Below are 55,702 nucleotides of genomic sequence, written 5' to 3' on the forward strand. Positions count from 1 at the left end.
GACAGGACCCCACCGCATGAGCGCCACCGCGCAGGGCACGAAGCGTGCCCGACCCGGATCCGACGGACCGCTGCTCCTGACGCAGCGCCGCATCTGGATCATCTTCTCCGCCCTGATCGCCGGGATGCTCCTGTCGAGCCTCGACCAGACCATCGTCTCGACGGCGATGCCCACGATCGTCGGTGAGCTCGGCGGCGTCGCGCACCAGGCCTGGTTGACGACCGGGTACCTGCTCGCATCGACCATCGTGATGCCGATCTACGGCAAGTTCGGCGACGTCCTCGGGCGCCGCAACCTGTTCCTCGTCGCGATCGCCCTGTTCACGATCGCCTCGGCCGGGTGCGCGTTCGCCGGGGACTTCACGCAGCTCGTCGTCTTCCGGGCGATGCAGGGCCTGGGCGGCGGTGGTCTGATGATCCTGTCGCAGGCGATCATCGCCGACATCGTCCCCGCCTCGGAGCGCGGCAAGTACCTCGGTCCGCTCGGCGCGATCTTCGGCCTGTCGGCGATCGGCGGCCCGCTGCTCGGCGGGTTCTTCGTCGACCACCTCACCTGGAACTGGGCGTTCTACATCAACATCCCGGTCGGCATCGCGGCGTTCTTCGTCGCCTGGTTCGCGCTGACCCTGCCGACGAAGAAGGCCGAGAAGCGGATCGACGTGCTCGGCGTCGTGCTCATGTCCGCCGCGACCACCTGCCTCGTGTTCTTCTCCGAGTTCGGCGGCAGTCGCGACCACGGCTGGGACGCCCCCGAGACGTGGGCGTGGTTCGCCGGCCTCGTGGTCTCGGCCGCGCTGCTCGTGCTCGTCGAGTCGCGCGTCGAGGACCCGGTGCTGCCGATGTCGTTCTTCCGCAACCGCACGTTCCTGCTCGCGACGGGCATCGGCCTCGTGCTCGGCATCGGCATGTTCGCCGCGATCGGCTTCGTGCCGACGTTCCTGCAGATGGCCTCCGGCACCTCGGCCGCCGTGTCCGGCCTGCTGATGCTGCCGATGATGGTCGGACTGATCGGCACGTCGATCGCGTCCGGCAACCTCATCACCAAGACCGGCCGCTACCGAGCCTTCCCGATCATCGGTACCGTGCTCGTCGCCGCCGCGATGCTCGCCATGACGCAGCTCGCCGCGGACACCCCGATCTGGCTCATCTGCGCCTACCTGTTCGTCTTCGGCGCGGGGCTCGGCCTGATCATGCAGGTGGTCGTGCTGGTCGCGCAGAACGCCGTTCCCGCGGAGCAGGTCGGGACCGCCACGTCGACGAACAACTACTTCCGCGAGGTCGGTGCGTCCCTCGGCACCGCCGTCTTCGGTGCGCTGTTCACCGCGCGGCTGACGAGTTCCCTCACCGACGTGTTCACCTCGGCGGGCGGCTCCGCGACGGATGCCGCGTCGTCGGCGGGGAGCATCGACCCGGCGACCGTCGCGAAGCTGCCCGAGGCGGTGCAGGACGGCATCGTGAACGCGTACGCCGACTCGCTCGCGCCGGTGTTCTGGTACCTGCTGCCGTTCATCGCGATCGCGTTCCTGCTCGCGCTGTTCCTGCCGCAGATCCGCCTCTCCGACACGGCCGGCATGGTCGCCCGGGGCGAGGCGGTCGGCGGGGCCGAGGCGGACGAGCTCGAGCGTGTGCAGCGGGCCGGCGTGAGTGGGTCGTCGACGCAGGAGCCCGCCGAGACGCCGGCGTCGGCTCGGGACACCTCTGCCTGACGAGGGCGCCCAGCGCGCCGAGACGCCGGCTTCGACACGAGACGCCCCGATGTCTCCGAGACGCCTCCGAAAACGGGGGCGTCTCGCCGTTCCCGCGGCGTCTCGGGCAGACGCCGGCGTCTCGGGCCTCCCGTCCGGCAGGCGCTCGCGGACGCCCGAGGTGCCCGTCAGGCGCCGGTGCTCGCGCGCGGGACCAGACGAGCCGGCAGGTCGACGGGCTCCACCGCGGTGCCGTCGACCGTCGCGAGCAGGCGCAGGGCGGCGGTGCGGCCGAGCTCGGCTCCCGGCAGTGCGACGCTGGTCAGGGCCGGCGCGGTGACGGACGACGAGGGCAGGTCGTCGAAGCCCGCGACCGCCAGGTCCTCGGGCACCCGGAGCCCCATCGCGCTCGCGACCCGGAGCACGCCGTACGCCAGGGTGTCCGCGGCCGCCACGACCGCCGTGACGCCGTCCTCGTGCCAGGCCTCGACGACGTGCTCGGTCGCCAGGGTGGCGGCGTCCACGGTCAGGTCCGCTCGGGCGCTGACCTCCGACACGGTGATCCCGGCGGCCGCGCACGCCTCGTCGAACATCCGGTGGCGGATGCCGAACGTGGCCACGCGTGCGGTGCCGTCGAGGTAGGCGACGTGCTCGTGCCCGCGGTCGCGCAGGTGTGCCACGAGGGCGTCGATCCCCGGGGCGAGGTCGTAGTCGACGGCGGTCGTGCCCTCGGCGGCGTCGGGTGCGTCGAGCAGCACGACCGGGACGCTCGCCGTCATCGGCTCGCCGGCTGCCGGTGCGTCGACCAGGATCCCCGCCGGGCGCAGCCGCTCGAAGCGCCGGAGGTCGGCCGCCGTGGGCTGTGCGCCGCGCTCGGTGACCGAGAGCACCAGCTGGTACCGGTCGCCCAGGGTGTCCCGCACGCCGCGGATCACCTCGGCGAAGAACGGGTTCGACAGGTCCGGTGCGATGAGCACGACCAGGTCGCCGGTGCCGCGGGCGAGGGAGCTCGCGGCGTGGTCGACGACGTACCCGAGGGCGTCGACGGCGTCGCGCACCCGGTCGGCGATCGGCTGGGACACCCGGCCGCGGTCCTTGCCGTTGACCACGAGGGAGACCGTCGCGATGCTCGTCCCCGCGCGTTCGGCCACCATCGCCGCGGTCACGCGTCGACCGTGGGGGGCGGGGGAGGGCACCCGACGAGCCTACCGACCGGGCCGAGTGCACGGACGGGCGAGGATCGCTCGGAGTTGACGTCAAGCGTTTGACGTGTTCGAATGTCAAACGCTTGACGCGCCGAGCTGGAGTTGGTTCCTCCACAGCGCGGACCCCACCGCGTCGAGCACACACGTCCGTCCGGCGCTCCCGGACACGGCGGGCCTGGACGGTCCGCCGACGCAGATCCCCGACGAAGTGGAGCCCACGGTGCCCGATGCAACGACGCAGAAGATCATCCTCGACTGCGACCCCGGCCACGACGACGCCGTCGCCCTCCTGCTGGCGCACGGCAACCCGACGATCGAGCTCCTCGCCGTCACCACGGTCGTCGGCAACCAGACCCTGCCGAAGGTCACCCGCAACGCCCTCGCCGTCGCACGGATCGCCGGCATCACGGGCGTGCCCTTCGCCGCCGGCGCCGACCGCCCGCTGCTGCGCGAGATCGAGGTCGCCCCGGAGATCCACGGCGAGAGCGGCCTGGACGGGCCGATGCTCCCCGAGCCGTCGTCCGAGCTGGACGAGCGGCACGCCGTCGACCTCATCATCGACACGGTGATGGCGCACGAGCCCGGCACCGTGACGATCGTGCCGACCGCCGGCCTGACGAACATCGCCCTCGCCGTCCGCAAGGAGCCGCGCATCGTCGAGCGGGTGAAGCAGGTCGTGCTGATGGGCGGCGGCGTGCACGTCGGCAACTGGAGCCCGGTCGCCGAGTTCAACATCGTCATCGACCCCGAGGCTGCCGACATCGTCTTCCGTGCCGGGTGGGACGTCGTCATGGTCGGGCTCGACCTGACCCACCAGGCGCTCGCCACCCCCGAGGTCGCCGCGCGCATCGCCGCGGTCGGGACCGGCCCCGCCGCGTTCGTCGGCGAGCTGCTCGAGTTCTTCGGGAAGGCGTACGAGGACGCCCAGGGCTTCGACGCCCCGCCCGTGCACGACCCCTGCGCCGTCGCGTACGTCATCGACCCGACGATCGTCCGTGCGGTGAAGATGCCGATCGCGATCGAGACGACGGGCACCCACACGCTCGGCATGACCGTCGCCGACCTCCGCGGCCCCGCGCCGGAGGACTGCCGGACGAGCGCCGCGATGGAACTCGACCACGAGCGGTTCTGGGACCTGGTCGTCGACGCCCTCGAGCGCATCGGTGAGACGCCCGACACCGGGTGGACGCCGCGCGCCGCCGCCGAGACGATCGCGGACATCGACAGCGACACCGTCGGCACGCCCGTCACCCCGGAGGCCTGAGCGCCGTGACCACCACCTCGACGACGAAGTCGACCGCCGCCCTCACCGCGGCCCTGCTCGCCGCCTGCGTCGCGTTCCAGCTGAACGCGAGCATGCTCAGCCCGGCGCTCGCGACGATGGCGGACGAGCTCCGCACCGACGACGCGACCATCGGGCTCTCACAGACGCTGTTCTTCACGATCGCGGCCCTGTTCTCGCTCTTCCTGCCCCGGCTCTCCGACATCGTGGGCCGCAAGCGCGTCCTGCTCGCCATGCTCCTCGTGATGCTCGTCGGCAGCGTCGTCGCCGCCCTCGCGGTGAACGTGCCGATGCTGTTCGTCGGCCGCATGATCCAGGGCGTCACCGGCCCGGTCGTGCCCATCGGCCTGCTCATCCTGCGCAACGAGATCGCCGACCCGAAGCGCTACGGCGCCGCACTCGGCCTGCTCACTGCGGTGAACGGCGGCATCGCCGGGGTCGACGCCCTGGCCGGCGGCTGGATCGCGACGCACTTCGGGTTCCGCGGCATCTTCTGGGTGATCGTCGTCGTCACCGCCGTCGCCGCGCTCATGGTCGCCCGCTGGGGCGTCGAGTCCCGACCCTCCGCCGGCACGCGCATGGACTGGTGGGGCGTGCTCCCGCTGGTCGTCAGCGTCGGCGCGCTGCTCACCGCGTGCAACGAGGCCGGCAAGCTCGCCGCGGCCGACTGGGCACTCGTCGTCGGCGCGATCGTCCTCGCGGTCGTCGCGTTCGGGGTGTTCTGGGCGATCGAGTCGCGGGTCCGCGAGCCGCTCGTGGAGACCCGGTACCTCGAGCGCCGCGGGACCTGGGCGCTGCTCGTCACGACCCTGCTCACCATGACGGGTGTCTTCGCCGTCGTGAACGGCCTGGTCACGAGCCTGGCCCAGAACGACGAGGTCGGCTTCGGGATGGAGCCGGACGTCGCCTCGCTCGCGTTCCTCGTGCCCTACGCGCTCGTCGGGTGGATCGTCGGGCCGTTCTCCGGACGCCTCGCGCCGACGCTCGGCTACCGGGCGGTCCTGCGGGTCGGGCTGGTCGGCAGCATCGTCGCCACGCTCGTCATGGCGTTCGTCGGCGTCCACTCGCTGCCCGTGCTCGTCGCCGCCACCGTGCTCATCGGCATCACCTACGCGGGCATCGCGAACATCGTCCTGAACGGGCTCGGCATCGTGCTCTCGCCGGAGTCCAACCCCGGGTTCCTACCCGGCCTCAACGCCGGCGCGTTCAACCTCGGTGCGGGCATCAGCTTCGCGGTGCTGCCGGCGCTGCAGACCGCCCTCGGCACCGGCGGGTCCGCGGGCACCACCGGCTACTCCGGTGGGATGCTGCTCGGTGCCGTGATCACCGTCGCGGCCCTCGCCACGTCCTTCCTCATCCCGCGCCCGGCCTCGGCCGAGACAGGAGCCACCGCATGAGCGGCATCGTCGTCGTGGGCAGCCTCAACGCGGACCTGGTGGTCCGCACGGAGCGCTTCCCGAAGCCCGGGGAGACCCTGCAGGGGTCGGACCTCGCGATCCTGCCGGGCGGCAAGTCCGCCAACCAGGCGGTGGCGGCCGGGAGGCTCGGGGGCACCGTCCGCATGATCGGTGCGGTCGGCGACGACGGGAACGGCACGCTCCTGCGCGAGTCCGTCGCATCGGCCCACGTCGACACGACGCACGTCGCCGTCCGACAGGGCGTCGCCACCGGGACCGCCGTCATCACGGTCGACGCCGCGGGCGAGAACACCATCGTGATCTCCGGCGGCGCGAACGCCACGCTCACGCCGGAGGACCTGCCCGCCTCGGCGTTCGACGGTGCCGGCGTGCTCGGGCTCTGCCTCGAGGTCTCGATCGACGTCGTGCTCGCCGCCGCGCGGGCCGGCCGTGCCGCGGGGGCCACGGTGCTCACCAACCTGTCGCCGTTCGGGGCGGTGCCGCAGGAGCTCCTCGACCTGACCGACGTGCTGCTCGTGAACGAGCACGAGGCCGCCGAGCTCGGCGACCACGGCGTCGCGCGGTCGATCGTGACCCGTGGCGGTGCCGGCTGCACCGTGCACGACGGGGACGCCGACCCGGTCGACGTCGACGCCGTGCGGGTCGAGCCCGTCGACACCACGGGCTGCGGTGACGCGTTCATGGGTGCGGTGGCGCTCCGGCTCGACGCCGGCGACTCCCTGCTCGAGGCCGCGCGCTTCGCCGTCGGGGTCGGTGCGTACGCCGCGACGAAGCCGGGCGCGCAGGCGTCCTACCCGACCACGTCGGAACTGGAGTCCTTCCTGCGGGCGTAGCCCCGAGCCTCCCGGCGCTAGCGTTGGGGCATGCGCGTCGGAGTCCTCGACATCGGGTCCAACACCGGCCACCTGCTCGTGGTCGACGCCCACGGTGGGGCCGCGCCGCTGCCGGCGTCCTCCTTCAAGCAGCCGCTGCGGCTCGCCGAGCACCTCGACGAGTCCGGCGCGGTCACGCCTGAGGGTGTCGACGCCCTCGCCGCCTTCGTGGCGGACGCCGTCCGCGTCGCCGAGGAGCGCGGGTGCGAGGACATGCTCGGCTTCGCCACCTCGGCCGTCCGCGACGCGGTGAACTCCGACGCGGTGCTCGCCCACGTCGAGGAGCGCACGGGCGTCGAGCTCGCGGTGCTGTCCGGCGAGGACGAGGCACGGCTGACGTTCCTGGCCGTGCGGCGGTGGTTCGGGTGGTCCGCGGGACGGCTCGCGGTGTTCGACATCGGTGGTGGCTCGCTCGAGATCGCCGGCGGGGCGGACGAGGCGCCCGACGTCGCGTGGTCGATGCCGATCGGCGCTGCCCGGCTCGCACGCCGGTACTTCGCCGAGGGAACGCCGAGCGAGGACGACGTCCGACGCATCCGGCACGAGATCCGCGTCGCCATCGCGCGCGATGCCGGACTGCTCCTGCGGTCCGGTCGGCCCGACCGCGCCGTGGCGACCTCGAAGACGTTCCGGTCGATCGCCCGCATCTGCGGAGCGGCGCCGTCGGCCGCCGGACCGCTCGTGCCGCGCGCGCTCGACGGCGCCGAACTGCGTCGGCTGCTGCCGTCGCTGCTGACGAAGTCCGTCGACGAGCTTGCGGCGCTGCCCGGTGTCTCGCCGAGCCGTGCGCACCAGGTCGTGCCGGGAGCCCTCGTCGCCGAGGCCTGCCTGGACATCTTCGACCTGCCGGCGCTCGAGATCTGCCCGTGGGCCCTGCGTGAGGGCGTGATCCTCGAGCGGCTCGACCAGCTGTCGGTGCTCGGCTGAGACCCGGCGCTGCCGACGCTCAGCGCTGCCCGGGTGCTCGCCGAGGTCGTCGCTGCCCCGGGGTCAGGCCTCGGCTGACCGTCCCTCGGCTCGCGGGGGAGCGAGGAGCCACGGGCGGATGAGCTGCGTGACGAACGGCAGCACCCAGAAGGTCATGATCGGCGTCAGCACGAGCGTCGTGACGAGCACGCGCGGCAGCACCGCCACGTGCCCGAACGCCGGGACGAGCCAGCCGACCAGGTAGGTGAACGCCAGGTTCACCGGGAAGAACCCGAGCCAGATGCTCACGGCCTGCTTCCACCGCGGCGGGGCGCTCGACGCAGGGGCGTCCTGCGGGGCGTCGAACCAGCCCTCGATGCCGGTGCGCTTCTCGACACGGGACTCCACCACGAGGTCACGCCCCTGGTCGAGCCAGCGGAGCCGGTCGTCGGAGTTCTCCCACGTGGCCAGCTGCTCGTGGTCGGCGAACCGGTAGAGCATGTGCCACTCGCGACTGGTGGCGTGGGAGCGGACCCACCCGGAGCCGAGGAAGCCCGGGTAGCGGTTCGCCAGGTTGACACCGGACTGCACCCAGGCAGTGGCGTCGGGGATGCGGTCGGGTTCGACCAGACGGGTGATGGACACGGTGACGGGCGGGCCTGCGGTCACGGATGACGACTGCAGACTCCCTGGCTCTTGTGGAGTCATGCGGACAGTCTCGCGGAGTCGTGTTTCGGGCTCGTGACGGCGCAGTAGGTTCGGCACATGAGCGACGTCAGCGGTGCAGCACAGGACACCGAACGCGGTCGGCACGAGACACCGACCGAGCGGTGGGACCGGAACTGGTCGGACATCCAGCAGGAGCTTCGCATCGTGCAGACCGGGACGCAGATCCTGGCCGGGTTCCTGCTGACGCTGCCGTTCCAGCAGCGCTTCACGATGCTCAGCACCAGCGAGGAGGTCGTCTACCTCGTGCTCGTCGCGCTCGCCGTGGTGATCACGGTCGTCGCGCTCTCCGCCGTGTCCGCGCACCGACTGGTCTTCCGGCAGCGCCAGAAACACGACCTGGTCCGGGCCGGCAACGCGCTGCTCATCGCGGCGCTCGCGGCGAGTGCGCTGCTGTTCTCGGGTACGGTGCTGTTCGTGTTCGACGTCGTGATCGGGGACGTCGGCGGGATCGTCGGCGGGGTCGTCGTGTTCCTCGGGACGGCGGCGCTCTGGGTCTCGATCCCGCTCGCGCTCCGCCGGACCCGGCGAGACGGTTAGCTGGCCCGCTTCTTCGCGGGGGCCTTCTTCGCGGGAGCCTTCTCCGCCGCCGGCTTCTTCGCCGGTGTCTTCTTCGCCGGACTCTTCTTCGCGGCGGTCTTCCGCGCCGGTGCCTGCTTCGTCTCCGTCGTCGCATCCCCGTCGTCGTCCGCACCAGCGGAACCGGACGACGAGCGTGAGCCGGACGACGAACGCGACCCCGAGCCTCCAGACCGGGACGAGGACCGGGACGACGACCGCGACGATCCCGACGAGCCGGACCGCTTCTTGTCCACCGAGGCCCGGAGGGCCGCCATCAGGTCGATGACGTCCCCTCCCTCGTCGGCGTCCTCGTCCTCGGAGCGCTCGCCGAACGTCTCCGCGGTGTCGACGTCGTCGCCGGCCTCGAGCTTCGCGTCGATGAGCTGCTGCAGTTCCTCCTGGTAGGAGTCCGTGTAGCGGTCGGGGTCGAAGTCCGCGGACATGCTCTCGACGAGCGACGACGACATCTTCAGCTCGTTCGCGCTCACCTTCACCGACTTGTCGAGGGACGAGAAGTCGGCCGCCCGGACCTCGTCGCCCCACAGCAGCCCCTGCAGCAGGATGACGTCGTCGTTCACCCGGAGCACCCCGAGCCGGGTCTTCTGCCGGAGCGTGAACTGCACGATCGCCAGGCGGTCGGTCTTCGCGAGCGTCTCGCGGAGCAGCACGTACGCCTTGGGGGAGCGGGAGTCGGGCTCGAGGTAGTACGACTTCTCGAACATCATCGGGTCGACCTGGTCGACGGGCACGAACTCGAGGACCTCGATCTCGTGCGACTGCTCCTCGGGCAGCTGCCTGAAGTCGTCCGCGGTCAGCACGACCGTCTTCTCACCGTCGTCGTAGGCGCGCTGGATGTCGGCGTACTCGACCTCGTGCCCGAACTCGCACACGCGCTTGTACCGGATGCGACCCTTGTCCTCGTCGTGGACCTGGTGCAGGGAGACGTCGTGGGTCTCGGTCGCCGCGTACACCTTGATCGGCACGTTGACGAGTCCGAACGCGATGGAGCCCTTCCAGATCGACCTCATGGGCACATGATGCCCGCGGATCCGGCGACGGGCCCTCAGTTCCGGGCGGATGGACAGCCGCGCACGACGCCGGAGGGCGTATCGTGCCGCCCATGACGGGGGAACACGGCACCGGTGCCACGAACACGTCCGCTCCGGCGGACGACGACCGGATCGACGCCGCGGGGTGGTGGCAGCTCGTCGCCCTGGCGGTCGGCGGGGCGGTGGTGCCGACAGTGTACATCGTGCTGCGACCCGGCCCGGTGCCGTGGGTCGCGGTCGTCGTGCTCGGTCTCGCGCTCGTGGTGGTGCTCCCCGCTGCCCAGGTCTGGTCCTGGTCGCGACGGGGCGGTCGGGCCGCGGTGGTGGCCACGCGGCGGTGGGTCGATGAGGGCCGTGTGCCCCCGGAGGTGCCGGAGGCGGTCTGGCGCCTCCGCGTGCAGCAGTGGACGGCGGACGCGCGCCGGCGACGGACGAGCGGGTGGATGTTCGTCGGGCTCGCCGCGCTGTGGGCGGTCATCGCGGCGACGGGGAACGCCGCCGATCGGGGCGTCGCGGTCGTCTGGGTCGTGCTCGGGATCGCGACCCTGGTGCAGGGGCGCGGTGACCGGGTCGGGGCGGAGCAGCTGCTCGCCGCGCCGGTGCGCCCGACGACCTGACGTTCCTGCACGACCCGGGCGTGCGCACGTGCCGTCCACGGACCTGCCCCGCCTGAACCGGCGCGGCGGCCCGACGAGCACCATGGGCCCATGAGCCAGCTCGACAAGCAGGACCCGCGTTCGCAGTACGCCCGGCCGCCGTTCCCGCCGCAGACCCAGCAGGGGTCCGGGCTGGCCAGCGCGATGGACCCCGCGCCCGACCACGGCGAGACGACGTACCTCGGCACGGGGCGGATGCCCGGGTACCGGGTGCTCGTGACCGGTGCCGACTCGGGCATCGGCCGCGCGGCCGCGATCGCGATGGCGAAGGAGGGTGCGGACGTCGCCCTCAACGCCCTGCCCGAGGAGCGCGAGGACCTCGAACAGGTGCGCGACGTCGTCGGCGACCTCGGGCGCAGGGCCGTGCTGCTGCCGGGCGACCTGACCGACGAGACGTTCTGTGACACCCTCGTGCGCGACGCCGTCAGCGAGCTCGGCGGCCTCGACGCGCTCGTGCTCGTCGCCGGACACCAGCAGGTGCACGAGGACGTCACCGAGCAGTCCACCGAGGACTTCGACCGCACGATGAAGGTCAACCTCTACTCGATGTTCTGGCTGGTCCGGGCGGCCGTACCGCACATGGCGCCCGGCAGCGCGATCGTCACCACCAGTTCGGTGTCCGCGTACCGACCGCAGGACCGGATGATCGACTACGCCGCCACGAAGTCCGCCATCATCACCTACACGAACGGCCTCGCCCGCCAGCTCGCGGCGAGGGGCATCCGGGCGAACTGCGTCGTCCCGGGGCCGGTGTGGACGCCGCTGCAGCCGATCAGCTACCCCGGCGGCGAGATCGCCGCCTACGGCCAGGACACCCCCTTCGGACGCCCGGCGCAGCCCGTCGAGCTCGGCAGCGCCTACGTCCACCTCGCCGGCCCGGAGTCGTCGTACACGTCCGGCAGCACCCTGACCGTGGCGGGAGCGACCGGGGTCGCGCTGTGAGTCCCGCTGCGCGGCGGACCACCGTCCTGGTCGGGGACCGCAGGATCGCGCTCACCAACACGGACAAGGTGCTCTACCCGGCGAGCGGCACGACCAAGGGCCGGGTGATCGAGTACTACGAGCGCGTGGCGCCGTGGATGATCCCGCACGTGAAGGACCGCCCGGTGACCCGGAAGCGGTGGGCGGACGGCGTCGACGGCACGGTCTTCTTCGAGAAGAACCTGCCCGGGTCGGCGCCCGACTGGGTCCGGCACCACACCATCGCGCACAAGGAGCACGACACCGAGTACCCGATCGTCGACGACCTGCCGACGCTCGTCTGGATGGCGCAGCAGGCGGCGCTCGAGCTGCACGTCCCGCAGTGGCGCTTCGGTCCACGCGGAGCGCAGCAGCACCCCGACCGGCTCGTGCTCGACCTCGACCCGGGCGAGGGCGTGGGGCTGCCGGAGTGCGTCGAGGTGGCGCTCGCCGCACGCGAGATCCTGCACGGGATGGGGCTCGACCCGTACCCGGTCACATCCGGCTCGAAGGGCATCCACCTGTACGCGGCACTCGACGGGCGTGCCACGACGGCGCAGGTGTCCGACGTCGCGCACGAGCTCGCCCGGGCGCTGGAACAGGACCTGCCCGACCTGGTGCTGTCGTCGATGAGCCGTGCCGAGCGTCGCGGCAGGGTCTTCGTCGACTGGTCGCAGAACAACGGCAACAAGACGACGATCGCGCCCTACTCGCTGCGCGGCCGTGACCGGCCGACCGTCGCGGCACCGCGGACCTGGCGGGAACTCGAGGAGCGCGGACTCGCCCAGCTGGAGTTCGAGGAGGTCCTCGACCGTCTGGAGGCACACGGCGACCTCCTGCACCCGGTCGCCTCCGCCTCGCTGGCGGTGGGCAGGACCGACCACGGTCACTGGGACAGCGACCGGACCCAGCGTGCGAACGAGGCCGAGCAGCCGGCCCGCGACCGCCTCGCGGTCTACCGCGCCAAGCGCGACGCGACGAGGACGCCGGAGCCGGTGCCCGAGGGCGCCCCGACGGTCCGGCGGGACGGGACCCCGACCTTCGTGATCCAGGAGCACCACGCCACCCGTGACCACTACGACTTCCGGCTGGAACACGAGGGCGTGCTCGTCAGCTGGGCGCTCCCCAAGGGCGAGCCGACCGACCCCGGGAAGAACCACCTGGCGGTGCAGACCGAGGACCACCCGCTCGAGTACGGCTCGTTCGAGGGGACGATCCCGCAGGCCGAGTACGGCGGCGGGACCGTCACGATCTGGGACGACGGCACCTACGAGCTCGAGAAGTGGCGCGAGGGGGAGGAGGTCATCGTCACGCTGCACGGGCGGACCAACGGCGCCCGACGACTGGCGCTCCTGCACACCCGCGGACGTGGTCGCGGCCGCGGGAGCGCCGGCGACGAGAAGAACTGGCTCATCCACCGCACGAAGGACCAACCCGACCGCCTCGCCGACGGTGGTGGCGGAGCGGACGTCGGACGGACCTCCCGACCAGCGACCACGACGGGTGGTCGGCGGATCGAGCGCGCCGCGCCCGCGGCGACGCCGCCCGGCGATCGGCGGGCCATGCTCGCGAGCCCGGTGCGCGGTCAGCCGCGATTCGACCCGTCGGAGTGGGCGTTCGAGATGAAGTGGGACGGGGTCCGTGCACTCGCCACCGTGCGCGACGGTCGGGTCACCCTCCGGAGCCGGAACGACAACGACCTGACCGTGCAGTACCCCGAGCTGCAGGAGCTCGGCGAGCGGGCCGGGGTCGACGGGGTCTTCGACGGCGAGGTCGTGGCGGTGGACGACGGCGGGCGTCCGTCGTTCAGCCGGCTGCAGGACCGCATGGGGCTGACCAGGGCCCGCGACGTCGAGGCCGCGCGACGCCGGACACCCGTCCGCCTGCTGCTCTTCGACGTGCTCGAGGCCGACGGGCACGACCTGACCCGGCTCGGCTACGACGCACGGCGCGAAGCCCTCGTGACGGTCGTCGACCCGGGCGGGGCGATCGACGTGCCGCCGGTGGTCGAGGGTGACCTGGACCACGCCGTGGCACAGTCGCGGGACCGGGGGCTCGAGGGTGTCGTGGCGAAGAAGCGGTCGTCGCGGTACGCCGAGGGCCGCCGCTCCGAGGCGTGGGTGAAGATCAAGCACCACGCCACGCAGGAGGTGGTCGTCGGCGGCTGGCGGCCCGGCAGGGGGCGGCGGGCCGGCGGTGTCGGGTCCTTGCTCCTGGGGATCCCGGGGCCGGACGGGCTCGAGTACGTCGGCAGGGTCGGGACGGGCTTCAGCGACCGCGACCTCGACGACGTCGGCTCACTGCTCGGGAAGGCCGAGCGGAAGACCTCGCCCTTCGTCGACGTACCGCGGCCGGACGCCCGCGACGCGCACTGGGTGACGCCGCGGCGCGTGGGCGAGGTGGCGTTCGCCGAGTGGACCGCCGACGGGCGACTCCGGCAGCCGTCGTGGCGTGGGTGGCGGCAGGACAAGGACCCCGAGGACGTCGTCCGCGAGTCCTGAACGTCCCGATCGTCCCCCACTGGTGAGGAGACGGTCCGTGCGCCGGATCAGGGGACGCACGGACCGCCGCCGGTGCACCGTGGCCGGCGATCAGGGGGTGACCGACCACGGCGCGTCCAGGGCCCGGGACACCCACGGCCCGGGCAACCGGAACCCCCACGGTTCCGGGACCCACTGGTGTGACGAGTCGAGTCCGGCAATCGTCACGCCGTTTCCCGCAATTCGTCTGCGGAGGTGCCGCGGAGGTGCTGCGGACACGACGAGACCGTCCGGGAGCTCGGCTCCCGGACGGTCTCCGGTGTCGGACGGTCGGACTCCTCAGGCCGCCGGTGCGGGGCCGTCCGCCGGCTTCGCCGTGTCGGCGGCGGGCAGGTCCTCGTCGATCAGGTCCTCCTGCTCGGGAAGGTCGACCTCGGCGGCTGCCGCCTTGGCATCGTCGATGGACTCCTGCGAGCGCCGGAGGAGGTCGTCGTCTGCTGCGTGATCCGTCATGCGCCAGACGCTACGCGGGCGCACCTGTACCCGCATCGGAGCGGGGGACGGGGCGTACGACGACCGGCGCAGTGCCGTCGAAGTCGACCGCAGAGGTCGGCGCCGGTGTGGTCGGCATCGCCGGGGCCGCGGGCTCGTCGACGGCGTCCGCGGCATCCAGCACGGCCCGGGTGGCGGCCGCCGCGGTCCGGAGCGCGTCGGCCAGGGGCATCGCGCGGTGCGCGGCCGTCCGGACCTCGACGCCCCACGGTTCCTCGTGCCCGAGGCTCCGGAGCACGCGGACCAGGCCGGGGAGGTCCCAGGCGCCCGATCCCGGCAGGTGCCGCGCGGTGCGGGACTCCTCGGCGAGGGTCAGCCCGGAGGCGTGTGCAGCAGCCCGTCGCTGAGCTCCACGGCCGCGAGGACCCCGGGCCCCACTCCCTGCGCGATCGACGCCAGGGTCGAACCGCCGCGGAGCGTGTGCATGGCGTCGAGCAGGAGACCGGCGTTCGCGTGCCCGGCAGCGGCGACGAAGCGGGACGCCCGCTCGATCGTGGGCAGGTTCGACCAGGGCTCCGGTTCGAGGACGAGTCGGGCTCCGACCTCCTCGGCCTGCGCGGCGAGGTCGGTGAAGTCCGCCGTCATCGCCGCGGGCGTGACCGGGTGGACGCCGGTGTCGGCGCGGACGACGACCTGCCAGGCGCCGAGGGTGGCCGCGGCCTCGAGCACGACCCCACGGTCGGCCTCGGCGTCGGTCGCGCGGCCGTCGTGGTCCCACCACCGGTCGAGCGGGCCGAGCTGCACCCAGACGATCCCGGCACGGTCGAGGACCCGGCGCAGTGCCGAGAACCCCGTCGTCGCCCGGACCTCGTGGAGGTCGTCGAGCGACAGTGACAGGCCGGAGAACCCGGCATCCCCGACGGCTCGGACCCGGTCGGCGATCGGCTCGTCGCCCGCCCAGGTCCAGGACGTCGCGAGCAGGTCGTGTTCCTGCACGGCGCACCTCCTCGGTCGGGACACGCACCCGTCCCCGGCGCGCTCGGCGTCGAGCACGCTCGCGGTGTCCCGTGGTCTGACGTCGATGGTCCCCCGACGTCACGGACATGTCTACGCCGGACGGCTGCGGGCGCTCCCAGCGGCGCGTGCCGGCACCGGCCCAGTGCCGCGATGGGCGTGGCGCCGCTACGGGCGTCGGGCCGCCCCCAGGAGCGGGGCCGCACCGGGACGGCCGTGCCCGGGCGTCAGACGATCCGGGTCGTCACCGTCCCGACCCCGTGGACGGAGCCCGCCACGACGGCACCGCGCTGCAGCGGTCCGACGCCTTCGGGTGTGCCGGTGAACAGCAGGTCGCCCGGAGCCAGGGTCACCCACCGGGAGAGTTCCGCGACGGTCTCGGCGACCGACCAGATCTGGTCCGCCAGGTCGCCCGACTGTCGGAGCACGTCGTCCACCCGGAGCTCGATCGCGCCCGCGGTCGGGTCGACGCCCGCCGCCGGGACGAGAGCGCCCACCGGAGCCGAGGCGTCGAAGCCCTTCGCGAGGTCCCACGGACGGCCGAGCCGCTTCGCCTCGGCCTGCAGGTCGCGCCGGGTCAGGTCGATCCCCACGCCGTAGCCCCACACCAGGTCGAGGGCGTCCGACACGGGCACGTCGGACCCGCCGCGGCCGAGCGCGACGACGAGCTCGACCTCGTGCTCGAGCCGGTCGGTCCCGGGCGGGTAGGGGGTGTCCGCGCCGTCCGTGACGAGTGCACTCGCGGGCTTCGAGAAGAAGAAGGGTGGCTCGCGGTCCGGGTCGTGCCCCATCTCGCGCGCGTGCGCCGCGTAGTTGCGACCGACGCAGTACACGCGACGGACGGGGAACCGCCCGCCGGACGTGGTCGGCAGTGAGGGCTCGTCCGGAGCGGGGATGACGAGGTCCTGCACGTGCTCAGCCTGGCACGTCAGTCTTCGGTGCTCGCAGTCGCGTGCTCCAGCGCTCGACGACGGGCGCGCTCCTGGCGCTCCCGCCACTCCTGCCTGAGGTCCTCGAGCAACTCCAGCCGCCCCTCCGGCTCGACGAGCGGGCCGTAGTGCGGGTCCGCCAGCAGGTTCCTGACAGCTCGCTCGACCCTGGCGAGTCGACGCTCGAACAGGTCGTCGGGCTCATCCGTGATCATCTCGTTCGTCCTCCTTCGCCGTGCCCCGTCTCCGGAGACGCCGTCGTTCCGCTTTCTCGAGTTCCGTCAGGACCCATTCGTCATCGCGGGTGACCCACGAGCGGGTCGCCAGGGCGTAGGTCATGAGCGCCGCTACGTCGTGGTCGACCGGGTCTCGTGAGAGCGCCCGCTCGACCACCCACGTCCAACGCTGCCACCAGAGGTCCCGGTGCACCGAGAACTCGGTATTCCGCCGCGTCCGCCGTCCCTCGAGGACGGTCACGACCACGCTCGCTGCGGCCACCGCAGCGCCGACCAGCGCGACCACCGCGCTCACCCACCCGACGTCCATGCCCGCGAGCCTGGCAGCACAGGACCGGCCACGCGGCGGGCGTGGCCGGTCCTGTGGACGGTGCGGAGTGCCTCCAGGCTGTGCAGGAGGACCTGCCCGCCGGAGGGGTCGGACGGGCGTCAGTTGCCGGGTGCCGCGCCCTCCGTCTCACCGGCACCGGGGTCGCCACCGGTGCCGCCGTCGGTCGGCTCGTCCTGCGGCCAGCCCCGGAACTCCCAGCCCGACAGCGACGGGTGGTCCTCGCCCTTCGTGTAGGCGAAGGTCCGCGCGGCGTCCCGCGCCTCGGTGAGCTTCGCGAGCAGGTCCGCGTGCGCGTCGGCGTCGACCCGGGACAGGGCGTCGTGCGCCAGCGAGAAGCGGTCCATCTCGTTGAGCATGAGCATGTCGAACGGCGACGTGGTCGTGCCCTGCTCGAGGAAGCCGTGCACGTGCAGGTCGTCGTGCCCGTGCCGGCGGTAGGTCAGCTGGTGCACGAGCGACGGGTAGCCGTGGAAGGCGAACACCGTCGGGGTGCCGGGCAGGAAGACCTCGTCGTAGCGCTCGTCGCTGATCGGGTGCTCGTGCTTCCGCGGGTCGCCGAGGGACAGCAGGTCCACGACGTTGACGAAGCGCACCCCGACCTCGGGAGCGTGCTTCCGGATGATGTCCGCGGCCGCGACGGCCTCCACCGTCGGCACGTCGCCGGCACTCGCGAGGAGCACGTCCGCGCGGCCGACGGTCTGCTCCGTGCCGGCCCAGTCCCAGACGCCCAGCCCCGCCGCCGCGTGCGCGACGGCGTCCTCGATCGACAGGAACACGGGCTCCGGGTGCTTGCCCGCGACGATGACCTCGATCCGGTCGGTCGTCTCGAAGGCGTGCGCGGCGACGGCGAGCAGGGTGTTCGCGTCCGCCGGCAGCTTGATCCGGACGAGGTCCTGCTGCTTCGAGGCGACGACGTCGAGGAACCCCGGGTCCTGGTGCGAGAAGCCGTTGTGGTCCTGGCGCCACACGTGCGAGGACAGCAGGATCGACAGGTTCGACACGGGTGCGCGCCAGTCGATGTCGGTCGACGACTCGAGCCACTTGGCGTACTGCCCGACCATCGAGTCGATGATGTGCGCGAACGCCTCGTAGGTGTTCAGCAGACCGTGGCGGCCGCTCAGCACGTAGCCCTCGAGCAGGCCCTCGAGCAGGTGCTCGGACAGGACCTCGATCACCCGGCCGCGGGCACCGAGGTGCTCGTCGCCGGCAGCCCGGCGCGCCCGCCACACGCGCGAGGTCACGTCGAACACGGCGTCGAGCTTGTTCGAGATCGTCTCGTCGGGGCCGAACAGGCGGAAGGACGATCCGTTGCGCGAGGTGAGCTCGGCGAGCCACGGCCCGAGGGTCGCCGTCGAGCTGGCGTCCTCGCCGACCGGCACCGCGTAGGGCTCGAGCGGTGGCCGGTCGAGGGCCGTGCGGATCCGACCGCCGTTCGCGTGCGGGGTGGCGCTCATCCGGTGGTCGCCCTGCGGACGGATGGTCGTGAGAATGCCGGTCGGCTGGCCGTCGGCGTCGAAGAGCTCGTCCGGACGGTAGCTCCGCATCCACTCCTCGAGCTGCTCGCGGTGCCCGGCGTCCTCGCGGACCGCGGGCAGGGGGACCTGGTGGGCGCGGAACGTGCCCTCGACGCGCTCACCGTCGACCTCCTGCGGGCCGGTCCAGCCCTTCGGGGTACGGAGCACGATCATCGGCCACCGCGGCCGCAGGTCGGCTGCGCCTGCCGGCTGTCCGGTTGCGGCCCGCTGCGCCTGTGCCCGTGCCGCGGCCTGGATGTCGTCGATGCTCGCGAGCGCCCGACGCAGTGCACCGTCGAACAGTGCGTGCACCGCGAAGGGGTCGTGGTCGACGCGCGCCGAGTCGACGACGATCGGGTCGTACCCGAGGCCGCGGAAGTACGCGGTGAGGTCCTCGTCCGGGATCCGGGCGAGGATCGTCGGGTTCGCGATCTTCCAGCCGTTGAGGTTGAGGATCGGCAGCACCGCCCCGTCGGACACCGGGTCGAGGAACGTGTGCGCCTGCCACGACCCGGACAGCGGTCCGGTCTCGGCCTCGCCGTCGCCGACGACACAGGCCACCACGAGGTCGGGGTTGTCGAGAGCCGCGCCGTACGCGTGCGCGAGGGAGTAGCCGAGCTCGCCGCCCTCGTGGATCGAGCCCGGCGTCTCCGGAGCGGCGTGCGACGGGATGCCGCCGGGGAACGAGAACTGCCGGAAGAACTTCCGCAGGCCCTCGGGGTCCGGCGTGATGTCGGGGTACAGCTCGCCCCAGGTCCCCTCGAGCCAGGCGTTGGCGTTCATCGCGGGACCACCGTGCCCGGGACCGCACACGTAGAGCAGGTCGCGGTCGGTCTCGGCGATGAGCGCGTTGCAGTGCGCGTAGACGAGGTTGAGCGCAGGCGAGGTGCCCCAGTGCCCGAGCAGGCGCGGCTTGACGTCGTCCGGGTCGATGGGGCGGGTGAGCAGCGGGTTGTCGAGCAGGTAGATCTGCCCGACGGTCAGGTAGTTCGCGGCACGCCACCAGGCGTCGATCGCCCGGATCCGGTCGGTGCTCGGGATGTGTGCGGGGGCCATGCCCTCACGCTACGGAGTGGGGGACAGGATCTCCCCAGGAACGTCGTCCAATCCGATCCGAGGAGGGCGACGAAACACTGTCACAAGCCGGGAAACACCCGGAGCGCTCACCAGCCGCAGGTAGCTGGTTCTCCACCCCTCTGCGGGGTGTGTTCGGCGCGCACTCAGGGAATCGCGCCGAGCGCGACAACGGAAGGAACCATCATGCGCAAGTCCATGAAGACCACGATCACCCTCGCCACCACCGGCGCCCTCGTCCTCGGTGGTGCCGCGTTCGGCATCAGCACCGCGAACGCCGCGACCCCGAACGTGCACACGGTGTCGTCCTCGTCCGACTCGAAGATCCCGGCGCCGGTCGCGTCGGTGCCGGAGGTCAAGGGTGGCAACACCGCGGTCGCGCTCGACTCGGGCTTCACCGACGCGCTGACCTCGCTGGGGCTGACCCCGGGTGTGTCCGGCAACGCCAAGCTCGAGAACGGGTCGGTGTCGTTCCCGATCACCGCCGGTTCGGTCACGTACTGGTCGCCGGACGGCAACTACCGTCCCTACGTGCAGGGGCTGCTGAACCACGACGACTCGGGCCTGACCCTCAAGGCCGGCGACACCACGGTCACGCTGGAGAACTTCGTCGTGAACCCGGGCTCGTCCAAGCTCTACGGTGACGTCCTGGTCAACGGTCAGGTCGCCGCGTCGAACGCGTACCTGTTCTCGCTGCACGGTGGCACGCTGAAGCCGCTGCAGCTCGAGGGTGACAACGCGATCCTGACCGGCACCACCGTGCACGTGTCCTCGGACGCTGCGGGCCTGCTGAACCAGACCTTCAAGACCGACGCCGTCAAGGCCGGCCTGCTGGTCGGCACCGCGACCATCACCGCCCAGATCAAGTAACACCCCCGCACCACACACCAGAAGGCGCCGCCCCCGACCACGGGGACGGCGCCTTCCGCGCACCCGGGACGACCGGCACTCGGCCTGGAGGTACGACCCGCCTCCTCGCCGTCGGCCGCGGTCCGCGGGACGCCCGGTCAGGTGATCGCGCACCGCACGCGGTCGCGCAGCGCACGTCAGGCACGCCGCCACCACCGACGCGGTCGTGCCGCCTGCTCCGCAGCCGCGCGATCGGCGGCAGCCCGCTCGTCCGCAGCGCGACGGGCGTCGCGCCGCTCGCGCCACCGCCCCACCTCGGCGTCGACGTCGCGCATCGGCGTGACGACCGGTGGCCCGCCGAGCAGCTGTCGCCGGGCCTCCTTCACCCGGGCGTTGAAGTCCACGAGGACCGCACGGACGTCGTCCTCGGTGGTGAGGGCGTCGAGGTGGTCGTCGAGTTCGGCGTCCTCGGTCCGCAGCGCCAACGCCGGTGGCGCGATGCCGCGGATGTCCTCGCGCTCGATCTTCGCCTTGATCCACCAGTCCGGGTCGTGCCGCCCGTCGTTCCCCGGCAGTGGCTTGCCGTGGTAGGGGTTGCCCTCGAACACGCCGCGGCGCTCGGCTTCCTCGATGCGGGCGCGCGCGTGGCGCTCGACGTCCTGCAGTCGGAGGAGACGTCGTTCCTCCCGGACCTCGTCCGGGTCGAGGGAGCCGCGTTCGATCTCGCTGTCCACCAGCTGCTGGTACCGGTACCGGGCAGCTCGTCGCAGCCGGTCCATGCGTGCGTCGACGTCGTTCATCGCCCGTCCATCATGCGCCGCACCCCCGACGGTGTGCTCAGCGGCGGACGACCTCACCGTCCGACGAAGCGGCGGCCGAGCCGCTCGACGCGCGGCTCGGAGCGGTCCCGGCAGGCGGGGTCCACGGTCGAGGGCATGGGATCACTACCGCTCTGGCTCCTCGTCGTGGTCTTCGTGGCCGGCGCCGCGGTCATCTGGATCGCGGGCATCCAACTGTCGAAGACCACCGACGTCCTCGACGAGCGACTGCACCTCGGCAGTGCGCTGGGGGGCCTCATCGTGCTCGCCGTCGCGACGAACCTGCCCGAGATCGCCATCACCGTCAGCGCCGGGCTGTCCGGGAACATCGAGGTCGCCGCGGGCAACATCCTCGGCGGCATCGCCCTGCAGACGGTCGTGATCGCGGTCCTCGACGCGTTCGGCAAGCGCGGGAAGGGCGTGCGACCGCTGACCTACCGCGCTGCGTCGCTGACCCTCGTGCTCGAGGCGATCGTCGTCGTGGCCGTGCTCGCCGTCGTCGTCGCAGGGAGCCAGCTGCCGCCGGACCTCGTCGTCGCTCGTCTCACGCCGGACGTGGTGCTCATCGCGGCCATCTGGGTCGTCGGTCTCCTGCTCGTGCAGCGCGCCGGCAAGGGGCTGCCCTGGCACGAGGACGGACGTGCGCCGGACGCCTCGCCGCACACCTCGGGACACCGCACCCGGAAGCACGACCCGCCCCGGATGAGCACGAGGAAGGCGGCGATCGTCTTCACGGTGTCCGCCCTGGCGACGCTCGTGGCCGGCGTGGTGCTCGAACGCGCCGGCGACGCAGCCTCCGAGCAGATCGGGCTGTCCGGGGTGCTCTTCGGCGCGACGGTCCTGGCCCTCGCGACGAGCCTGCCGGAGATCTCCACCGGCATCCAGGCCGTCCGGCAGGGCGACGACAACCTGGCCGTGTCGGACATCTTCGGCGGCAACGCCTTCCTACCGGTGCTGTTCCTCGTCGCCACGGTGCTCTCCGGCAGGGCCGTGCTCCCGCAGGCGAACGCGAGCGACGTGTACCTGACTGCGCTGGCCGCGCTGCTGACCCTCGTCTACGCGGTCGGTCTGGTGTTCCGACCGAGGCGGCGGATCATCGGGATGGGTGTCGACTCGTTCGTCGTGGTCGTGCTCTACCTGGTCGGCGTGGCCGGCCTCGTGGCGATCACCCTGGGCTGAGCAGGCCGTGAGCCCGCCGAACGAGGGACCCGGGTGCCCGGATCCACCCGGCCCTGCCACCCGCTCAGGACTCGGCCGCGACCTCCTCGATCGTCAGCGCGGCCTGGATCAGCGCCAGGTGCGACAGCCCCTGCGGGATGTTCCCCATGAAGGCGCCGTCCTCGGCGCTCAGCATCTCGCTGAACAGGCCGACGTCGTTCGCCTGTGCCACCATCTCGTCCATCAGCGTCCGGGCGTCGTCCACACGGCCGGTGCAGGCCATCGCCGCCGCGAGCCAGAACGAGCAGGCGACGAACGGCGATTCCTCCTGGTCCATGCCGGAGTACCGGTAGACCAGCGGGCCGCGCTGCAGCTGGGCCTCGATGGCGCGGATGGTCGACGCCATGCGGGGGCCGCGGTCGAACGACGACATCGCGTGCAGCAGGATCGACGTGTCGAGGGCGTCGGACCCCGGGTACATCACGTAGTACCCGCGTTCCTCGTCCCACCCGTGCTCGGCGACCCACTGCTCGATGAGCTCGCGGTTCTCGATCCACTTGTCGCGCGGCCCGTCGATCATGCCCGCGTCGTGGAGCTCCACCGCGGCGTCGAGGGCCTGCCAGCACCCGATCTTGCTCGAGACGTAGTGCTGCGCCTCCTGCAGCTCCCACATGCCGGAGTCCTGCTCGGGCCACCGGTGGCAGGCGTCGTCGGCGAGCCGCTCCAGCACGCCGGCGGTCTGCCGGTCGAGCACGTTGCCCGCCTTCACGTACTGGCGCAGGATCTCGAAGACGTCGCCCCACACACCGAGCTGCAGCTGGTCGCCGGCGCGGTTGCCGATGGTGACGGGGCCGATGCCGTTCCACCCCGGGACGTCGCGCTCCTCGACACCGTCGGTCTTCGCGCCGTTCAGGTCGTAGAAGATCGGCATGGTCTCGTCGTGCTCGGCGATGGTGCGCATCACCCACGACACCGCCGCGTGCGTCTCCTCGCGGAGCCCGAAGCGCGTGAGGGCGTGCACGGTGTAGGACAGGTCGCGCACCCAGGCGAAGCGGTAGTCCCAGTTCTTGCCGCCCGTGCGGTCCTCGGGCAGGCTCGTCGTCGGTGCCGCCGCGATCGCCCCCGTGGGCGAGTAGATGAGCAGCTTCAGCGCGAGCGCACTGCGTTGGACGGCGTCGGCCCAGGGCCCGTCGTACGAGAAGGTCTCCGACCAGGTCGACCAGTTCTCGATCGTCCGGTCGACCGCGTCGAGCGTGCGCTCCGGTTCGGGCATGAAGATGGGCTCGTTCTCGGTGCCGACGATCGTCAGGATCGACTTCGACCCCTCGTTCGTGGTGAAGCGTCCGGAGAAACGCGGCCCGTCGTCGTGGACGGGCTCGAAGCCGTGCTGCACGATGCCGATCGTCACGCCGTCGATGCCGATCACCGTGCCGTTGGCCGTGTCGATGCGACGTGGTTCCGCCGTGTTCAGCAGGGTGCCGGGGACCACCGCCCACTCCATCTCGACCGTGCCGGAGACGCCCTGCACGCACCGGCCGATCTCCGCCCACGGCAGGCGGCCGGCGACCCCGGTGACCATCGCGTCGGTGACCGTGCAGGAGCCGCTCTCGGTGGTCCACGTCGTGACGAGGACGTTCGTGCCCGGCAGGTACTCGCGCTCCACGCTCGCGTCGCCGGTCGGACGGAGGGCGATGTGTCCCCCGTGCTCGGCGTCGAGGATGCTCGCGAAGACCGGCGGCGAGTCCATCGAGGGGATCGGCAGCCAGTCGATCCGACCGTCGCGCGCCACGAGCGCCACGGTGCGGCCGTCACCGATCGCTCCGTAGGAACGGAGCGGGACGTAGCCGTCGGTCCGTTCCTCGTTGTCGTTCGCGTCAGGGGTGTCGCGGGTGCGCTCGGTCATACCACCAGCCTGCACGGGGGGACGAGCCGACCATCAGCAGGACGTACCCCGCTGTGGACGGGTGGGCCGCGCCTCCCGGCTGTGCAGGAGGGATCACCCTGACGGGCGCCAGCGGCACCGCGATGCGCGCGACACGCCCGGGCGACTTGTGCAGCCCGGGCGTGTCGCACTACTGTCGGTCCTCCTGCCCGACGGGCAGGGCCGCCCGCCCCGGGCACCCACGGAAGGACCGCGATGCGCGCCCAGCAGCACAGCAGCCGTACCGAGCGACAGCTCGATGCGCTCGTCGTGCTGCCCGCGCTGCAGTACGCGAACCAGTCCCTCCGCGAACCCGCGTAGGCACGCCGCCGTCCTCGGACGTCCCGTGCCCACCCGGCCCGGGGCGTCCCTCCCGTCGTTCCTCCACAGGTGCACTGCACCGGAGGCGGAGACGCAGGATCCGTCCGCCCCGGACCGTCACCCCGACGGCCACCCGGCCGTCACCGCGACGGCCACCCGGCCGTCGTTGACCGTCACGACGAAGGACGAACACCGTGCAGAAGATCACCGACCGATTGCTCAGCTGGGCCTCGATGCTCGAGGAGAACACCGAGCAGCAGGCCCGCACGACGGCCCGCATGCCGTTCGTGTTCCCGCACCTCGCGCTCATGCCCGACGCCCACCTCGGGCTCGGCGCCACCGTGGGCTCCGTCATCCCGACCCTCGGTGCGGTGATGCCCGCGGCCGTCGGCGTCGACATCGGCTGCGGCATGATCGCGGTCCGCACGCAGTTCGGGAAGGCCGACCTGCCGAGCGACCTGCAGCCGCTGCGTGAGCAGATCGAGCGCGCCGTCCCGCTGTCGGCCGGAGCGTCGAACCGCAAGGTCGTCGCCACCGCCGAGCCGCGGATCGCCGAGCTCGAGACGATGGCCGAGGCCGCCGGCTTCGACCCCGCCTGGGCGCACGGCGGCTGGCGGAACCAGCTCGGTACGCTCGGCTCGGGCAACCACTTCATCGAGGTCTCGCTCGACGAGCAGGACCGGGTCTGGCTGTTCCTGCACTCCGGCTCGCGGGGCGTCGGCAACAAGATCGCGCAGCGGCACATCGCGGTCGCGAAGCGGATGATGCAGCGCTGGTGGATCGAGCTGCCGGACCCCGACCTGGCCTACCTCGTCGAGGGCACGCCGGAGTTCGACCGGTACATCGCCGAGCTCCGGTGGGCGCAGCACTTCGCCCTGCTCAACCGCGAGGAGATGATGGACCGGGTCGTCCGGCAGCTGTCCGAGGTGCTCGGCCGGCAGGTGGACGAGCAGGAGCGGATCAACTGCCACCACAACTTCACGCAGCGCGAGACGCACTGGGGCAAGAGCGTCTGGGTGTCCCGCAAGGGAGCGATCCAGGCCGCAGCCGGACAGCCCGGCCTCATCCCGGGTTCCATGGGCACCGCCTCGTACGTGGTCGAGGGGCTCGGGAACAAGCCGTCGCTCGAGTCCTCGCCGCACGGGGCCGGGCGGCTGTTCTCGCGCTCCGCTGCCCGGCGGACCTTCACGCACGAGCAGTTGCGCGAGGCGATGGCGGGGATCGAGTACCGCGACACCGACGCGTTCCTCGACGAGATCCCCGCGGCGTACAAGCCGATCGACCAGGTCATGGCGGACGCCACCGACCTGGTGACGATCCGGCACACGCTGCGGCAGGTCGTCAACGTCAAGGGTGACTGACCGCGGACGGGAGGCGCGTGGCCGTGTCCGCCACGCGCCTCCCGCCCGACGTCGGCCGGGACCCGTCTCGCACCGGCCCTGTCCCGCACCGGGCACGTCTCGCACCGGTCCCGGCGCGCACCGGTCCCGAGGCGCACCGCGGCGGACAGCGGACCGCGCGGCGGGCAGGCTCGAGGGGATGAGCGACCAGGCGGAACGAGCGGCACGCGAGACCGGACGTCAGGCGCGGCGCGTCGCCGACAGCAGGTGGTTCGAGCTGACGGCGCGGGCCGGCTACGTCGGCAGCGGCGTCGTCCACCTGCTCATCGGCTACCTGGTCGTGCTCCTCGGCTTCGGGAACGCGTCCTCGGGCAGCGAGACCGACCAGTCCGGTGCCCTCGAGCAGCTCGCGAGGGTGCCCGGCGGCGTCGTCCTGCTCTGGGCCGTCGCCGTCGGGACCGCCGCGCTCACCCTGCGGCTCCTGCTCGAGGCCGTCGTCGGCGGCCGGTCCGACAGCGCCCGCGGGTGGGCGGCTCGGGCGAAGGACGTCGGCAAGGCGATCGTCTACGGCGTCGTGTCGTACTCCGCCGCGACGTTCGCGCTCGGCGTGGGGAAGAGCTCGAGCGGATCGAGCCGGAGCGCCGCCGCCCAGGCGCTCGCGACGCCCGGCGGGGTGTTCCTGCTGCTCGCCGCGGCAGCCGTCGCGATCGCGATCGGCGTCGGACTCGTCGTCATCGGGTGCCGCCGCTCGTTCCGGAAGCACATCGTCCGACCGCCGCGGAGCCTGGACCGACCGGTCACCGTGCTCGCCGTCGTCGGGTACGTCGGCAAGGGCCTGGCCGTGGTCGTCGTCGGCGTGCTCATCGCCGTGGCGGGCTTCCGGAGCGATCCCGGCCAGGCGACCGGGCTCGACGGGGCCTTCGATGCGGTGCGGCAGCTCCCCGCCGGGTCGGTGCTGCTCGTCGCGATCGGCGTCGCCTTCCTGGCGTACGGCGTCTGGAGCTTCTTCCGCGCCCGCTTCGCGCGCCTCTGATATGTTGGCAGCAGCTCGCCTCCTGCTGGGGGGATGAGAAGTCGGAGCCGGTGCACCTGGGGTATACCAGGTCCCGGCTCCAGCGCTGTCCGAGGGTCGTCCGCGCGTCAGGGCTCGACCTCGAACGTCTCGACGGCGCTCGCCAGGGGTACCGGTAGGGGCCGAGCATCGGTGACCGCTCGTCCGATGGCACCGAGGACCTGGTCCGGCAACCACAGCAGCGGCTCGCAGCGTGGATCGCCGTGCTCGATCCGCAGCGACGAGGGGATCACTCGTCGGCCGCGGAGCGCCTCGACGACCCGGAGATCACGGGTGTCCAGCGCTGCTGCTCGACGCTCGAGCGTCAGGACCGAGACGCCGAGGACGGCGAGTTCCCACCCGAGGCGCTCGAGGCAGACGGCTCTGGCGCGTTCCTCCCGCCGGAGATCGGTCAGCGTGCCGATGACGACGAGGTGTCGTGCGGGCAGCGCGGCGATCGCGGTCTCGACCCGTCGAACGTGCCACTCGGGGTCCCTCGGCCGTGAATGCTCGGCATTTCGCTGGCAGGCCGTGCACGCCGTCCCCGGTAGACGGGGACGCATGCACACCGACGCCGTGACCGGGCCCGTGACCGTCTTCTGCGACGAACAGGCCGTGCTCGCGGAGAGCATCGTCTGGGATCCGACCACGGAGCGGCTCCGCTGGACGGACATCACCCTCGGGCTGCTCACCACCGCCCGCGCGGACGGCACCGTCGAGTCGAGCGTCGCGCTGCCGCCGCCCCTGGCGAGCTTCCAGCCCCGAGCCACCGGCGGGTTCGTCGCAGCGCTCGGCGACACGGTCGTGCTCACCGACGAGCGCGGCGTGGTCGAGCGCGAACTGGTCCGGGTGCACCACGCGACCACCGCGATGCGGTTCAACGAGGGCAAGTGCGACCCGTTCGGCCGGTTCCTCGTCGGCAGCATGGACCTCTCGGACGAGGACCCCTCGGGGGCGCTGTACTCGATCGAGCCCGACGGCACGACGCGGGTGCTCCGCGGCGGCTTCGGCGTGACGAACGGCATCGAGTGGTCGGCCGACGGCAGCGTCATGTACGTCACGGACACGAGCACCTCGACGATCTACCGCGGCGCGTACGGCCCCGAGGGCGACCTCGGCGAGCTCGAACCGTTCGTCAGCGGCGCTGCGCACGACGGACTGGTGCGCGACGACGAGGGCTGCTTCTGGACGGCGGTCTACGGCGCCGGCCGCGTGGAGCGGTGGGACGCCGAGGGCCGGCACCTCGAGACCGTCGAGGTGCCGGCTCCGAACGTCACCTCGGTGGCCTTCGGTGGTCCGGACTGGTCGACGCTCTTCGTCGGCACCGCGCGGGAGAACAGCACCGAGGAACAGCTCGAGCAGTACCCGCACTCCGGCGCGGTCTTCGCGGTGCCCACGCGGGTGCACGGCGCTCCGGCGTCCGCGTTCGGCGGCTGAACCGCGGGTACCGTAGGAGGTCGCCGATCCCAGGAGGCCCCGTGGACGAACAGGACGAACAGGACGACCGGACCCCGCCGGCCGCTCCCGACCCCACCGGTGCGCTCGCACGGGCCGAGGACGCCGACGTGCAGGTCGAGGTCGACCGCATCGCCGTCGACGGCACCTACGTCCGCGTCAGCTCGATCGGGCACCCCGGCGACCGGGCGTTCGTCCTCGTGGCCGGTCTCGGCATCGCCGCCACCTACTACGAACGACTCGCGCCGCACCTCAACGAGAACGGCCCGGTGCACGCCCTCGACCTGCCGGGCTTCGCCGGGGTCCCGCGGTTCCGCGGTGCCGTGTCGATCGAGCGGTACGCGGACGCCGTCGAGCAGGTCATCCGCGAGCTGCGGCTCGAGGACCCGGTGCTCGTCGGGCACTCGATGGGCACCCAGGTCGTCACCGAGGTCGCCGCGCGGAACCCGCACATCCGCGACCTCGTGCTCATCAGCCCGGTCGTCGACAGCCGCGCCCGGAGCATCCCGAAGTCGGCGTTCCGGTTCCTGCGGTCCGCGCTGCACGAGCCCGCCGCCGTCCGCTGGCACGCCGTCACCGCGTACGCGCTCTGCGGGTGGCACTGGTTCCGGAAGGTGCTGCCCCGGATGATCGCGTTCCCGATCGAGGACCGCGCCGCCGAGGTGCAGGCCCGGACGCTCATCGTCCGCGGCGAGCACGACGCCCTGGTGCCGCGTGACTGGGTCCGGTCGCTCGCCCGGGTGTTCCCGCACGCGGTGCTGCGCGAGGTCGTCGACGGTGCCCACTCGGTGATGCACGCGCAGGCGGACGCGGTGGCCCGGCTCGCCGTCGCGCACGTGGACGGGCGGATCACCGACCGGGGTGTCGGGTCGCTGCAGCGCGTCCGGGACGACACGACGTCGTCCGACCTCGCCCGGCTCGGCGCGAAGGACGCCTGGCTGGTCGTGAAGTCGCGGTTCATCGAGCTGTTCGGGATGGCGAAGGGCGACGACGAGCAACTGGAGCGGGCGAAGTCCGCGCACGCGGTCGCGATGGCGGACGGTGACGGGATCCCCGTGGATCCGCACGACCGCCGCGAGGTGGTCGACGACGTCGCACCCGAGGTGCGCGACCAGCACCGGAACGACCAGCGCTGACGTGCGTCAGCGGGGACGGCGACGGCCTGGAGGCGCGACCCGGCCCCGTCAGGTCGAGCCGCGCCTCCAGGCCGTCGCGTCAGGACGCGGACATCACGGCGTGATGCGCCCCGGCAGCATGTCCCGCGTCAGACCGTGGGCGTCGGTGAGCACCTTGCGTGCATCGTCGGTCTTGTCGGAGACGTTCCAGAGCAGCACGCCGCGGACCGTGTCGTCGTCGTCCAGGTAGTAGACGACGCCGGTGGTCAGGGGTTCCTGCCAGTCCTCGACGGTCTGCAGCTCGGTCGAGACCTGGCCGACGGCCTCGTAGCCCGTGTCGAACACGTTCGAGTAGAACATCGGCGTGTGGTCGTAGGTCTCGTCCGCGTCGGCGAGGTTCCGCCCGACCTGACGGCCCTGCTCCTTCGCGTTGTCGACGTGCTCGACCCGACGCGTGCCGAGGATGCGGTCCGGGTACTCGGCGACGTCGCCCGCGGCGAACACCGACTCGTCGTCGGTCACGAGCGTCGACGACACCACGATGCCGTCGCGCACCGTGAGACCGGCGTCGGCGGCGAGCTGCGTCTGCGGCTCGATGCCGAGTCCGGCGACGACCGCGTCGGCCTCGAGGACCGACCCGTCGTCGAGCGTCAGGGACACCCCTCCGTCCGACTCGGTGCCCTGCTCGACGCGGCTCCCGGTGCGGAGTTCGACCCCGTGGTCGACGAACCGCTGCTGGAACGCCTGTGCGAGGTCGTCCGGGAACATGTGTCCACCGAGGACCTCGTCCGGCGTGACCAGGGTCACCCGGGCGCCGTTCTGCACGATGCCCGCGGCGATCTCGGTGCCGATGTAGCTGCCGCCGACGACGGCGACGTGTGCGCCGGCGTCGGCGAGCTCGCGGAGGCGGCGGTAGTCGTCGGCGCTGCGGTAGTCGAGCACGCGCGACGAGGGCGAGAGGCCCGGCAGGCTCCGCGGCTTGCCGCCGGTCGCGAGCAGTAGTCGCTCGTACCCGTGGGCCTGCCCGTCGTCGGTCGTCACGGTCTTCGCCTGGCGGTCGATCGCCGTCACCTTCGTCCCGAGCACGAACGTCGCACCGGTCTCCTCGGTGTGCAGGTCGACCTTCTCGTCCCAGCTGAACTCCGGATCGGTCCAGAGCTTCTTCGACAGTGCCGGGCGGGCGTACGGGCGGTCGGTCTCCTCGCTGACGATGCCGATCGACCCGTCGGCGTCGATCTCGCGGATCCCGCGGGCAGCGGCGTCGGCCACCATCCCGCCTCCGACGATCAGGTAGCGGAAGTCGGTCATTGTTCTCCTAGATGGTGGCGACCGAGCCGGAGTCGACCCGGTAGTTCGACCCGTTGACGAAGCTCGCCAGGTCGGAGCAGAGGAAGGCGACGACGTTCGCGACCTCCTCGGGCTCCCCGCGGCGACCGAGTTCCATGTAGGGGCGCTGCTCGTCGAGGAAGCTCGAGATCGCCTCGTCGAACGAGGTCCCCTGCTCCTTCGCGCGCTTGTCCATCATGGCGTCGGTCATCGGGGTGTGGATGAAGGCGGGGCTGACGGTGTTCACCAGCAGACCCTCGGACGCGTACGAGCGGGAGAGGCCCTTCGCGAACGACAGCACGCCGGCCTTCGCGGCGCAGTAGGGGAGTTCGTCGTCGTACGGCTGTGACGCGTCCTCGGAGACGAGGTACACGATGCGACCCCAGCCGCCGTTCCGCAGGTCGCCGATGAACTCGCGCGTGATCCGCACGGGTCCCATCAGGTCGACGTCGATGGTGTCGAGCCAGCCCTGCTCGTCGATCTCGTGGAACATCCCCTGCGCGCCCGTGATGCCGGACGACTGCACGAGGATGTCGATCTCGCCGACGGCGTCGCGCACCTTCCCGTGCAGCGCGGCGAGGGACTGGGCATCCGTCACGTCCGCGGCGAAGGCGAATAGCTTGCCGTGCGGCGCCTCGAGCTGGTCGGCGCTCGTGTCGAGCCGGCCCTGGTCGAGGTCGGTGACGACCACGGTCGCACCCTCGGCAAGGAGGATGCGAGCCGTGTTCCAGCCGATGCCGGAGTCGCCACCGAAGACCAGGGCGGTCCTGCCCTGGATCCCGAGGTCCACGGTCAGGAGGCGGTGGAGGCTTCGGCGGTCGCCGGGCTCGTCGCCGCAGCGAGGGGCGTGCGCGGGGCGCGGTTCTCGGCGGAGACCATCCAGGCGAGCTGCTCGAGGCGCTCGATGAAGCCGTGGAGCAGGTCCGCGGTCGTCGGGTCCTCGTCGTCGACCTCGTCGTGCACGTCGCGCATGGTGCCCGTGGCCTGGTACAGGCGCAGGGTCACGAGGTCGATGGCGTCGTGCGTCGAGACCTCGCCCTCCGGGAACGGGTCGAGGTGGCTCGACTGTGCCACGGTGGCCGAGCGGCCGTCAGGCACGGCGTAGAGCGCGCGCATGCGCTCCGCGGTGTCGTCGGCGAACTCACGGGCGGCGTCGACGATCTCGTCGAGCTGCAGGTGGAGGTCGCGGAAGTTGGTCCCGAGGATGTTCCAGTGGGCCTGCTTGCCCTGCACGTGCAGGTCGATGAGGTCCACGAGGACGGCCTGGAGGTTGGCGGCGAGCTTGTCCGATGCGTGCATGATCGGCTCCTTTCGCGATCGGTGACCCTTCCGGTCTACGCGGTCGCGCGGTGCGCGTTCCCAGTGCACGTGCACCCGGGCGTCCCCCGCGGGGTCCGTCTGCTCCGTCGCCGGTGTCGCTCGGCGTCCGGCACTCAGTGCTCCGGTGCGGGGTCCACCTGGTCGACGGCGTCGCGCATCCGCTCGAGGAAGGTCGCGATCACGCGGGCGTCGGAAGCGGACAGGCCCTCGGCGATCGACATCATCCGCCGGTGCATGACGCCGAGGGTGGCCCGGACCTCGTCGTCGGTCTCCGTCGTCGGGGTGATCACGAGTGCGCGACGGTCGGTGGGGTGCGGGTCGCGACGGACGTGGTTCGACTTCACGAGCCGGTCGATCAGGATCGTGGTCGATGCCGACGAGATCTTCAGGTAGGCGGCCAGGTCCTTCGGCTTGACGATCCGTCCGGCGCGCTGGGCCTGCAGCAGGTAGCGGACGGCGAGCAGGTCGGTCTCACCCATGCCCATCGAGTCACGGGTCCGCCGCCGCATGGCCGTCTCGGCCGCTCGGTACCGGCGCAGGGCGTTCAGCACGGCGACACCGCGCTGGGTGGCGTCGTCGTCGGGGAACCAGTACCCCGACGCCTCCGTGATCTCCTGCGTCGACATGTCGTTCAGGGTAACCCGTCTGGTATCTCGTCCACCTAGCGGATCCGCGTGCTGTGGACGGGTCGTGACGTCCGCACCGACGGACGGGAGGCGCGGCACCAGCCGGCACCGCGCCTCCCGTCCGTCTCCTGGTCACCGGGCGGTGACCGGGTCGGCTCAGACCGCGACGCGCTCGTCCGCCGCGTCGGCCAGGGCGCGGAGCGCGCCCTGCACGAGCTCGACGACCTCGGCGTCCTCACGCGGGTGCGTCTCGGCGAACCGGACGACCGACTGCGGGATGGCGACCTTGACGTCCTCCAGGACCTTCGCGCCGGCGATGCCCGCGGACTTCCGGGCGTCGTCGTGCGCCCACACGCCGCCGTACTGGCCGAAGGCCGAACCGATGACGGCGAGCGGCTTGCCGGACAGCGGCGAGGCGCCGAACGGACGCGAGCCCCAGTCGAGCGCGTTCTTCAGCACGGCCGGCATGGTGCCGTTGTACTCGGGGGTGACGAGCAGGACGGCGTCCGCGGCGGCGACGGCGTCACGGAAGGCGACGGCTGCGGCCGGCGGGGTGTCGCCGTCGATGTCCTCGTTGTAGAAGGGCAGGTCGACGATGCCGTCGAAGGTGGTGAGCGTGATCCCCTCGGGAGCGTGCTGCTCGGCGGCCTCGGCGAGCTTCCGGTTGATCGAGCCGGCGCGCAGGCTGCCGACGAGAGCGAGGACGTTCGTCATGGTGGTTCCCTTCTGTCCGTGACCGTTCGGCCACGGAATGGTGTCAGGGACAACCAATGCAGACCCTGGACGCTGCATTCCCGGCCCGGCCCGGACCGGCTGGGTAGGTTGGCCCGGTGAGCACCCACCGGACGCCCGCCAGCACCCCGCGGACCACCGACCCGGACTGGTGGCGCCAGGCCGTCGTGTACCAGGTGTACCCGCGGAGCTTCGCGGACACCGACGCGGACGGCCTGGGCGACATCGCGGGCATCACGAGCCGTGTGCCGTACCTGGCGTCGCTCGGCGTGGACGCGGTGTGGCTCTCGCCCTTCTACCCGTCGCCGCTCGCCGACGGTGGGTACGACGTGGCGGACTACCGTGACGTCGACCCGCGCCTCGGCACGCTCGACGACGTCGACGCGTTCATCCGCACCGCGCACGAGCACGACATCCGCGTGATCGTCGACGTCGTGCCGAACCACACCTCCGACCAGCACGACTGGTTCCGCCAGGCGCTGGCCGCCGCGCCGGGGTCGCCCGAGCGTGCGCGGTACGTGTTCCGCGACGGGGCGGGGGAGTCCGGCGAGCTGCCGCCGAGCGACTGGGTGTCGAACTTCGGTGGTAGCGCGTGGACGCGGGTGCCGGACGGGCAGTGGTACCTGCACCTGTTCGCACCGGAGCAGCCCGACCTCGACTGGTCGAACCCCGAGGTCCGCGCGGACTTCGAGCTCACGCTGCGGTCCTGGTCCGACCGCGGGGTCGACGGCTTCCGGGTCGACGTCGCGCACGGGCTCGCGAAGGACCTGTCGACGCCGTACCGGCCCTCGGACGAGAAGGCCCTGCCGCTCGACGGGTCCGACCCGCTGTACGACCGCGACGAGGTGCACGAGATCTTCGCGACCTGGCGCTCCGTGCTCGACGAGTACGACCCGCCCCGTGCTGCGATCGCCGAGGCCTGGGCCCCCGCGCCCCGTCGCGTGCTCTACGCCCGGCCGACCGAGCTCGGACAGGCGTTCAACTTCGACCTGCTCGAGGCGCCGTACGACGCCCGGACCTTCCGGACGATCATCGAGCGGAACCTCGCCATGTCGGCCGAGTCCGGGGCGTCCTCGACGTGGGTGCTGTCGAACCACGACGTCGTCCGGCACGCGACGCGCTACGGCCTGCCCGACGGCACGGACACCGACGCCTGGCTGCTCACCGACGGCACCGAGCCCGAGCTCGACCGGCAGCGCGGGGAACGGCGGGCGCGAGCGGCGACGCTGCTGATCCTGGCGCTGCCGGGGTCGACGTACCTGTACCAGGGCGAGGAGCTCGGGCTGCACGAGGCCCCGGCGATCCCGCACGAGCTGCTGCAGGACCCGAAGTGGCTCCGGACCGGGCACACGGTGAAGGGCCGGGACGGGTGCCGCGTGCCGATCCCGTGGACCCGGACCGGTCCGTCGTTCGGCTTCGGCGACGTCGCGCCGCACCTGCCGCAACCGGCGGACTTCGGCGACTCGTCGGTCGAGGCCGAGGACGGCGACCCCGCGTCGACGCTGTCGCTCTACCGGCTGGCGACCACCACCCGGCGACGGCTGCAGCGAGGCGAGGAACTGACGTGGCTCGACGCCGGTGAAGACGTCGTGGCGTTCGCCCGGCACGGCGGCTGGCGATCGGTGTCGAACCTCGGGACGGCTCCGGTGCCGATGCCGTCCGGCGAGGTGCTGCTGGCGTCCGGCCCGCTCGACGCCGGCGACGGCATGCTGCCGGGTGAGACCACGGTGTGGCTCGGGTGAGCGCAGGCATCCCTGCACAGCTGCGCTCGGAACACTCGTTCTCCCCAGAAGGGTCCGACCGCCGCTGACGAGCGTGCCCGGCTCGCGACGATCGGGGCATGACAGACACCTCGATCCCGACAACGGTCCACCCTGACGGTCGACGCTGCCACCGGCGACGCCCTCGCAGTGCCCTCGTGAGCGGCCTCGTGGCGCTGGCCGTCCTCGTGGCGCCGGCGCTCCTGCCGTCGAGCTCCTCCGCGGACGACCTCGCGTTCCCCTACGTCGACCGGTTCGACTCCGCGGCCGGCGGCACCCTGAGCGGCGACGCGCAGGTCGTCGACGGGCGACTCCGGCTCACCGACCAGACGACGCACCAGGCCGGAGCGTGGTCGACGGACGACACCTTCCGGTCGGACCTCGGCCTCGACATCGAGTTCTCCTACGCGATGTACAACGACACCGGAGCAGTGGGCGCCGACGGGCTGCTCCTCTTCCTGGCGGACGGCACTGCTCCGCAGGGCGTCGGTGCCTACGGGGCCGCGCTCGGGTACGCATGTCGGTCGAGCACCACCCAGGGCGGTGGCCCGCCGTGCGACCTGCCGGGTGTCCCGGGCGGCTTCGCGGCCGTGGCGGTCGACCACTACGGCAACTTCTCGCAGGACATCAACGAGTCCGGCCCCGGGCAACGACCGGACTCGATCGTCGTGCGGGGCTCCGGTGACGGCACCGCGGGCTACCGGTACGTCCGGGGGGTGCCGGCGCCGGGCGGCACCCTCACGCAGGGGCCCGGGACACGGCGCGTCCGGGTCAGCCTCATCCCGGGGGCGAGCGGTGAACTGTTCATGACGGTCCGGATCGAGGACGGCGGCGTGCTGCGGACCGTCCTCGACCGGGTCCCGCTCCACGGTCAGGGGCAGGCGCCGCTGCCGGACACGCTGCGACTGGGGTTCTCGGCCGCGACCGGCGACTACGCCGACGTTCACGAGATCGACGAGGTCCGGGTCACCCAGCCCGTCGACCTCGGCGTCGCGCAGGACCTCCCGGCGTCGGCGCGGCCGGGGCAGCCGTTCAGCTACACGGTCACCGCGTCCGACGCCGGTCCGAACCGGTCCGACCCCAGCGCGCTGCACGTGGACGTCCCCGACGCCCTGCGGGACGTGGCGTGGACCTGCACGGCGACCGACGGGTCCGGTTGCGGCACGAGCAGCGGCGCGGGCGACGTCGACGTCGCGCTCGACCTGGTCCGGGGCGGGTCGGCGACCGTCACCGTGACCGGCACCGTCGCGGACGCCGCCGCCGGGGCACTCGAGAGCACCGCCACGATCGAGCCGCCGGCATCACTGGCGGACGTCGACGAGTCCGACAACCGGTCCGTCGCCTCGAGTCCGGTCGACCCGGCGCCGCAGCCCGAGGCACGACTCGTCACCGACAAGACGGTGTCCCCGGCGACGGGCGTCGCACCCGGCGACGAGGTCGAGTACCGGGTGACGGCGGAGAACCGCGGGCCGGATCCCGCGCGCGCGGTCGGTGTGGTCGACGACCTGCCAGCGGCGATGCGCTTCGTCGGGTCCGAGGACGACTGCTCCGCCGAGGGGCAGCACGTGACCTGTCGATCCGACGGAGACCTGGCGGTCGGGCAGACCCGCTCGTTCCGCATCCGCGCCGTGCTCGACCCCGACTACACGGGCGACGGCTCCGACGTGGTGAACGTGGCGACCGCGACGTCCCCCACCGACCCGGACGGCGGCGACCCGTCCCCGGAGGTGTCGATCGGCGTCATCGTGCCCGGTGACGGTGACGGTGACGGTGACGGTGACGGTGACGGTGACGGCGACGGCGACTCTGCAACGTCTCCGCCGACACCGACCGCGTCCGCGAGCGCCTCGGGCTCGCCGGCTCCGGACCCGGCGGCGGCCGGCGGCGGGACCTCCGGACGGCGGAACGGGTCGGGTGCGCTCGCGTACACCGGAGTCGAGGGGATCGGGCTGCTCGCCGCCGTCGCGGCCGCCGCGGTCGGACTCGGGGTCAGCGGATGGTGGGTCGCACGGCGCCGGCGGGTGACGGACGACCCCGAGTGACGGCCGGGGCCGCCGCCCGTCGTGGGTGTTCCCGCCCGACGGGCGGCGGCTCCGGTCCGGTGGCTCCGGTCGGACGCCCGGGGCGCCGGCGGTAGACTCGACCCACGATCCGCATGCCCGAAAGAGGTCCCGTGTCCGACTCCGTGGACGACGCCGGCCAGCGCGCGCGGTACTGGCCGATCCCCGTCCTCCGGGCCGTCCCAGCCGCGGTCGTGGCCCTCGTCATCACCTTCTCGTCCAACCACGCCGCCGGCTACGGCCTGCTGCTCTTCGGCGGGTTCGTGGTCGTCGACGCCCTCGTGCTCGCATGGGCCGCGCTCCGCCGGATGCCGTTCGACGACCGGTCCCGTCCGACGACGCTGGTGCAGGCGGTCGTCTCCCTCCTGGCCGGCGTGACTGCGCTGGCGACCAACGGCGTCGGGCTCGCCGCGTTCATCGCGGTGGTCGTCGGGTGGGCGGTGCTGACGGGAGCACTCGAACTCGCACAGGGACTCCGAGCTCGCGGACGCTCGCCGTTCGCCCGGGACTGGACGACGATGGGTGGGCTCACCCTGCTGCTCGCCGTGGCGTTCCTGCTGACACCGCCGGACTACTCCCAGCAGCTCGGCGGCGTCGAACGGGTCACCGGGACGCTGGACGCACCCGTCGTCCTGGTCGGTCTCCTCGGCGCCTACCTCGCCATCGCGGCGGTCTTCCACGTGATCGCCGGACTCTCGCACAAGTGGGGCACGACGGCACCTGCCGCAGCCCCGGACGGAGCACCACACGCATGAGCACCCCCAGCCGTCGCGACCGCCTGCGCCCCGCCGAGCTCCTCGTGATCTCGGCGCTCGTCGCGGTGTTCATCGGAGCGGTCGTGCTCTTCTCGACGCGGGAGTTCGAGCTCTCGCTGGTGTTCCTGGGCATCGCCTTCATCGTGGTCGTCGTGATCCTGGCGATGCTGCAGCTCGCGGCCTCGAGCGACCAGGACGACAACGACATGCTCGGCGGTCACAAGGCGCCGGGCGAGCGGTCCGAGGGCGACGACTTCCACTGATCCGGCGTCCACGGCCAGGGGAGGCCGTCGAGGCACGGTAGGACGACACGCCCGGCCGCGCCGGTTCGGACCGGTGCTGTCACGATCGCTGGCGTGGCCGACACTGCTCAGGTGGAGGGGGTGCGTGATGGACGTGACCACGCAGACGGACGAACAGATCGTCCGAGCGCTCGCGGCCGGTGACCGGGCCGCGTTGGCGCAGGTCTTCGATCGTCACGCCGCGACGATGACGCGGTACGTGTGGGCGATCGTGGACGACCGGCACGACGTGGAAGAGGTCGTGCAGGACGCGTTCCTCCTGCTCTGGCAGCGGGCGGAGACGCTCGACCTCCCGGCGGAGAGCCTGCTGCCCTGGCTCCTCGTCGTCTGCCGCAACCTCGCGCGGAACGCGGGACGGAAGCGCTCGCGGCACCGCGCCGACGAGCTGCCCGAGATGCTCGCCGCCCCCACCGAGCACGCCGATGCGGTCGAGACGCTGCGGTGGGTGCGGTCGGAGATCGCGGCCCTGCCCGAACTCGACCGACGGATCTGCGAGCTCTGCCTGCTCGAGGGACACTCCTACGCCGAGGCGGCGGAGACCCTCGGCCTGACGGTCGGCGCGGTGACCCAACGGGTCTCCCGCAACCGACGACGACTCGGGAAGGTGGTGATGCGCGATGGACTCTGAGCCTCCCGTGGGCGACGAGCTGCAGCGCATGCTCGTCACGATGAAGCAGGACGTGCTCGAGCGTGCCACCCCGCGTCCGAAGCGCCGTCGCGGGCACACCGGGATCGTCGTCGGCGTGGTCGCCCTGCTCGCGCTGGGGACCGCATCGGGTGCGGTGGCCCTCAGCCTGTCGCACCAGGACCGCCCGGTGGCGGCACCGGTGCAGACGCAGGAGCCCGCCCCGGCTCCGTCGGCGACCACCCGGACCTCCGCACCGATCACCGGCCGGCCGACCCCGCACCCGGTGCCGACGGCGACCCCCACCACGGCGGCGGTGGCGACGATCCCGACGTCCTGTCGTGCGACCGTGCCTGAGGAGGACTACGACCGCTTCTTCGGCGACACTCCGGTCCAGGGGTCCTCCTCGATGGGCGAGGGCATCGCGGGATCGGACAGCGTGGCGGCCGGGATCGCCGAACCCGGAGCTGACATCTACTGTGTCTGGCGGGATCCGCGGGCGGACGTGTCCGGGCTCGAGATGCTCATCGGAGCAGCACGCCCCAACACTGGCGATCGGCTGCGCTCGGGCCCGATGTCGTGTGTCGACCAGGACGGGGGCGTGCTCTGCCGGACGTCGAGGCAGGCTGACCCGTACCCGGTGGACACCGTCACGACCCTGTTCGTGCGCGACGGCACCTACGTGGCCATCACGCAGACCAACTTCCCGACCAACGGCTTGCTCGACGCCGTCGTCGGGGAGATCTGGGGGGACTGACGGCCGGGAGGCGCGGGACGGATCCGCACCGCGCCTCCCGTCCGCCGGTGGGTCACGTGCTGTGGCCCTTCCGCCCTCAGGACACGCGGGCCGCGACGACGTCGCGGGCCAGTGCCCGGGTCGCACGGTTCGGCTCCGGAGCCGACCGCATGGCGAGGCCGATCCGCAGGGGCTCGACCTCGTCCTCCAGCTCCAGGACCGCGCCGTCGTACCGGACACCCGGGTCGGGGACGACACCGACGCCGAGCCCGGCGGACGCGAACCGCACGACGGCGGGCATGTCGTTCATCTCCGCCACGATCCGACGACGGAGCCCGAGACGCTCGAGTGCCGCGTCGAGGATCAGGCGGTTGCCGAACCCGTGTGCGGTGTCGACGAACGGCTCCCCGGCGAGTTCGGCGAGGGACACCGTCGGACGGGTCGCGAACGGGTGGTCCGCTGCCGTGAACACGCGGAAGGGCAGCTCGCGCAAGGGCTCGACCACGACCCCCGGCGGCACCGACGGCAGGCCCGTGTACGCCAGGTCGAGCCGCCCCGCGACCAGGTCCTGCACCAGGCCGGTGGTGCCCGAGGGCGAGGTCATCAGCTCGACCGCCACGAGCGGGTGCCGTCGCCGGAACCGCCGCAGCACCCCGGTCAGGTCCACGACGTCCATGCTCGTGAAGATGCCGAGTCGCACCCGGCCCCGCAGGTCTGCGTCGTCGACGGTCGCGAGGTCCCGCATCCGCTCCAGGGAGTCGAGCACGGAGCGGGCGTGCGGCAGCAGGTCCTCGCCGGCGGCGGTGAGCACGAGCCGACGACCCGTCCGGTCGAACAGCCGGACGCCGAGCGAGCGTTCGAGGGACGCGATGCCCGCCGAGACGGTCGACTGCGCGGCCCAGAGCCGCTCGGCCGCACGGGTCACGCTCCCCTCGGCCGCGACGGTCACGAACTGTTCCAGCAGGCGGGTCTCCACCCTGCGAGTATCGATCTGATCGATGTTGGTCATCAAGAGCACTCGTTGGACTCGATGACCAGAGGGGAGCACGATCGGGGCATGACCTCGACCAGCGATGCCGCACCGGCCAGGACGACCGGCGCCCAGCCCGTCCCCGCACCGCGCGGACGGCGCCCGCACTCCCGCCGTCGGCACGGCTTCGGCTTCTGGGCCGTGGCCTTCGCGTTCCTGTCGGTGATGGCCTTCGCGACCGTGCCGGCACCGCTCTACGTGATCTACCAGGCACGCGACGGGTTCCCGACGTTCACCACGACGGTCGTCTTCGCCGCCTACGGCGTGGGGGTCGTCGCCTCGCTCTTCCTGGCAGGACACCTCAGCGACGAGCACGGGCGGCGCCCGCTGATCCTCGTGTCCGTCGCGCTCGAACTCGTCGCGGCCGTGCTCTTCCTGCTCTGGTCGGACGTCGCCGGACTCGTCGTCGCACGGTTCGTGACGGGGCTCGGTGTCGGGCTCCTCACCGCGACGGCGACCGCGCACCTCGGTGAACTGCGGGTCCGGGCGACCGGCTCGTCCGGTTCCGCGCAGGGGGCGAGCGTCGCGGCCGGCGCCGTGAACCTCGGCGGTCTGTCGCTCGGTGCGCTCGTGGGCGGAGCACTCGCCGAGTTCGTCAGGGAACCACTCGTCGTGCCGTACGTGGTGTTCGTCGTCGCCCTGGTCGTCGCGTTCGCGGTGGTCCTCGCTGCGCCGGAGACCGTCGACCGACCCGAGCGCCCGGTGCCGTACCGGCCGCAGCGGATGGCCGCTCCCGACGGGCAGGCCGGGGTGTTCTGGGCTGCCGGGACGGCTGCCTTCGCGGCCCTGGCCGTGCAGGGACTCTTCACCTCGGTGGCGCCGACGTTCCTCGGCACCACGTTCCACGTCACCGACCGGCTCGCCGCCGGCGCCACGACCTTCGGGGTCTTCGCCGCGAGCGCGGTGTCGCAGATCGTCTTCGCGAAGCTGTCCCAGCGTCGGCAGATCCAGCTCGGCCTGGTGCTGCTCGTCGGGGGTCTCGTGGTGCTCGCGGTCGCCGCGGTCCTGCTGCGGGTCGGCGGCTTCATCGGTGGCGGGGTCGTGGCCGGCGCCGGGGTCGGGCTGATCTTCCGCGCGTCGATCGCCCGTGCGGGGTCGCTCGTGGGGCCGGAGCAGCGCGGCGGGGTCCTCGCGGCGACGTTCCTCATCGCGTACGCCGGGCTGACCGTGCCCGTCGTCGCGGTCGGGGCGGCGCTCCTCGTCGTGCCGACGCTCCCGGTGCTGCTCGGCTACGTGGTGTTCGTCGTCGTGCTCGCCCTGGTCGCCGGCCTGCGCCTGGCCGCGCGCGCCGAGTAGCGCGAGCGCCCGCCTCCCGCGCCCCCGGGTCTCCGCGCTGGGATCGAACCACGGAAACGACGTCGAACCAACCGCACGGCCTGGTTCGACGTCGTCTTCGTGGTTCGACGCGGGATGCACGGACGTCGGCGCTGCCCGGGCCAGGCGGCGTCGGCGCTGCCCGGTGCGCGTGGACGTCGGCGGTCCGCCCGGCATACTGGGGCGCATGTCCCAGCAGCGCCGACGCCCGGCCGTCACCGTCGTCGCCGCGGTCATCGCGGCCGGTCTGGTCGCGGGCGGCTTCGCGCTCACGGCGCAGCGGAACGGCGAGGACCCGGTGATCGGCGGCAGTGCGGCGTCCGTCACGCCCAGCGCGACCGCCGCCGACGGCGCGGCCCGGGACGGAACGGTGACGATCGGACGGACGGGCCCCGACCTGCCCGGCAGCGACGTGCTGGACCGCTGCGACACCGATCGCGGCGCCGTGGTCGCCCGCTACGAGACGGCCGCCCTCGGACGGGTCGAGCTGCAGTGCGGCACGTCCGGCCAGGGCTACGAGCACATCCGCGTCCGGCACGCCGCCGACTGGCAGGACGTCGTCCGGGGCCACGGCTCGCGGGACTGGGACGACGCGATGCTCACCGCGGTCCGGTCCGTGCTCGAGTCACCGCCCGCGGGGTACCCGCAGGACGCCGGGGACGGCAAGGTCTGCTACGCCGCGCCCGTCCGCTTCGACGACGGGACGCGTCCTTCGGCGGAGCCGAACGTGCGGGTCATCGTGTCGGAGACGACGGACCGGGTGATCACGGCCTTCCCGACCGACGACGGCGGCTGCTGACCGGACCGGACCAGACCAGACCAGACCAGACAGAGCAGACCGCAGCGCACCCCGACGCGCGGCACCCCGACGCGCGCGGACCCTCGCTACGCGTGCACCTCGTGCTCGTGCCGCCGGTGCGAGGCGGGCTCGAGCTGGAAGGTCGAGTGCTCGACCGGCACGTCGAAGTGCTCGGCGACGCACTGCTGCAGCGCGTCGAGGATCCGCGGTGCGTGGGCGGTCGAGAAGCAGTGGTCGTCGACGACGACGTGCGCCGTCAGGTTCGGCACGCCGGTCGCCACGAGCGTCGCGTGCAGGTCGTGCACGGCGATGACGTGGTCGAGCTCGAGGATGTGCGCGCGGACGTCGTCCAGGTCGAGCCCGGGCGGGGTCGACTCGAGCAGCACGTTCGCGGTCTCGCGGAGCAGCCGGACCGCCCGCGGCAGGATCAGCAGGCCGATCAGGATCGCGGCGATCGAGTCGGCGCGCTCCCACCCGGTGAGCGCGAGGACGACGGCGGCGGCGATGACCGCAACGGACCCGAGGGTGTCGTTGAGCACCTCGAGTCGCGCCGCCCGCGAGGTGAACCCCTCGCCCGCCGCCCGGGCCAGCACCGCGTAGGCGACGAGGTTCCCGACGAGCCCGACCGCACCGAACACGAGCAGCGGGCCGGCGTGGATCTCCGCGGGGACGAACAGCCGTTGGATCGCCGAGACGACGACGAAGACGCCGACCGCGAGCAGGATGGCGGCCTGGGCCGTGGCGCCGAGGACCTCGGCGCGCTGGTACCCCCACGTCCGCTGCGCCGTCGGTGAGCGGCGCGCGAGCCGGGTCGCGACCAGACCGATGCCGAGGCCGCCGGTGTCGACGACCATGTGCCCCGCGTCGACGAGCAGCGCGAGGGAACCGGTGACGACCGCGCCGACGACCTCGGCGAGCAGGATGCCCGCCGAGATGCAGAACGCGACGAGCAGCGCGCGCTCGGAGGCGCCGGCGTGCGAGTGCCCGTGCCCTGCGCCGTGGTCGTGTCCCATGCCTCGATCGTAGGGAACCGTGCCGACACCGTGCCAGGATCGGCAGCGTGACCCGGTCGCCCTACGAGCTGACGACGCCGGAGGACGTGCTCGCCCGGCTGCACCCGCGACTGCGCACGTACTTCGGGGCGGTGCCGTCCGGCCACGTCGGTCGCGGCGAGGGCGTGTTCGCCGTCGTCGGGACGCCACGGCGCTGGGTCTGGCCGCTCCTCGCCGTCTTCGCACGCGACGCCGTGATGTTCCCCGTCTGGGAGCGGGACGTCCCGTTCACGGTGGAGAACCGCCCGGCTCGCGTCGGCCGCGGCGCCGTGGACGGCCGGGAGGGAACGGTCGCCGTGCGCGCACACCGCACCTTCCGCTTCCGCTCCGGGAGCCGCACGATGGTGGACGCCATCGCCGCCGGCCCGCACGGACTCGTCGACCACCTCGGTCGCCGTGGGCGCGTCCGCGCCCTGCTCCGGGCGGAGGTCGACGCGGACGGGCCGGACGCGGGCGCCCTGCGCCTCGTCTCCACCCGTGTGACGGTGCGTGCGCTGGGTCGTGCGTGGAGCCTCCCGGCCGTCGTCGCGCCGCGTGTGACGCTCGAGGAACGATTCGATGACGATGCCGACGTGCAGCGCGTGTCCCTGCGGCTCTCGGCGCCGCTGATCGGCACGCTGTACCGGTACGAGGGCTCCTTCCGCTACCGGATCGAGCCGGACACCGAACGGGTCTGACAGCACGACGGGGGAGACGATGAGCGACGACAGGACCGGCGCGCCGATGGGCCGCGCCGTGATCGCGGGAGCGGGCGGCTTCGTCGGGCAGTACCTGCAGCGCGCGTTCCGCGACGAGGGCTACGAGGTCGTCACGGTCGGGCGCACCGGCGACGCGGTGTGGGGGAACACCCTGCGCATCCGCGAGCTCGTCGACGGCGCCGCGATCGTCGTGAACATGGCGGGCAAGAGCGTGAACTGCCGCTACGGGCGGCGGAACCGGGCGGAGATCATGCGCTCCCGGGTGGACACCACCCTCGAGCTGGCCGAGGCGATCCGCTCGGCCGAGCACCCGCCGCCGCTGTGGCTGAACGCCTCGACCGCGACGATCTACCGGCACGCCGACGACCGACCGCAGGACGAGGCCGCCGGTGAGCTCGGCGAGGGCTTCTCGGTCTCGGTCGCGCGGGCGTGGGAGGACGCCCTGTTCAGCGCCGACCTGCCGCACACCCGCCGGATCGCCCTGCGGATGGCGATCGTGTTCGGCGACGGCAGCGCGCTCGTCCCGCTGCTCGGGCTGGCTCGGGCGGGCCTCGGCGGGCCGCAGTTCGACGGACCCTGGTTCCCGACGCGCGCACGGCTCCGGGCCGGGACGTACCACCACGACCGGCACACGCGCGGTCGGCAGCGGTTCAGCTGGGTGCACATCGAGGACGTCCTCGGGGTGGTGCGCTTCGTGCGCGACCACGAGGAGATCGACGGGCCGGTGAACGTCTCCAGCCCGGAGCCCTCGGACAACCGGACGGTGATGGCGACCATCCGTGACGCAGTCGGGCGGCGCTTCGGTCTGCCCACGTGGCGGTGGATGCTCGAGATCGGCTCCTTCGCGATCCGGACCGAGACCGAGCTCGTGCTGAAGAGCCGGTGGGTGGTGCCGACGCGACTGCTCGAGGCCGGTTACGAGTTCCGCCACCCGGACCTGCGCGGCGCCCTCGCCGGCATCATCGCCGAGCGCCGGCAGCACCGGGGCTGACGGGCTCCGGCGCGGGCACGGGCGCTGCGTCGACGACGTCCCGGGCCGCGGCCTCGGTTCCGGCTTCGCGAGACGGCGGCGTCTGCGCAAGACGGTCCGACGTCGCCGGGACGGCCCCGGATTCCGCGGCGTCTCGCTGCACCGGCGGCGTCTCGACGAACGACGGCGCAGTCCGGGCGGTCCGCGACGACCACAGCACGGCGACCACGACCACCGCGCCGGCGACGACCTCGACGACGTCCGGCACCTCGCCGAACGCCGCCCACGAGGCGAGCACCCCGATCACGGGCACGAGCATCGAGAACGGTGCGACGGTGCTCGACGGGTACTTCCCCATCAGGCGCGACCAGATCCCGTAGCCGACCAGGCTGCCCGCCACGACGATGTACAGCAGGCCGAGGTCGGCCGGCAGCGCCGACGCCGTGAACGCCGTGCCGAACGCCTGCCCGACCCGCGCCGGCCCCTCGACGAGCAGCGACAGCGCGAACATCGGCACCGGCGGCACGACCGCCCACCACAGGGTCAGGTGGAGCGGGTTCACCGGGCCGGTCCGCCGTGTCGCGACGTTGCCGAGCGCCCACCCGAGGGCACCGCAGAGCACGAGCACCACCGGCAGCAGCGCCGCGGTCTGCGCCCGGTGCACCGCGATGACGCCGAGCGCGGCGACGGCGACGGACACCCCGACGACCTGGCGTGCGGTCAGCCGCTCGCGCAGCAGCACCCCGGCCAGCACGACCGTGAACGGGGCCGACGCCTGGATCACCAGCGACGCGAGTCCCGTCGGCATCCCCGCGGCCATGCCGAGGTACAGGAACGCGAACTGCAGGACGCCGAGGGTCGCACCGACGAGCACGATCCACCGGAACGGGACCTTCGGTCGCGGCACGAACAGGATCGTCGGCAGGGCGAGCAGCGTGAACCGCACGGCGGCGAGCAGGAACGGCGGCCAGTGGTCGAGGGCGATCGCGGTCGCCGGGAAGTTCAGCCCCCACGCCACGGCGACGACGAGGGCGAGGATGCGGTCACGGAAGAGCACGGTCCGATCGTCCCGCACCGGACGCAGTAGCACCAGCGCACGGTCCGACAGGATCGTTGTAGTGTCCCTGCATGGTCGGCTTCGACATCGCCCTGCTGCCGGTCCTCCGCGAGCTCGCCGAACGGGGGAGCGTCACCGCGGTCGCCGCCGCCACGCACCGCACGCCGAGCGCCGTGTCGCAGCAGCTCCGCACGCTCCAACGCCAGGCCGGTGTGCCGCTGGTCGAGCGGGTCGGACGGGGCGTGCGGCTCACCGCGGACGGGCGCGCGCTCGCCGGGATGGCCGCCGGGGTCGCCACCGCGCTCGCCTCGGTGGAGTCGGCGTGGTCCGAGCACCTGACCGGGGTGGGCGGGACGGTGGACCTGGCGGTGTTCCCCTCGGCGGCCGAGCTGCTCCTGCCGGGGCTCCTGACCCGGATGCGGGCGTACCCGGGCATCGTCCTCGAGCTCTCCGACGTCGACGTGAGCGAGGGGGAGTTCGTCCCGCTCACCGCCGACCACGACGTCGTGATCGGTCACCGCCCGGACGGCGCCCGCCGTGCGGACGGTGCCGCCGTCGAGACGGTCGCCCTGCTCCGGGAACCGCTCGACGTCGCCCTGCCGCTCGACCATCCGCTCGCCGACCGGGAGCGCGTCGGCATCGGCGACGTCGTCGACGAGACCTGGATCGGTGTGCCCGAGGACTACCCGATCGACCGCGTGCTCACCGCGCTGGCGGCGGCGTCCGACACCCCGCCGTCGGTCGCGTTCCGCACGATCCACCTGCCGGTCATCGAGAACCTGGTGGCGGCCGGGCACGGGATCGCGTTGGTGCCGCGGTACACGTCGGGGACGCGTGCGGCCGGGCGCTTCCGGCTCGCGACGCTCGCCGACGTGCGGGCCGGGCGACGGATCGAGGCGCTCGCCCGACCGGACCGCGCGGTCCGACCCGCGGTCCGCACCGTCCTGGAGGCGCTGGTCGCCGAAGCGCAGGCCGTCACCACCTGAGGCGGTGACGTGCGCGGCGGGGCCGCCCCGTGCCTCCCGTCCGCCCCGTCGTCGCGGTCTGCGGAGCGCGGAAGGCGGAGGGCTACACGTCGAGGCGGTCGACCAGCTCGTCGGCCAGCCCCGTGTACGTGCCCGGCGTCAGGTTCGTCAGGCGCGCCTTGGCGCCGGACGAGATGTCGAGCCCGTTCACGAACGCGACGAGCTCGGCCTGGCCGATGCGCTTGCCGCGCGTGAGCTCCTTGAGCATCGCGTACGGGTCCTCGATGGTCGACTGCCCGGCGGTGACCTCGGCACGGATGACCGTCTGGATGGCCTCGCCGAGCACCTCCCAGTTGCCGTCGAGGTCCTCGGCGAGCCGGCCCTCGTTCACCGCGATCTCACCGAGCCCGCGACGCAGGTTGTCGAGCGCGAGCAGCGAGTGCCCGAACGCGACGCCGATGTTCCGCTGCGTGGTGGAGTCGGTCAGGTCCCGCTGCAGGCGGCTCGTCACGAGGGTCTCGGACAGCGTCGAGAACAGCGCCGACGAGATCTCGAGGTTCGCCTCGGCGTTCTCGAAGCGGATCGGGTTGATCTTGTGCGGCATCGTCGACGACCCCGTGGCGCCGGCGACCGGGATCTGCGTGAAGTAGCCCATCGAGATGTAGGTCCACACGTCCGTCGCCAGGTTGTGCAGGATCCGGTTCGCGTGGCGCACGCGGTCGTACAGCTCGGCCTGCCAGTCGTGCGACTCGATCTGCGTCGTCAGCGGGTTCCACGTCAGGCCGAGGCCCTCGACGAACTCCTTCGACAGCGCGGGCCAGTCGGCCTCGGGATCGGCGGCGAGGTGCGCGGAGAACGTGCCCGTGGCGCCGGAGAACTTGCCGAGGTACTCGCCGTGCTCGATCTGGGTCAGGACGCGCTCGAGGCGGTAGACGACCACCGCGAGCTCCTTGCCCAGGGTCGTCGGCGTCGCGGGCTGACCGTGCGTGTGGGAGAGCATCGGCACGGCGCGGAGCTGCTCCGCCATCGTGCGGAGCGTCGCCAGGACGGCGCGGAAGGCGGGCAGCCAGACCTGGTCGACGGTGTCGCGGACGGTCAGCGCGTACGACAGGTTGTTGACGTCCTCGCTGGTGCAGGCGAAGTGCGTCAGCTCGGCGATGGCGTCGAGCCCGAGCGCGGACAGTCGGCGGCGGACGAAGTACTCGACGGCCTTCACGTCGTGCCGGGTCGTCGCCTCGATCTCGGCGAGCTCCGCGATCTCGTCGTGGCCGAACGTCTCGACGACCCGGCGCAGTGCGGCCTTGTCGTCGATGCTCAGCGGCGAGGTGGTGAACATCGCGTGGTCGGTCAGGAAGATGAGCCACTCGACCTCGACCACGATGCGTGCGCGGTTGAGGCCGGCCTCGGAGAGGTGCTCGCCCACCGTGTGCACGACCGGGTAGTACCGCCCGTCGAGCGGGCTGATCGGCTGCGGGGGAAGGGGGGTCATGGGGCTCCCTGACGGACTGCCGGTTCGAGTTGGCGGAAGAGCGCCCGGCAGGCCCGCTCGACGGTCGAGAGCACTCGGTCGAACTCGTGCCGGTCCGCGTAGTACGGGTCCGGTACGTCGGTCTGCTGGGGCCAGGCGTCGTCGTACCGCAGCAGGAGCGTCACCTTGGCGGCGTCGTCCATCGTCGGTGCCCACGAGCGCAGGACGCGTTCGTGGGAGCGGTCGAGTGCGACCACCAGATCGAGGTCCGGGAACCGGTCCGGGTCGAACTGGCGGGCGCGATGCCTGCTGCCATCGTATCCGCGCGCTGCGAGCGCCGCGATCGTCCGCTCGTCAGCGGGCTCACCGACGTGCCAGTCGCCGGTGCCGGCGGACTCGACGACGAAGCGGTCGGCCATGCCGGCGTCCGCGGCGATCTGCGCGAAGACGATGCCGGCCATCGGGGAGCGGCAGATGTTGCCGCTGCAGACGAACGAGACGCGGAACGGGGCGTCGGCGTCCGGGCTCATGTGCACATCATGGCGCACGGACGTGACGTCCGCGACGGCGGTCCGGCCGGGAGGCGCGGCACGGCCCCGGTCATCGGTGTCCGTCGTGCAGGTGGTCGGCTCGGTGCCGCCCGGCTCCGTCGTGCAGGTGGTCGGCTCGGTGCCGGCCGCGGTCACGGACGCGGGCGGTTCAGTGCCGGGCGCACGAACAGCCCGATCAGCCACGAGAACACGGCGAGCACGAAGGCGCCGACGATGCCCCAGCCGAAGGACTCGACCTGCAGCCCGAAGCCGATCGCGTCCGAGATGCCGGCGACGATGAGCAGCAGCACCGCGTTCACGATCAGCGAGATCAGTCCGAGCGTCAGGACGTACAGCGGGAACGCGACGATCCGGATGATCGTGCCGATGACGGCGTTCACGAGACCGAACACGAACGCCACGAGCAGGAACGTGAGCACGACGGCGGTGGTGTCCCCGTCCCCGAACGGGGTGACGGTGACGCCGCTCACGATGAGCGTGGTGAGCCAGAGCGCGACGGCGTTGACGACGAGGCGGACGAGGAATCGCATGCCGCCATGATGCCCGTCGCACCCCGGACGGGTCCCGGTAGCCTGTGCGCGTGACTGACGAGCGCGTGCACATCCGGCCCGAGGTGGCCGTCCTCCCCGCGTACAAGCAGGGTCGCCAGGCCGCGCCCGACGCGTTCAAGCTGTCGAGCAACGAGAACCCGTTCCCGCCGCTGCCCGGCGTCGTCGAGGCCGTGCAGGCGCAGACCGCCTACAACCGCTACCCGGATGCCACCGCCCTGGCCGTTCGGGCCGTGCTCGCGAACCGCGCCGGGCTGACGGTCGACGAGGTCCACGTCGCGCCGGGCAGCGTCGCGATCCTGCACGAGCTCGCGAAGGCGACGAGCGGCCCCGGCGACGAGATCGTCTACGCCTGGCGTTCCTTCGAGGCGTACCCGGGGGTCGTCACGGTCGCGGGGGCCACGAGCGTGCAGGTGCCGAACCGGCCGGACGGCGGTCACGACCTCGACGCCATGGCCGACGCGGTCACGGAGCGCACCCGCATGGTGATCGTCTGCACGCCGAACAACCCCACCGGACCGGTCGTCACCGCGGCGGAGTTCGATGCCTTCATGGCCCGGGTGCCCGCCACCGTGCTCGTGGTGCTCGACGAGGCCTACGCCGAGTTCGTCACCGAGCCCACCGCGGTCCGCGGGACGCCGCTGCTCGAGCGGTACCCGAACCTCGTCGTCCTCCGGACGTTCTCCAAGGCGTACGGACTTGCGGGCCTCCGTGTCGGCTACGCGTTCGGTCCGGCGTACGTGCTCGACGCCGTCCGTGCCTGCGCGATCCCGCTGTCGGTCACGGCGCAGGGCCAGGCTGCCGCACTCGCGAGCCTGGAGCGCGAGACCGAGCTGCTCGAGCGCGTCGCCGAGCTCGCCGGCAGCCGTGACCGGATCGTCGCCGCGCTGCGCGGCCAAGGCTGGGACGTGCCGGACGCGCAGGGCAACTTCGTCTGGCTGCCGACCGGTGCGCTGACGGCCCATGCGGCCGAGCGCTTCGAGGCCGCCGGCATCATCGTCCGGGCCTTCGGCAACGAGGGGATCCGGGTGTCGATCGGCGAGCACGAGGCTGTGGAAACGCTCCTCGAAACGGCGGGGTCGCTTGTGGAGGACCTCCAGGCGGCCCGGTAGGCCCTGGCGTTACGCTGACCGACATGTCATTCCACGCCGCGGCCCCCGCGACGGCCACCGTCCGGATCCTCGACCCCGAGGGCCGGTTCGTGGAGACCGACGAGAACGCCGAGTACGCCGCCGTCGCGCGAGCGATCCCGGACGAGACCCTGCTGGCGATGCACCGCCGCATGGTGCTCACGCGTCGGTTCGACCACGCGGGCCACAACCTCCAGCGCACCGGACAGCTCGGCCTCTGGGTCCCGAGCCACGGACAGGAGGCAGCGCAGGTCGGCTCGGTCTTCGCCCTCCGTGCGCAGGACCACGTCTTCCCGTCGTACCGCGAGCACGCGGTCACGATGCACCGCGGCGTCGAGCCGATGGAGATCATCGCGATGTACCGCGGCCAGACGCACGGCGGCTGGGACCCGGACGAGCGCGGCAACACGCACGTCTCGACGCTGGTCATCGGTTCGCAGACGCTGCACGCGACGGGCTACGCGCTCGGCCAGCAGCTCGACGGCGACGTCGGCACCGGCGACCCCGACCGCGACGCCTGCACCATCGTCTACTTCGGCGACGGCGCGACCAGCCAGGGCGACGTGAACGAGGCGTACGTCTTCGCCGCGTCGACCAAGGCTCCCGTCGTCTTCTTCCTGCAGAACAACCACTGGGCGATCTCGGTCCCCGTCGCCACGCAGTCCCCGACGCCGCTCGTCGACCGCCCGCGCGGCTTCGGCATCCCGAGCGTCCGCGTCGACGGCAACGACGTGCTGGCGTCCTACACGGCCTCCCTCGTGGCGACCGACCACGCCCGCTCCGGCCAGGGCCCGGCGTTCGTCGAGGCCGAGACCTACCGCATCGGCGCGCACACGAGCTCCGACGACCCGACCCGCTACCGCCTCGACGACGAGCTCGCCTCGTGGGTCGAGCGCGACCCGATCGCCCGCTCGGCCGCGTACCTGCGCAGCCGCGGCGTCACCGACGAGCAGCTCGCGCGCTTCGACGAGGAGGGCGAGGACATCGCCGCCGACGTCCGCCGCGCGACCGTCGCCCTGACCCCGCCGCCCGTGGGCGTCATGTTCGACAACGTGTACCGCGAGCCGCACCCGGTGACCACCGCGCAGAAGGCCTGGCTCGAGCACTACGAGGCCGGGTACGAAGGGGGCTCCCACTGATGAGCACGACCGAGCAGCTCTTCGACTACACGCTCCGCGCCCACCCCGGCGCGGGCGAGGTCCCCAGCGAGCCCGTCCAGAACCTGCCGATGGCCAAGGCGCTCAACGCCGGCCTGGCCGCCGCGATGGCCGCCGACGACAAGGTCCTGCTCATGGGCGAGGACATCGGCCGGCTCGGCGGTGTCTTCCGCATCACCGAGGGCCTGCAGGAGCGCTTCGGCGCCGAGCGCGTCCGCGACACCCCGCTCGCCGAGTCCGGGATCATCGGCACCGCGATCGGGCTCGCCCTGCGCGGCTACCGCCCGGTGGTCGAGATCCAGTTCGATGGCTTCGTCTGGCCGGGCTTCGACCAGATCACCTCGCAGCTCGCGAAGATGCAGAACCGCCTGCCCGCGCACATGTCGCTGCCGGTCGTCATCCGCATCCCCTACGGCGGCCACATCGGCGCCGTCGAGCACCACCAGGAGTCCCCGGAGGCGTACTTCGCGCACACCGCGGGCCTCCGCGTGGTCAGCCCGAGCACGCCGAACGACGCGTACTGGATGATCCAGGAGGCGATCGCGTCGAAGGACCCCGTCGTGTTCCTCGAGCCGAAGTCGCGCTACTGGCCGAAGGGCGAGGTCGACCTCGTCGACGGTCACGTCCCGATGCACACCACCCGCGTCGCCCGCACCGGCACCGAGGTCACCCTCGTCGGTCACGGTGCGATGGTCGCGACGCTCATGCAGGCCGCGGACATCGCCGAAGCCGAGGGCACGAGCTGCGAGGTCATCGACCTCCGTTCGATCTCCCCGGTCGACTGGGAGCCGCTGCTCGCCTCGGTCCGGAAGACCGGCCGCGTGGTCATCGCCCAGGAGGCCTCCGGCTTCGTCAGCGTCGGCAGCGAGATCGCCGCGACCGTTGCCGAACAGTGCTTCTACACGATGCAGGCACCGCCGATCCGGGTCTCCGGGTTCGACGTCCCCTTCCCGGTGTCGAAGCTCGAACACCTCCACCTGCCGGACGCGGACCGTGTCCTCGAGGCCGTCGACCGCGCCCTCGCCTACTGACCGAGCCGCCCGAACGTTCGAAGGAGCCGCTGTGCCCGCCGCCGAATTCCCCCTGCCCGACGTGGGCGAAGGCCTGACCGAGGCCGAGATCGTGCAGTGGCGCGTCGCGATCGGGGACGAGATCGCCGTCGACCAGGTCCTGGTCGAGATCGAGACCGCGAAGTCGCTCGTCGAGCTGCCGTCGCCGTTCGCCGGGACCGTGACCGGGTTGCTCGTGTCGGAGGGTGACACCGTCGAGGTCGGCAAGCCGATCATCCGGGTCGACTCGGACGTCCAGGTCGCCGCGTCCACCACCCAGCCTGGAGGCTCGGCTCCCGTCGCCGACAGCGTCCCGGTCTCGCCGGACCTCACCGCCACCCCGCCTGCCGCAGCCGCAGCGCCGGCTCCCGTCGCCCAGGCGCCCGTCGCCCAGACGCCGCCGGCGCCTGCGCAGCAGACCCCGCCGGCCCCGGCGGCCGCCACGGTGCCCGCGCCCACTGCCCCGGCGCGGCCCGCGGCCGGCGCACCCGCGCAGCCGGTCGCCGACCACGCGACCGTCGTCGGGTCGGACGAGTCGTCCGGCGCCGTCCTGGTCGGGTACGGCTCCGCGACCACGTCCCCGTCGCGCCGGAAGCCCGGCGCCCGCCGGGCCGCAGCGCTCGCGGCCGAGGCGAGCCGTGCCTCCAGTGCGGACGCCGTCGCCGCAGCCGAGGCCGCCGCCGACCCGGCCGAGGACAGCATCTCGGAGGCCGTCGCCGCGCAGGGCACCCGCCCGCGCAAGGTCGTCTCGACCGGCACGGTCCTGGCGAAGCCGCCGATCCGCAAGCTCGCGAAGGACCTCGACGTCGACCTGACCGAGGTCGTGCCGACCGGCCTCGCGGGCGAGGTCACCCGTGACGACGTCATCCGCCACGCCAAGCAGGCCAGCGTCTTCCGGAACATCGAGACGCCCGAGTGGGGCGACGTGCGCCGCGAGACCATCCCGGTCAAGGGCGTGCGCAAGGCCATCGCGAAGGCGATGACCACGTCGAAGTTCACGGCGCCGCACGTGTCCCTGTTCGTCGACGTCGACGCGACCCGCACGATGGAGTTCGTCAAGCGCCTGAAGTCCTCGCCGACGTTCGCCGGCGTCAAGGTCTCGCCGCTGCTCGTCTTCGCGAAGGCCGTCATCTGGGCGGTCCGTCGGAACCGGTCGGTGAACTCGACCTGGACCGACCAGGAGATCATCGTCCACCACTTCGTGAACCTCGGCATCGCCGCGGCGACCCCGCGCGGGCTCATCGTGCCGAACATCAAGGACGCGCAGGACATGTCCCTGTTCGAGCTCGCCAAGGCGCTCGAGGACCTGACGCTGACCGCCCGTGACGGCAAGACCACGCCGCAGCAGATGGCGGACGGCACCGTGACGATCACGAACATCGGTGTGTTCGGCATGGACACCGGGACCCCGATCCTCAACCCGGGCGAGGTCGCGATCATCGCGATGGGCACGATCAAGCCGAAGCCGTGGGTCGTCGACGGCGAGGTCCGCTCGCGCATGGTGACCACGATCGGCGCCTCGTTCGACCACCGGGTCGTCGACGGCGACGTGGCATCGCGCTTCGTGCACGACATCGCCTCGGTGCTCGAGGAGCCCGCGCTCCTGCTGGACTGACGCTCGAGCGTCGGTTCCGGTCCGGCCCGGTGCTGCGGGATGCCGCAGTCCCCGGCCGGATCGCGCGGACGTCGCGTGGTGTCCACCCGCTTGTCGGCGGTCAGGGTGATGATCGGAGCATGGCCCACCAGCTCCTGACCCCACAGCAGGAGATCCGGACGGATCGCCTGGTGCTGACACCGCTCACGCCCGCCGACATCGACGACGCGCACGCGGTCTTCTCCGACGCGCGGACGTGGGAGCACCTGCCCGCCGGGCGCCACACCGACCGTGCGACGACGGTCGACCTGGTGCAGCGGAAGATCGGTGGCCGAGCCCGGCACGGACTGGCCTCGTGGACCGTCCGCACCGTCGACGGCGCCTTCGTGGGGATCGGCGGCGTCGACATGACCGCTGCGGCGGTCTGGAACCTCGGCTACCGGCTCGACCCGGCGGCGTGGGGGCAGGGCTACGCGAGCGAGATCGCCGCTGCGGCTGTCGAGCAGGCGCACCGGACGGCGCCCTGCACGCCCGTCACCGGTCGGGTCCTGACGAACAACCCGGCGTCGGCCGCGGTCCTGCGGAAGGCCGGGCTGTCGATGGTCTGGCAGGGGCAGGCGTCGGTGGCGGCGCCCGAGGGGGTCCTCGGTCAGGTGTGGAC

At 72.4% G+C, this 55,702-nt stretch carries 56 protein-coding genes (2 of these 56 only partly in view); 32 read left to right on the forward strand and 24 right to left on the reverse strand.

All coding sequences use genetic code 11. The features are described from left to right. Both QUG98_RS06975 and QUG98_RS06980 read left to right on the forward strand, forming a co-directional pair. On the forward strand, nt 1-20 hold the end of the coding sequence (locus QUG98_RS06975) for a TetR/AcrR family transcriptional regulator (RefSeq protein WP_289469871.1). The gene continues 604 nt to the left of window position 1, outside the view; the window shows 20 of its 624 coding nt (coding positions 605-624); the start codon falls outside the window, past its left edge; its stop codon occupies nt 18-20. After that, nucleotides 17-1,705, forward strand: a complete 1,689-nt coding sequence (locus tag QUG98_RS06980; protein WP_289469872.1) for an MDR family MFS transporter — start codon at nt 17-19, stop codon at nt 1,703-1,705. The genes QUG98_RS06975 and QUG98_RS06980 overlap by 4 nt, the downstream gene beginning before the upstream one ends. A 167-nt stretch (nt 1,706-1,872) precedes the next feature. Here QUG98_RS06980 and QUG98_RS06985 read toward each other — a convergent pair whose 3' ends face one another. Beyond that, nucleotides 1,873-2,880, reverse strand: a complete 1,008-nt coding sequence (locus QUG98_RS06985; protein WP_289469873.1) for a LacI family DNA-binding transcriptional regulator — start codon at nt 2,878-2,880, stop codon at nt 1,873-1,875. A gap of 229 nt (nt 2,881-3,109) precedes the next feature. Between QUG98_RS06985 and uriH the strand changes: the two genes are divergently transcribed. The 4 genes from uriH to QUG98_RS07005 are packed head-to-tail and all read left to right on the forward strand — an operon-like array spanning nt 3,110 to nt 7,388. Next, nucleotides 3,110-4,153: a uridine-preferring nucleoside hydrolase UriH gene (gene uriH, locus QUG98_RS06990; RefSeq protein ID WP_289469874.1), complete on the forward strand. Its 1,044-nt coding sequence runs from the start codon at nt 3,110-3,112 to the stop codon at nt 4,151-4,153. A 5-nt stretch (nt 4,154-4,158) separates the two neighbouring features. Then, nucleotides 4,159-5,568 (forward strand): uridine transporter UriT, encoded by a 1,410-nt coding sequence (uriT, locus tag QUG98_RS06995; protein ID WP_289469875.1) that lies wholly within the window; start codon nt 4,159-4,161, stop codon nt 5,566-5,568. Then, the gene (locus QUG98_RS07000; RefSeq protein ID WP_289469876.1) at nt 5,565-6,422 is read left to right on the forward strand and encodes a ribokinase; all 858 of its coding nucleotides are present in this window, start codon (nt 5,565-5,567) and stop codon (nt 6,420-6,422) included. Before uriT ends, QUG98_RS07000 begins: the two co-directional genes overlap by 4 nt. A 30-nt stretch (nt 6,423-6,452) precedes the next feature. Then, nucleotides 6,453-7,388, forward strand: coding sequence for a Ppx/GppA family phosphatase (locus QUG98_RS07005; protein ID WP_289469877.1), 936 nt, complete (start codon nt 6,453-6,455; stop codon nt 7,386-7,388). 63 nt (nt 7,389-7,451) lie between these two features. Here QUG98_RS07005 and QUG98_RS07010 read toward each other — a convergent pair whose 3' ends face one another. After that, nucleotides 7,452-8,075 carry a putative antibiotic biosynthesis monooxygenase gene (locus QUG98_RS07010; protein ID WP_289469878.1) on the reverse strand — a complete coding sequence of 208 codons (624 nt, stop codon included), beginning with the start codon at nt 8,073-8,075 and terminating at the stop codon, nt 7,452-7,454. Between the two features lie 57 nt (nt 8,076-8,132). On the opposite strand from QUG98_RS07010, the gene QUG98_RS07015 reads away from it, so the two are divergent. Beyond that, nucleotides 8,133-8,633: a DUF6328 family protein gene (locus tag QUG98_RS07015; protein WP_289469879.1), complete on the forward strand. Its 501-nt coding sequence runs from the start codon at nt 8,133-8,135 to the stop codon at nt 8,631-8,633. Here QUG98_RS07015 and ku read toward each other — a convergent pair. Beyond that, complete coding sequence (gene ku / locus QUG98_RS07020) at nt 8,630-9,682, reverse strand: non-homologous end joining protein Ku (RefSeq protein ID WP_289469880.1); 1,053 nt, start codon at nt 9,680-9,682, stop codon at nt 8,630-8,632. The genes QUG98_RS07015 and ku overlap by 4 nt on opposite strands. 92 nt (nt 9,683-9,774) lie before the next feature. Here ku and QUG98_RS07025 point away from each other — a divergent pair, with 92 nt between their 5' ends. From QUG98_RS07025 to QUG98_RS07035, 3 genes are all read left to right on the forward strand, one after another. Then, complete coding sequence (locus QUG98_RS07025) at nt 9,775-10,320, forward strand: hypothetical protein (protein ID WP_289469881.1); 546 nt, start codon at nt 9,775-9,777, stop codon at nt 10,318-10,320. A 90-nt stretch (nt 10,321-10,410) separates the two neighbouring features. Then, on the forward strand, nt 10,411-11,301 hold the full coding sequence (locus QUG98_RS07030) for an SDR family oxidoreductase (protein WP_289469882.1): 891 nt from the start codon (nt 10,411-10,413) through the stop codon (nt 11,299-11,301). After that, nucleotides 11,298-13,820 (forward strand): ATP-dependent DNA ligase, encoded by a 2,523-nt coding sequence (locus tag QUG98_RS07035; protein WP_289469884.1) that lies wholly within the window; start codon nt 11,298-11,300, stop codon nt 13,818-13,820. The genes QUG98_RS07030 and QUG98_RS07035 overlap by 4 nt, the downstream gene beginning before the upstream one ends. Before the next feature lie 318 nt (nt 13,821-14,138). Here the strand turns inward: QUG98_RS07035 and QUG98_RS07040 are convergent, their stop codons facing one another. The 7 genes from QUG98_RS07040 to QUG98_RS07070 form a co-directional block, all read right to left on the reverse strand. Further along, entirely contained in the window at nt 14,139-14,312 is a 174-nt protein-coding gene (locus tag QUG98_RS07040; RefSeq protein WP_153257435.1) for a hypothetical protein, read from the reverse strand. Nucleotides 14,313-14,322: 10 nt separating this feature from the next. Then, complete coding sequence (locus tag QUG98_RS07045; protein ID WP_289469885.1) at nt 14,323-14,589, reverse strand: hypothetical protein; 267 nt, start codon at nt 14,587-14,589, stop codon at nt 14,323-14,325. A gap of 74 nt (nt 14,590-14,663) precedes the next feature. Next, nucleotides 14,664-15,287: a sugar phosphate isomerase/epimerase family protein gene (locus QUG98_RS07050; protein WP_289469886.1), complete on the reverse strand. Its 624-nt coding sequence runs from the start codon at nt 15,285-15,287 to the stop codon at nt 14,664-14,666. Nucleotides 15,288-15,532: 245 nt separating this feature from the next. Further along, on the reverse strand, nt 15,533-16,216 hold the full coding sequence (locus QUG98_RS07055; protein ID WP_289469887.1) for a fumarylacetoacetate hydrolase family protein: 684 nt from the start codon (nt 16,214-16,216) through the stop codon (nt 15,533-15,535). A 17-nt stretch (nt 16,217-16,233) separates the two neighbouring features. Then, nucleotides 16,234-16,449, reverse strand: a complete 216-nt coding sequence (locus tag QUG98_RS07060) for a hypothetical protein (RefSeq protein WP_289469888.1) — start codon at nt 16,447-16,449, stop codon at nt 16,234-16,236. After that, on the reverse strand, nt 16,436-16,780 hold the full coding sequence (locus tag QUG98_RS07065; RefSeq protein ID WP_289469889.1) for a hypothetical protein: 345 nt from the start codon (nt 16,778-16,780) through the stop codon (nt 16,436-16,438). The genes QUG98_RS07060 and QUG98_RS07065 overlap by 14 nt, the downstream gene beginning before the upstream one ends. A 119-nt stretch (nt 16,781-16,899) precedes the next feature. Beyond that, nucleotides 16,900-19,371 (reverse strand): phosphoketolase family protein, encoded by a 2,472-nt coding sequence (locus QUG98_RS07070; RefSeq protein WP_289469890.1) that lies wholly within the window; start codon nt 19,369-19,371, stop codon nt 16,900-16,902. A 204-nt stretch (nt 19,372-19,575) separates the two neighbouring features. Between QUG98_RS07070 and QUG98_RS07075 the strand changes: the two genes are divergently transcribed. Beyond that, nucleotides 19,576-20,259 (forward strand): ABC transporter substrate-binding protein, encoded by a 684-nt coding sequence (locus QUG98_RS07075; RefSeq protein WP_289469891.1) that lies wholly within the window; start codon nt 19,576-19,578, stop codon nt 20,257-20,259. Nucleotides 20,260-20,435: 176 nt separating this feature from the next. Here QUG98_RS07075 and QUG98_RS07080 read toward each other — a convergent pair whose 3' ends face one another. Further along, entirely contained in the window at nt 20,436-21,038 is a 603-nt protein-coding gene (locus tag QUG98_RS07080; RefSeq protein WP_209676219.1) for a DnaJ family domain-containing protein, read from the reverse strand. A gap of 135 nt (nt 21,039-21,173) precedes the next feature. Between QUG98_RS07080 and QUG98_RS07085 the strand changes: the two genes are divergently transcribed. Next, nucleotides 21,174-22,235 (forward strand): sodium:calcium antiporter, encoded by a 1,062-nt coding sequence (locus QUG98_RS07085; RefSeq protein WP_289469892.1) that lies wholly within the window; start codon nt 21,174-21,176, stop codon nt 22,233-22,235. 64 nt (nt 22,236-22,299) lie between these two features. On the opposite strand, the gene QUG98_RS07090 is transcribed toward QUG98_RS07085, so the two are convergent. Next, complete coding sequence (locus QUG98_RS07090; protein ID WP_289469893.1) at nt 22,300-24,117, reverse strand: glycoside hydrolase family 15 protein; 1,818 nt, start codon at nt 24,115-24,117, stop codon at nt 22,300-22,302. Nucleotides 24,118-24,650: 533 nt separating this feature from the next. Here QUG98_RS07090 and QUG98_RS07095 point away from each other — a divergent pair. Further along, nucleotides 24,651-25,817: an RtcB family protein gene (locus QUG98_RS07095; RefSeq protein ID WP_289469895.1), complete on the forward strand. Its 1,167-nt coding sequence runs from the start codon at nt 24,651-24,653 to the stop codon at nt 25,815-25,817. Between the two features lie 178 nt (nt 25,818-25,995). After that, the gene (locus tag QUG98_RS07100) at nt 25,996-26,829 is read left to right on the forward strand and encodes a DUF1206 domain-containing protein (protein WP_289469896.1); all 834 of its coding nucleotides are present in this window, start codon (nt 25,996-25,998) and stop codon (nt 26,827-26,829) included. Nucleotides 26,830-26,936: 107 nt separating this feature from the next. Here the strand turns inward: QUG98_RS07100 and QUG98_RS07105 are convergent, their stop codons facing one another. Next, nucleotides 26,937-27,410: a hypothetical protein gene (locus tag QUG98_RS07105; RefSeq protein ID WP_289469897.1), complete on the reverse strand. Its 474-nt coding sequence runs from the start codon at nt 27,408-27,410 to the stop codon at nt 26,937-26,939. Between QUG98_RS07105 and QUG98_RS07110 the strand changes: the two genes are divergently transcribed. Next, the gene (locus QUG98_RS07110; RefSeq protein WP_289469898.1) at nt 27,409-28,284 is read left to right on the forward strand and encodes an SMP-30/gluconolactonase/LRE family protein; all 876 of its coding nucleotides are present in this window, start codon (nt 27,409-27,411) and stop codon (nt 28,282-28,284) included. The two genes, QUG98_RS07105 and QUG98_RS07110, sit on opposite strands and share 2 nt — an antisense overlap. Before the next feature lie 41 nt (nt 28,285-28,325). Next, entirely contained in the window at nt 28,326-29,438 is a 1,113-nt protein-coding gene (locus QUG98_RS07115; protein WP_289469899.1) for an alpha/beta fold hydrolase, read from the forward strand. A 93-nt stretch (nt 29,439-29,531) separates the two neighbouring features. Here QUG98_RS07115 and QUG98_RS07120 read toward each other — a convergent pair whose 3' ends face one another. The 5 genes from QUG98_RS07120 to QUG98_RS07140 all read right to left on the reverse strand — a co-directional run bounded on the left by QUG98_RS07120 (nt 29,532) and on the right by QUG98_RS07140 (nt 33,403). Then, nucleotides 29,532-30,725 carry an NAD(P)/FAD-dependent oxidoreductase gene (locus QUG98_RS07120; protein WP_289469900.1) on the reverse strand — a complete coding sequence of 398 codons (1,194 nt, stop codon included), beginning with the start codon at nt 30,723-30,725 and terminating at the stop codon, nt 29,532-29,534. Between the two features lie 7 nt (nt 30,726-30,732). Beyond that, complete coding sequence (locus QUG98_RS07125; protein WP_289469901.1) at nt 30,733-31,533, reverse strand: SDR family NAD(P)-dependent oxidoreductase; 801 nt, start codon at nt 31,531-31,533, stop codon at nt 30,733-30,735. A 2-nt stretch (nt 31,534-31,535) separates the two neighbouring features. Next, nucleotides 31,536-32,042 carry a Dps family protein gene (locus QUG98_RS07130; protein WP_137766295.1) on the reverse strand — a complete coding sequence of 169 codons (507 nt, stop codon included), beginning with the start codon at nt 32,040-32,042 and terminating at the stop codon, nt 31,536-31,538. A gap of 134 nt (nt 32,043-32,176) precedes the next feature. Further along, complete coding sequence (locus QUG98_RS07135) at nt 32,177-32,689, reverse strand: MarR family winged helix-turn-helix transcriptional regulator (protein ID WP_289469902.1); 513 nt, start codon at nt 32,687-32,689, stop codon at nt 32,177-32,179. Nucleotides 32,690-32,845: 156 nt separating this feature from the next. Further along, entirely contained in the window at nt 32,846-33,403 is a 558-nt protein-coding gene (locus QUG98_RS07140; protein WP_289469903.1) for an NADPH-dependent FMN reductase, read from the reverse strand. A 116-nt stretch (nt 33,404-33,519) separates the two neighbouring features. On the opposite strand from QUG98_RS07140, the gene QUG98_RS07145 reads away from it, so the two are divergent. The 6 genes from QUG98_RS07145 to QUG98_RS07170 all read left to right on the forward strand — a co-directional run bounded on the left by QUG98_RS07145 (nt 33,520) and on the right by QUG98_RS07170 (nt 39,680). Further along, nucleotides 33,520-35,163, forward strand: a complete 1,644-nt coding sequence (locus QUG98_RS07145) for a glycoside hydrolase family 13 protein (protein WP_289469904.1) — start codon at nt 33,520-33,522, stop codon at nt 35,161-35,163. A 176-nt stretch (nt 35,164-35,339) separates the two neighbouring features. Continuing rightward, nucleotides 35,340-37,223, forward strand: coding sequence for a lectin-like domain-containing protein (locus tag QUG98_RS07150; protein ID WP_289469905.1), 1,884 nt, complete (start codon nt 35,340-35,342; stop codon nt 37,221-37,223). Between the two features lie 131 nt (nt 37,224-37,354). Next, on the forward strand, nt 37,355-37,996 hold the full coding sequence (locus QUG98_RS07155; protein WP_289469906.1) for a DUF308 domain-containing protein: 642 nt from the start codon (nt 37,355-37,357) through the stop codon (nt 37,994-37,996). Beyond that, a complete protein-coding gene (locus tag QUG98_RS07160; protein ID WP_289469907.1) occupies nt 37,993-38,259 on the forward strand; it encodes a hypothetical protein in 267 nt (88 codons plus the stop codon). The genes QUG98_RS07155 and QUG98_RS07160 overlap by 4 nt, the downstream gene beginning before the upstream one ends. A 127-nt stretch (nt 38,260-38,386) precedes the next feature. Beyond that, nucleotides 38,387-38,926: an RNA polymerase sigma factor gene (locus tag QUG98_RS07165; RefSeq protein ID WP_289469908.1), complete on the forward strand. Its 540-nt coding sequence runs from the start codon at nt 38,387-38,389 to the stop codon at nt 38,924-38,926. Then, nucleotides 38,916-39,680 carry a hypothetical protein gene (locus tag QUG98_RS07170; protein WP_289469909.1) on the forward strand — a complete coding sequence of 255 codons (765 nt, stop codon included), beginning with the start codon at nt 38,916-38,918 and terminating at the stop codon, nt 39,678-39,680. The genes QUG98_RS07165 and QUG98_RS07170 overlap by 11 nt, the downstream gene beginning before the upstream one ends. A 76-nt stretch (nt 39,681-39,756) precedes the next feature. Here QUG98_RS07170 and QUG98_RS07175 read toward each other — a convergent pair whose 3' ends face one another. Then, a complete protein-coding gene (locus tag QUG98_RS07175) occupies nt 39,757-40,668 on the reverse strand; it encodes a LysR family transcriptional regulator (RefSeq protein ID WP_289469910.1) in 912 nt (303 codons plus the stop codon). A gap of 48 nt (nt 40,669-40,716) precedes the next feature. On the opposite strand from QUG98_RS07175, the gene QUG98_RS07180 reads away from it, so the two are divergent. Then, the gene (locus tag QUG98_RS07180; RefSeq protein ID WP_289469911.1) at nt 40,717-41,985 is read left to right on the forward strand and encodes an MFS transporter; all 1,269 of its coding nucleotides are present in this window, start codon (nt 40,717-40,719) and stop codon (nt 41,983-41,985) included. Between the two features lie 205 nt (nt 41,986-42,190). Next, a complete protein-coding gene (locus tag QUG98_RS07185; RefSeq protein ID WP_289469912.1) occupies nt 42,191-42,802 on the forward strand; it encodes a hypothetical protein in 612 nt (203 codons plus the stop codon). 86 nt (nt 42,803-42,888) lie between these two features. Here QUG98_RS07185 and QUG98_RS07190 read toward each other — a convergent pair whose 3' ends face one another. Next, nucleotides 42,889-43,815: a cation diffusion facilitator family transporter gene (locus QUG98_RS07190; RefSeq protein WP_289469913.1), complete on the reverse strand. Its 927-nt coding sequence runs from the start codon at nt 43,813-43,815 to the stop codon at nt 42,889-42,891. 47 nt (nt 43,816-43,862) lie between these two features. Between QUG98_RS07190 and QUG98_RS07195 the strand changes: the two genes are divergently transcribed. Both QUG98_RS07195 and QUG98_RS07200 read left to right on the forward strand, forming a co-directional pair. Next, complete coding sequence (locus QUG98_RS07195; RefSeq protein ID WP_289469914.1) at nt 43,863-44,531, forward strand: DUF4166 domain-containing protein; 669 nt, start codon at nt 43,863-43,865, stop codon at nt 44,529-44,531. A 19-nt stretch (nt 44,532-44,550) separates the two neighbouring features. Continuing rightward, on the forward strand, nt 44,551-45,543 hold the full coding sequence (locus QUG98_RS07200; RefSeq protein WP_289469915.1) for an epimerase: 993 nt from the start codon (nt 44,551-44,553) through the stop codon (nt 45,541-45,543). Here QUG98_RS07200 and QUG98_RS07205 read toward each other — a convergent pair. Further along, nucleotides 45,512-46,579: an EamA family transporter gene (locus QUG98_RS07205; protein WP_289469916.1), complete on the reverse strand. Its 1,068-nt coding sequence runs from the start codon at nt 46,577-46,579 to the stop codon at nt 45,512-45,514. The two genes, QUG98_RS07200 and QUG98_RS07205, sit on opposite strands and share 32 nt — an antisense overlap. Before the next feature lie 71 nt (nt 46,580-46,650). On the opposite strand from QUG98_RS07205, the gene QUG98_RS07210 reads away from it, so the two are divergent. Continuing rightward, a complete protein-coding gene (locus QUG98_RS07210) occupies nt 46,651-47,565 on the forward strand; it encodes a LysR family transcriptional regulator (protein ID WP_289469917.1) in 915 nt (304 codons plus the stop codon). 82 nt (nt 47,566-47,647) lie between these two features. Here the strand turns inward: QUG98_RS07210 and purB are convergent, their stop codons facing one another. The 3 genes from purB to QUG98_RS07225 all read right to left on the reverse strand — a co-directional run bounded on the left by purB (nt 47,648) and on the right by QUG98_RS07225 (nt 50,093). Next, nucleotides 47,648-49,033, reverse strand: a complete 1,386-nt coding sequence (gene purB / locus QUG98_RS07215; RefSeq protein WP_289469918.1) for an adenylosuccinate lyase — start codon at nt 49,031-49,033, stop codon at nt 47,648-47,650. Continuing rightward, entirely contained in the window at nt 49,030-49,542 is a 513-nt protein-coding gene (locus QUG98_RS07220) for a low molecular weight protein-tyrosine-phosphatase (RefSeq protein ID WP_058727695.1), read from the reverse strand. Before QUG98_RS07220 ends, purB begins: the two co-directional genes overlap by 4 nt. A 152-nt stretch (nt 49,543-49,694) precedes the next feature. Continuing rightward, nucleotides 49,695-50,093: a phage holin family protein gene (locus QUG98_RS07225; protein ID WP_289469919.1), complete on the reverse strand. Its 399-nt coding sequence runs from the start codon at nt 50,091-50,093 to the stop codon at nt 49,695-49,697. Between the two features lie 50 nt (nt 50,094-50,143). On the opposite strand from QUG98_RS07225, the gene QUG98_RS07230 reads away from it, so the two are divergent. The 5 genes from QUG98_RS07230 to QUG98_RS07250 all read left to right on the forward strand — a co-directional run. After that, nucleotides 50,144-51,223, forward strand: coding sequence for a histidinol-phosphate transaminase (locus QUG98_RS07230; RefSeq protein WP_289469920.1), 1,080 nt, complete (start codon nt 50,144-50,146; stop codon nt 51,221-51,223). A 23-nt stretch (nt 51,224-51,246) separates the two neighbouring features. Further along, on the forward strand, nt 51,247-52,380 hold the full coding sequence (locus QUG98_RS07235; protein WP_058727678.1) for a thiamine pyrophosphate-dependent enzyme: 1,134 nt from the start codon (nt 51,247-51,249) through the stop codon (nt 52,378-52,380). Nucleotides 52,381-52,469: 89 nt separating this feature from the next. Then, the gene (locus QUG98_RS07240; protein ID WP_289469955.1) at nt 52,470-53,429 is read left to right on the forward strand and encodes an alpha-ketoacid dehydrogenase subunit beta; all 960 of its coding nucleotides are present in this window, start codon (nt 52,470-52,472) and stop codon (nt 53,427-53,429) included. Nucleotides 53,430-53,460: 31 nt separating this feature from the next. Continuing rightward, nucleotides 53,461-55,062, forward strand: a complete 1,602-nt coding sequence (locus tag QUG98_RS07245) for a dihydrolipoamide acetyltransferase family protein (protein ID WP_289469921.1) — start codon at nt 53,461-53,463, stop codon at nt 55,060-55,062. A 119-nt stretch (nt 55,063-55,181) separates the two neighbouring features. After that, a protein-coding gene (locus tag QUG98_RS07250; RefSeq protein WP_289469922.1) for a GNAT family N-acetyltransferase crosses the window boundary here: on the forward strand, nt 55,182-55,702 show its 5' portion. 52 nt of this gene lie beyond the right edge of the window; only the first 521 of its 573 coding nucleotides appear in the window; the start codon lies at nt 55,182-55,184; its stop codon lies beyond the right edge, outside the window.

It is taken from the genome of Curtobacterium subtropicum, assembly GCF_030362975.1.
Lineage (GTDB): Bacteria > Actinomycetota > Actinomycetes > Actinomycetales > Microbacteriaceae > Curtobacterium > Curtobacterium subtropicum.

Bases quoted from the DNA above. Each gene is read 5' to 3' on its own strand.
- QUG98_RS07135 (WP_289469902.1), bottom strand. From the start codon at position 32,689: ATGTCGACGCAGGAGATCACGGAGGCGTCGGGGTACTGGTTCCCCGAC.
- QUG98_RS07030 (WP_289469882.1), top strand. From the start codon at position 10,411: ATGAGCCAGCTCGACAAGCAGGACCCGCGTTCGCAGTACGCCCGGCCG.
- QUG98_RS07225 (WP_289469919.1), bottom strand. From the start codon at position 50,093: ATGCGATTCCTCGTCCGCCTCGTCGTCAACGCCGTCGCGCTCTGGCTC.
- QUG98_RS07180 (WP_289469911.1), top strand. From the start codon at position 40,717: ATGACCTCGACCAGCGATGCCGCACCGGCCAGGACGACCGGCGCCCAG.
- QUG98_RS07165 (WP_289469908.1), top strand. From the start codon at position 38,387: ATGGACGTGACCACGCAGACGGACGAACAGATCGTCCGAGCGCTCGCG.
- QUG98_RS07080 (WP_209676219.1), bottom strand. From the start codon at position 21,038: ATGAACGACGTCGACGCACGCATGGACCGGCTGCGACGAGCTGCCCGG.
- QUG98_RS07075 (WP_289469891.1), top strand. From the start codon at position 19,576: ATGCGCAAGTCCATGAAGACCACGATCACCCTCGCCACCACCGGCGCC.
- QUG98_RS07130 (WP_137766295.1), bottom strand. From the start codon at position 32,042: ATGCACGCATCGGACAAGCTCGCCGCCAACCTCCAGGCCGTCCTCGTG.
- QUG98_RS07005 (WP_289469877.1), top strand. From the start codon at position 6,453: ATGCGCGTCGGAGTCCTCGACATCGGGTCCAACACCGGCCACCTGCTC.
- QUG98_RS07090 (WP_289469893.1), bottom strand. From the start codon at position 24,117: ATGACCGAGCGCACCCGCGACACCCCTGACGCGAACGACAACGAGGAA.
- QUG98_RS07060 (WP_289469888.1), bottom strand. From the start codon at position 16,449: ATGATCACGGATGAGCCCGACGACCTGTTCGAGCGTCGACTCGCCAGG.
- QUG98_RS07175 (WP_289469910.1), bottom strand. From the start codon at position 40,668: ATGACCAACATCGATCAGATCGATACTCGCAGGGTGGAGACCCGCCTG.
- QUG98_RS07235 (WP_058727678.1), top strand. From the start codon at position 51,247: ATGTCATTCCACGCCGCGGCCCCCGCGACGGCCACCGTCCGGATCCTC.
- QUG98_RS07220 (WP_058727695.1), bottom strand. From the start codon at position 49,542: ATGAGCCCGGACGCCGACGCCCCGTTCCGCGTCTCGTTCGTCTGCAGC.
- QUG98_RS07100 (WP_289469896.1), top strand. From the start codon at position 25,996: ATGAGCGACCAGGCGGAACGAGCGGCACGCGAGACCGGACGTCAGGCG.
- QUG98_RS07190 (WP_289469913.1), bottom strand. From the start codon at position 43,815: ATGGGACACGACCACGGCGCAGGGCACGGGCACTCGCACGCCGGCGCC.
- QUG98_RS07185 (WP_289469912.1), top strand. From the start codon at position 42,191: ATGTCCCAGCAGCGCCGACGCCCGGCCGTCACCGTCGTCGCCGCGGTC.
- QUG98_RS07015 (WP_289469879.1), top strand. From the start codon at position 8,133: ATGAGCGACGTCAGCGGTGCAGCACAGGACACCGAACGCGGTCGGCAC.
- QUG98_RS07240 (WP_289469955.1), top strand. From the start codon at position 52,470: ATGGCCAAGGCGCTCAACGCCGGCCTGGCCGCCGCGATGGCCGCCGAC.
- QUG98_RS07140 (WP_289469903.1), bottom strand. From the start codon at position 33,403: ATGACGAACGTCCTCGCTCTCGTCGGCAGCCTGCGCGCCGGCTCGATC.
- QUG98_RS07025 (WP_289469881.1), top strand. From the start codon at position 9,775: ATGACGGGGGAACACGGCACCGGTGCCACGAACACGTCCGCTCCGGCG.
- ku (WP_289469880.1), bottom strand. From the start codon at position 9,682: ATGAGGTCGATCTGGAAGGGCTCCATCGCGTTCGGACTCGTCAACGTG.
- QUG98_RS06980 (WP_289469872.1), top strand. From the start codon at position 17: ATGAGCGCCACCGCGCAGGGCACGAAGCGTGCCCGACCCGGATCCGAC.
- QUG98_RS07070 (WP_289469890.1), bottom strand. From the start codon at position 19,371: ATGGCCCCCGCACACATCCCGAGCACCGACCGGATCCGGGCGATCGAC.
- QUG98_RS07200 (WP_289469915.1), top strand. From the start codon at position 44,551: ATGAGCGACGACAGGACCGGCGCGCCGATGGGCCGCGCCGTGATCGCG.
- QUG98_RS07010 (WP_289469878.1), bottom strand. From the start codon at position 8,075: ATGACTCCACAAGAGCCAGGGAGTCTGCAGTCGTCATCCGTGACCGCA.
- QUG98_RS07085 (WP_289469892.1), top strand. From the start codon at position 21,174: ATGGGATCACTACCGCTCTGGCTCCTCGTCGTGGTCTTCGTGGCCGGC.
- QUG98_RS07040 (WP_153257435.1), bottom strand. From the start codon at position 14,312: ATGACGGATCACGCAGCAGACGACGACCTCCTCCGGCGCTCGCAGGAG.
- purB (WP_289469918.1), bottom strand. From the start codon at position 49,033: ATGACCCCCCTTCCCCCGCAGCCGATCAGCCCGCTCGACGGGCGGTAC.
- QUG98_RS07120 (WP_289469900.1), bottom strand. From the start codon at position 30,725: ATGACCGACTTCCGCTACCTGATCGTCGGAGGCGGGATGGTGGCCGAC.
- QUG98_RS07105 (WP_289469897.1), bottom strand. From the start codon at position 27,410: ATGCGTCCCCGTCTACCGGGGACGGCGTGCACGGCCTGCCAGCGAAAT.
- QUG98_RS07065 (WP_289469889.1), bottom strand. From the start codon at position 16,780: ATGGACGTCGGGTGGGTGAGCGCGGTGGTCGCGCTGGTCGGCGCTGCG.
- QUG98_RS07110 (WP_289469898.1), top strand. From the start codon at position 27,409: ATGCACACCGACGCCGTGACCGGGCCCGTGACCGTCTTCTGCGACGAA.
- QUG98_RS07000 (WP_289469876.1), top strand. From the start codon at position 5,565: ATGAGCGGCATCGTCGTCGTGGGCAGCCTCAACGCGGACCTGGTGGTC.
- QUG98_RS07170 (WP_289469909.1), top strand. From the start codon at position 38,916: ATGGACTCTGAGCCTCCCGTGGGCGACGAGCTGCAGCGCATGCTCGTC.
- QUG98_RS07210 (WP_289469917.1), top strand. From the start codon at position 46,651: ATGGTCGGCTTCGACATCGCCCTGCTGCCGGTCCTCCGCGAGCTCGCC.
- QUG98_RS07160 (WP_289469907.1), top strand. From the start codon at position 37,993: ATGAGCACCCCCAGCCGTCGCGACCGCCTGCGCCCCGCCGAGCTCCTC.